The 57,671-nt window shown below is 42.4% G+C and carries 52 protein-coding genes and 1 tRNA gene (1 of these 53 running past the window's edge); 18 read left to right on the top strand and 35 right to left on the bottom strand.

Annotated features, from left to right (window positions below):
• The 5 genes from Q3A68_RS21555 to Q3A68_RS21535 form a co-directional block, all read right to left on the bottom strand.
• Positions 1 to 1,721 carry the 5' portion of a glycoside hydrolase family 2 TIM barrel-domain containing protein gene (locus Q3A68_RS21555; protein WP_302903212.1) on the bottom strand. It extends 724 nt beyond the left edge of the window, so the window shows 1,721 of its 2,445 coding nt (coding positions 1-1,721); the start codon lies at positions 1,719 to 1,721; the stop codon falls past the left edge of the window.
• Between the two features lie 151 nt (positions 1,722 to 1,872).
• Entirely contained in the window at positions 1,873 to 3,462 is a 1,590-nt protein-coding gene (locus tag Q3A68_RS21550) for a GH39 family glycosyl hydrolase (protein ID WP_302903211.1), read from the bottom strand.
• On the bottom strand, positions 3,428 to 3,769 hold the full coding sequence (locus tag Q3A68_RS21545) for a hypothetical protein (RefSeq protein ID WP_302903210.1): 342 nt from the start codon (positions 3,767 to 3,769) through the stop codon (positions 3,428 to 3,430). Before Q3A68_RS21545 ends, Q3A68_RS21550 begins: the two co-directional genes overlap by 35 nt.
• Before the next feature lie 35 nt (positions 3,770 to 3,804).
• Positions 3,805 to 5,964 carry a glycoside hydrolase family 3 C-terminal domain-containing protein gene (locus Q3A68_RS21540; RefSeq protein ID WP_302903209.1) on the bottom strand — a complete coding sequence of 720 codons (2,160 nt, stop codon included), beginning with the start codon at positions 5,962 to 5,964 and terminating at the stop codon, positions 3,805 to 3,807.
• Positions 5,965 to 6,025: 61 nt separating this feature from the next.
• Positions 6,026 to 7,606, bottom strand: coding sequence for a carboxylesterase/lipase family protein (locus tag Q3A68_RS21535; protein ID WP_302903208.1), 1,581 nt, complete (start codon positions 7,604 to 7,606; stop codon positions 6,026 to 6,028).
• A gap of 671 nt (positions 7,607 to 8,277) precedes the next feature.
• Between Q3A68_RS21535 and Q3A68_RS21530 the strand changes: the two genes are divergently transcribed.
• The gene (locus Q3A68_RS21530) at positions 8,278 to 10,254 is read left to right on the top strand and encodes an SGNH/GDSL hydrolase family protein (protein ID WP_302903207.1); all 1,977 of its coding nucleotides are present in this window, start codon (positions 8,278 to 8,280) and stop codon (positions 10,252 to 10,254) included.
• Positions 10,255 to 10,454: 200 nt separating this feature from the next.
• Here the strand turns inward: Q3A68_RS21530 and Q3A68_RS21525 are convergent, their stop codons facing one another.
• Together Q3A68_RS21525 and mnmE are read right to left on the bottom strand one after the other, a co-directional pair.
• The gene (locus Q3A68_RS21525) at positions 10,455 to 11,444 is read right to left on the bottom strand and encodes a GlxA family transcriptional regulator (RefSeq protein WP_302903206.1); all 990 of its coding nucleotides are present in this window, start codon (positions 11,442 to 11,444) and stop codon (positions 10,455 to 10,457) included.
• Between the two features lie 199 nt (positions 11,445 to 11,643).
• Positions 11,644 to 13,014, bottom strand: a complete 1,371-nt coding sequence (mnmE, locus tag Q3A68_RS21520; RefSeq protein ID WP_302903205.1) for a tRNA uridine-5-carboxymethylaminomethyl(34) synthesis GTPase MnmE — start codon at positions 13,012 to 13,014, stop codon at positions 11,644 to 11,646.
• A gap of 107 nt (positions 13,015 to 13,121) precedes the next feature.
• Between mnmE and Q3A68_RS21515 the strand changes: the two genes are divergently transcribed.
• On the top strand, positions 13,122 to 13,487 hold the full coding sequence (locus Q3A68_RS21515; RefSeq protein WP_302903204.1) for a hypothetical protein: 366 nt from the start codon (positions 13,122 to 13,124) through the stop codon (positions 13,485 to 13,487).
• Positions 13,488 to 13,515: 28 nt separating this feature from the next.
• A complete protein-coding gene (locus Q3A68_RS21510; RefSeq protein WP_302903203.1) occupies positions 13,516 to 14,574 on the top strand; it encodes a nucleoid-associated protein in 1,059 nt (352 codons plus the stop codon).
• Positions 14,575 to 14,632: 58 nt separating this feature from the next.
• On the opposite strand, the gene Q3A68_RS21505 is transcribed toward Q3A68_RS21510, so the two are convergent.
• Positions 14,633 to 15,004 carry a DUF5655 domain-containing protein gene (locus Q3A68_RS21505; RefSeq protein ID WP_302903202.1) on the bottom strand — a complete coding sequence of 124 codons (372 nt, stop codon included), beginning with the start codon at positions 15,002 to 15,004 and terminating at the stop codon, positions 14,633 to 14,635.
• A gap of 77 nt (positions 15,005 to 15,081) precedes the next feature.
• Between Q3A68_RS21505 and Q3A68_RS21500 the strand changes: the two genes are divergently transcribed.
• Complete coding sequence (locus Q3A68_RS21500; RefSeq protein ID WP_302903201.1) at positions 15,082 to 15,486, top strand: hypothetical protein; 405 nt, start codon at positions 15,082 to 15,084, stop codon at positions 15,484 to 15,486.
• 40 nt (positions 15,487 to 15,526) lie between these two features.
• Here the strand turns inward: Q3A68_RS21500 and Q3A68_RS21495 are convergent, their stop codons facing one another.
• The 3 genes from Q3A68_RS21495 to proS all read right to left on the bottom strand — a co-directional run bounded on the left by Q3A68_RS21495 (position 15,527) and on the right by proS (position 19,035).
• Positions 15,527 to 16,291: a TIGR02757 family protein gene (locus tag Q3A68_RS21495; protein ID WP_302903200.1), complete on the bottom strand. Its 765-nt coding sequence runs from the start codon at positions 16,289 to 16,291 to the stop codon at positions 15,527 to 15,529.
• Between the two features lie 27 nt (positions 16,292 to 16,318).
• Entirely contained in the window at positions 16,319 to 17,458 is a 1,140-nt protein-coding gene (locus Q3A68_RS21490; RefSeq protein ID WP_302903199.1) for a cystathionine gamma-synthase, read from the bottom strand.
• A 104-nt stretch (positions 17,459 to 17,562) separates the two neighbouring features.
• Complete coding sequence (proS, locus tag Q3A68_RS21485) at positions 17,563 to 19,035, bottom strand: proline--tRNA ligase (RefSeq protein WP_302903198.1); 1,473 nt, start codon at positions 19,033 to 19,035, stop codon at positions 17,563 to 17,565.
• 94 nt (positions 19,036 to 19,129) lie between these two features.
• On the opposite strand from proS, the gene Q3A68_RS21480 reads away from it, so the two are divergent.
• From Q3A68_RS21480 to Q3A68_RS21465, 4 genes are all read left to right on the top strand, one after another.
• The gene (locus Q3A68_RS21480) at positions 19,130 to 19,924 is read left to right on the top strand and encodes a DUF4905 domain-containing protein (protein WP_302903197.1); all 795 of its coding nucleotides are present in this window, start codon (positions 19,130 to 19,132) and stop codon (positions 19,922 to 19,924) included.
• Between the two features lie 8 nt (positions 19,925 to 19,932).
• The gene (locus Q3A68_RS21475; protein ID WP_302903196.1) at positions 19,933 to 20,913 is read left to right on the top strand and encodes a LysM peptidoglycan-binding domain-containing protein; all 981 of its coding nucleotides are present in this window, start codon (positions 19,933 to 19,935) and stop codon (positions 20,911 to 20,913) included.
• 20 nt (positions 20,914 to 20,933) lie between these two features.
• Positions 20,934 to 21,587: a uridine kinase family protein gene (locus Q3A68_RS21470; protein ID WP_302903195.1), complete on the top strand. Its 654-nt coding sequence runs from the start codon at positions 20,934 to 20,936 to the stop codon at positions 21,585 to 21,587.
• A gap of 102 nt (positions 21,588 to 21,689) precedes the next feature.
• Positions 21,690 to 23,723: a CHASE3 domain-containing protein gene (locus Q3A68_RS21465; protein ID WP_302903194.1), complete on the top strand. Its 2,034-nt coding sequence runs from the start codon at positions 21,690 to 21,692 to the stop codon at positions 23,721 to 23,723.
• 114 nt (positions 23,724 to 23,837) lie between these two features.
• Here Q3A68_RS21465 and Q3A68_RS21460 read toward each other — a convergent pair whose 3' ends face one another.
• The 6 genes from Q3A68_RS21460 to Q3A68_RS21435 form a co-directional block, all read right to left on the bottom strand.
• Positions 23,838 to 26,333, bottom strand: a complete 2,496-nt coding sequence (locus Q3A68_RS21460; RefSeq protein WP_302903193.1) for a TonB-dependent receptor — start codon at positions 26,331 to 26,333, stop codon at positions 23,838 to 23,840.
• Between the two features lie 206 nt (positions 26,334 to 26,539).
• On the bottom strand, positions 26,540 to 27,196 hold the full coding sequence (locus Q3A68_RS21455; RefSeq protein WP_302903192.1) for a 3-oxoacid CoA-transferase subunit B: 657 nt from the start codon (positions 27,194 to 27,196) through the stop codon (positions 26,540 to 26,542).
• Complete coding sequence (locus Q3A68_RS21450) at positions 27,189 to 27,893, bottom strand: CoA transferase subunit A (RefSeq protein WP_302903191.1); 705 nt, start codon at positions 27,891 to 27,893, stop codon at positions 27,189 to 27,191. Before Q3A68_RS21450 ends, Q3A68_RS21455 begins: the two co-directional genes overlap by 8 nt.
• Before the next feature lie 122 nt (positions 27,894 to 28,015).
• Positions 28,016 to 29,092 (bottom strand): SGNH/GDSL hydrolase family protein, encoded by a 1,077-nt coding sequence (locus Q3A68_RS21445; RefSeq protein WP_302903190.1) that lies wholly within the window; start codon positions 29,090 to 29,092, stop codon positions 28,016 to 28,018.
• A gap of 18 nt (positions 29,093 to 29,110) precedes the next feature.
• Complete coding sequence (locus tag Q3A68_RS21440) at positions 29,111 to 31,468, bottom strand: endonuclease MutS2 (RefSeq protein ID WP_302903189.1); 2,358 nt, start codon at positions 31,466 to 31,468, stop codon at positions 29,111 to 29,113.
• On the bottom strand, positions 31,449 to 31,964 hold the full coding sequence (locus tag Q3A68_RS21435; protein WP_302903188.1) for a DUF4296 domain-containing protein: 516 nt from the start codon (positions 31,962 to 31,964) through the stop codon (positions 31,449 to 31,451). Before Q3A68_RS21435 ends, Q3A68_RS21440 begins: the two co-directional genes overlap by 20 nt.
• 40 nt (positions 31,965 to 32,004) lie before the next feature.
• Here Q3A68_RS21435 and Q3A68_RS21430 point away from each other — a divergent pair, with 40 nt between their 5' ends.
• Genes Q3A68_RS21430 through Q3A68_RS21415 form a run of 4 tightly spaced genes read left to right on the top strand, consistent with a single transcriptional unit; the run spans position 32,005 to position 35,108 of the window.
• Entirely contained in the window at positions 32,005 to 32,694 is a 690-nt protein-coding gene (locus tag Q3A68_RS21430) for a YggS family pyridoxal phosphate-dependent enzyme (RefSeq protein WP_302903187.1), read from the top strand.
• A 17-nt stretch (positions 32,695 to 32,711) separates the two neighbouring features.
• Positions 32,712 to 33,176, top strand: a complete 465-nt coding sequence (locus Q3A68_RS21425; RefSeq protein ID WP_302903186.1) for a GNAT family N-acetyltransferase — start codon at positions 32,712 to 32,714, stop codon at positions 33,174 to 33,176.
• Positions 33,177 to 33,180: 4 nt separating this feature from the next.
• A complete protein-coding gene (locus Q3A68_RS21420; protein ID WP_302903185.1) occupies positions 33,181 to 33,852 on the top strand; it encodes an RsiV family protein in 672 nt (223 codons plus the stop codon).
• Positions 33,852 to 35,108, top strand: a complete 1,257-nt coding sequence (locus Q3A68_RS21415; RefSeq protein ID WP_302903184.1) for an aspartate kinase — start codon at positions 33,852 to 33,854, stop codon at positions 35,106 to 35,108. The genes Q3A68_RS21420 and Q3A68_RS21415 overlap by 1 nt, the downstream gene beginning before the upstream one ends.
• A 52-nt stretch (positions 35,109 to 35,160) precedes the next feature.
• Here the strand turns inward: Q3A68_RS21415 and Q3A68_RS21410 are convergent, their stop codons facing one another.
• Positions 35,161 to 35,904 (bottom strand): DUF92 domain-containing protein, encoded by a 744-nt coding sequence (locus Q3A68_RS21410; protein ID WP_302903183.1) that lies wholly within the window; start codon positions 35,902 to 35,904, stop codon positions 35,161 to 35,163.
• 56 nt (positions 35,905 to 35,960) lie between these two features.
• On the opposite strand from Q3A68_RS21410, the gene Q3A68_RS21405 reads away from it, so the two are divergent.
• Positions 35,961 to 36,191: a hypothetical protein gene (locus Q3A68_RS21405; protein ID WP_302903182.1), complete on the top strand. Its 231-nt coding sequence runs from the start codon at positions 35,961 to 35,963 to the stop codon at positions 36,189 to 36,191.
• A gap of 75 nt (positions 36,192 to 36,266) precedes the next feature.
• Here the strand turns inward: Q3A68_RS21405 and Q3A68_RS21400 are convergent, their stop codons facing one another.
• Together Q3A68_RS21400 and Q3A68_RS21395 are read right to left on the bottom strand one after the other, a co-directional pair.
• Complete coding sequence (locus Q3A68_RS21400) at positions 36,267 to 36,749, bottom strand: hypothetical protein (RefSeq protein ID WP_302903181.1); 483 nt, start codon at positions 36,747 to 36,749, stop codon at positions 36,267 to 36,269.
• 220 nt (positions 36,750 to 36,969) lie between these two features.
• Complete coding sequence (locus Q3A68_RS21395) at positions 36,970 to 37,143, bottom strand: hypothetical protein (RefSeq protein ID WP_302903180.1); 174 nt, start codon at positions 37,141 to 37,143, stop codon at positions 36,970 to 36,972.
• 176 nt (positions 37,144 to 37,319) lie between these two features.
• Between Q3A68_RS21395 and Q3A68_RS21390 the strand changes: the two genes are divergently transcribed.
• On the top strand, positions 37,320 to 37,820 hold the full coding sequence (locus Q3A68_RS21390) for a VOC family protein (protein ID WP_302903179.1): 501 nt from the start codon (positions 37,320 to 37,322) through the stop codon (positions 37,818 to 37,820).
• Between the two features lie 75 nt (positions 37,821 to 37,895).
• A complete protein-coding gene (locus Q3A68_RS21385) occupies positions 37,896 to 38,168 on the top strand; it encodes a hypothetical protein (protein ID WP_302903178.1) in 273 nt (90 codons plus the stop codon).
• A 71-nt stretch (positions 38,169 to 38,239) separates the two neighbouring features.
• On the opposite strand, the gene katG is transcribed toward Q3A68_RS21385, so the two are convergent.
• The 5 genes from katG to Q3A68_RS21360 form a co-directional block, all read right to left on the bottom strand.
• Positions 38,240 to 40,540, bottom strand: a complete 2,301-nt coding sequence (gene katG, locus Q3A68_RS21380; protein WP_302903177.1) for a catalase/peroxidase HPI — start codon at positions 40,538 to 40,540, stop codon at positions 38,240 to 38,242.
• 209 nt (positions 40,541 to 40,749) lie between these two features.
• Positions 40,750 to 41,748, bottom strand: coding sequence for a hypothetical protein (locus Q3A68_RS21375; protein WP_302903176.1), 999 nt, complete (start codon positions 41,746 to 41,748; stop codon positions 40,750 to 40,752).
• A gap of 179 nt (positions 41,749 to 41,927) precedes the next feature.
• A complete protein-coding gene (locus tag Q3A68_RS21370) occupies positions 41,928 to 42,119 on the bottom strand; it encodes a hypothetical protein (RefSeq protein ID WP_302903175.1) in 192 nt (63 codons plus the stop codon).
• Positions 42,120 to 42,410: 291 nt separating this feature from the next.
• Positions 42,411 to 43,166: an SDR family oxidoreductase gene (locus Q3A68_RS21365; RefSeq protein WP_302903174.1), complete on the bottom strand. Its 756-nt coding sequence runs from the start codon at positions 43,164 to 43,166 to the stop codon at positions 42,411 to 42,413.
• Between the two features lie 177 nt (positions 43,167 to 43,343).
• Entirely contained in the window at positions 43,344 to 45,971 is a 2,628-nt protein-coding gene (locus Q3A68_RS21360) for a sigma 54-interacting transcriptional regulator (protein ID WP_302903173.1), read from the bottom strand.
• Between the two features lie 334 nt (positions 45,972 to 46,305).
• Here Q3A68_RS21360 and Q3A68_RS21355 point away from each other — a divergent pair, with 334 nt between their 5' ends.
• Complete coding sequence (locus tag Q3A68_RS21355; protein ID WP_302903172.1) at positions 46,306 to 46,785, top strand: 5-fold beta-flower protein; 480 nt, start codon at positions 46,306 to 46,308, stop codon at positions 46,783 to 46,785.
• Between the two features lie 89 nt (positions 46,786 to 46,874).
• Here the strand turns inward: Q3A68_RS21355 and Q3A68_RS21350 are convergent.
• Positions 46,875 to 46,951: transfer RNA gene (locus tag Q3A68_RS21350), tRNA-His, on the bottom strand.
• Positions 46,952 to 47,058: 107 nt separating this feature from the next.
• Here Q3A68_RS21350 and Q3A68_RS21345 point away from each other — a divergent pair.
• Together Q3A68_RS21345 and rnhA are read left to right on the top strand one after the other, a co-directional pair.
• Positions 47,059 to 49,146: a heavy metal translocating P-type ATPase gene (locus tag Q3A68_RS21345; RefSeq protein WP_302903171.1), complete on the top strand. Its 2,088-nt coding sequence runs from the start codon at positions 47,059 to 47,061 to the stop codon at positions 49,144 to 49,146.
• Between the two features lie 122 nt (positions 49,147 to 49,268).
• Positions 49,269 to 49,739 (top strand): ribonuclease HI, encoded by a 471-nt coding sequence (gene rnhA, locus Q3A68_RS21340; RefSeq protein ID WP_302903170.1) that lies wholly within the window; start codon positions 49,269 to 49,271, stop codon positions 49,737 to 49,739.
• A 73-nt stretch (positions 49,740 to 49,812) separates the two neighbouring features.
• Here rnhA and fbp read toward each other — a convergent pair whose 3' ends face one another.
• From fbp to Q3A68_RS21295, 9 genes are all read right to left on the bottom strand, one after another.
• Positions 49,813 to 50,862: a class 1 fructose-bisphosphatase gene (gene fbp / locus Q3A68_RS21335; RefSeq protein WP_302903169.1), complete on the bottom strand. Its 1,050-nt coding sequence runs from the start codon at positions 50,860 to 50,862 to the stop codon at positions 49,813 to 49,815.
• Between the two features lie 23 nt (positions 50,863 to 50,885).
• Entirely contained in the window at positions 50,886 to 51,377 is a 492-nt protein-coding gene (locus Q3A68_RS21330) for a metallophosphoesterase family protein (RefSeq protein WP_302903168.1), read from the bottom strand.
• A gap of 21 nt (positions 51,378 to 51,398) precedes the next feature.
• Positions 51,399 to 52,112 carry a tRNA1(Val) (adenine(37)-N6)-methyltransferase gene (locus Q3A68_RS21325; RefSeq protein ID WP_302903167.1) on the bottom strand — a complete coding sequence of 238 codons (714 nt, stop codon included), beginning with the start codon at positions 52,110 to 52,112 and terminating at the stop codon, positions 51,399 to 51,401.
• A 3-nt stretch (positions 52,113 to 52,115) separates the two neighbouring features.
• Positions 52,116 to 52,505: an SMU1112c/YaeR family gloxylase I-like metalloprotein gene (gene gloA2 / locus Q3A68_RS21320; RefSeq protein ID WP_302903166.1), complete on the bottom strand. Its 390-nt coding sequence runs from the start codon at positions 52,503 to 52,505 to the stop codon at positions 52,116 to 52,118.
• Entirely contained in the window at positions 52,506 to 54,728 is a 2,223-nt protein-coding gene (gene purL / locus Q3A68_RS21315) for a phosphoribosylformylglycinamidine synthase subunit PurL (protein ID WP_302903165.1), read from the bottom strand. It lies immediately after the preceding gene.
• A gap of 145 nt (positions 54,729 to 54,873) precedes the next feature.
• Positions 54,874 to 55,698 carry an energy transducer TonB gene (locus Q3A68_RS21310; protein ID WP_302903164.1) on the bottom strand — a complete coding sequence of 275 codons (825 nt, stop codon included), beginning with the start codon at positions 55,696 to 55,698 and terminating at the stop codon, positions 54,874 to 54,876.
• A 207-nt stretch (positions 55,699 to 55,905) separates the two neighbouring features.
• Entirely contained in the window at positions 55,906 to 56,550 is a 645-nt protein-coding gene (locus Q3A68_RS21305) for a hypothetical protein (RefSeq protein WP_302903163.1), read from the bottom strand.
• A gap of 318 nt (positions 56,551 to 56,868) precedes the next feature.
• Entirely contained in the window at positions 56,869 to 57,447 is a 579-nt protein-coding gene (locus Q3A68_RS21300) for a DUF4468 domain-containing protein (protein ID WP_302903162.1), read from the bottom strand.
• 66 nt (positions 57,448 to 57,513) lie between these two features.
• Positions 57,514 to 57,666, bottom strand: coding sequence for an outer membrane beta-barrel protein (locus Q3A68_RS21295; RefSeq protein ID WP_302903219.1), 153 nt, complete (start codon positions 57,664 to 57,666; stop codon positions 57,514 to 57,516).
• Positions 57,667 to 57,671: the final 5 nt, after the last annotated feature.

Here is a 57,671-nt window from a genome sequence, read left to right as displayed (position 1 = left end):
CCGCAGTAGGCCCCATGCCATGGGAATAAATCATGTTCCCAGTGCTCTCCCGGCGTCTCACCTGAGTAGTACCAACGGCCTATGCCCGATTCTCCCAGATAATCTACAGCTGTCCAAACAAAATCTCCAATGATATAATTGTGGTTCTGTACCAATTTCCAATTGATAAAAGCATCCTTCGGATAGGACTCCGTTTGAACAATTATCCGCGAAGGAACCCTTTGATGATCCGAAGGGGCATTCCACAAATGATAATTATAACCGCCAATGTCATGCGCGGCCATCAGGGGATCAAGGGCAGCCCAATCTTTGCCGGCTTCCACAATAGCAGATGTAACGGGACGCGATGTATCTATATGCTTGACCGCACTCGCAAGCATTTTGGCAGTTTCAACGGCTTGTGGGCTCCCCCGCTCTACTATTTCATTGCCAATACTCCACATAATAATTGAAGGATGGTTACGATCGCGCAGTACCATTGCATCTAAATCGCGTTTCCACCAATGGTCGAAATACTGTGCATAATCATATTTCTTTTTCCCTTGTCTCCAGCAATCAAACGCTTCATCCATAACTAATAACCCTAATCTGTCGCAGGCATTTAAAAAAGCCTCCGATGGGGGGTTGTGGGAAGTTCTCACAGCGTTAAATCCCGCCTTTTTAAGTAACTCGACCTTACGTTCCTCCGCACGGTCAAAAGCAGCAGCGCCCAGGCATCCATTATCGTGGTGCATACACCCACCGCTGATCTTTATTTGTTTCCCATTAAGCTCGAACCCATTTTCAGCAGTAAATTTTATGAAACGCACCCCAAAATCGGTTTTAGTCTCGTCAATGACTTTTTTATTTTGGGATAGTTGTATTTGAGCCTGGTATAATCTGGGCGTTTCCGGCGTCCATAGCAGCGGATCTGCTATCGCTATGGTTTGTTCGATTTCCTTCTGGCTATTGGCAGCCACTTCGACGTTTATTTGACTATTCCCTGCATCTTTAGCATTCGCATCTCGTAACCGGGTACTAAGAACAATCCTTTGAGGTGAACCGGTTTCATTTTTTATCGATGTTTTGATTTGAACGGTTGCTTTTTTCGAAGTAACATCAGGGGTTGTGATTGCAACACCCCAGTCATCCACGTGCACAGCATCGGTAGCCATCATCCAAACATGGCGATAGATTCCGGAACCACTATACCAGCGGCTGTTCACTTGTTGCGAATTGTCTACCCTTACTGCTATTACATTCTCATTATTAAAATCTAAATAAGAGGAAAGATCATAACTAAACGACGTATAACCATAGGGATGAATTCCAAGCGATTTTCCATTGATAAAAACTTCAGAATTCATATAAACCCCTTCAAAATAAATGGAAACTTTTTTGTCTTTCCATTCATCCGGAGCCCTGAATGTCTTCCTGTACCAACCGATACCCGCAGGGAAGTACCCTCCTTCACCACCAGTTGGATTTTTAGAATTTATATCGCCTTCAATACTCCAGTCATGCGGCAAATCCAGGCTCCGCCAGCTGACGTGGTTAAACTTCTTTGATTTTGCTGCTGCTGGATCTCCAAGGTAAAATTTCCAGTTATAATCAAATAACTGTTTTCGTAAAGCGTTATCAGGATTTTGAGCCTGACATAAAATGTTACCCCCAAAAAGCAGGAAGGCCGTAACTATCGTTTTCAGGTGATATTTAATATTGTAAATATTATGGAGTTTCATAGTGGTCTGTAATTTTCAGCGCTACTTTAATAATTCAACTTTATAAACTTTTATAACAAGCCGCTTAAAGTCACATCAGGATCAATATGTTGATCTCCGGGTGCTAACTTTTTGTGATGATAATTCATTTCAGAGGTTATCGTAACCCACGTTAAAATTTGACAAGCTTAATTAAGAAAACATCATTCTCTCTTATAGGAAGAACCTTTGAAAAGGCGCCGGAGCTACTGATTGTTATATCCTCCTTCAAAATGGGAAGACCATCATTTTGTTTTTTGAGCAAGTCGACCTGAGGTTTGGTCAATTGATTTGGCTTATTAAAGGCAACATAGGTCATATAGGCATCATTTACTTTGTAACCAATCTTATAAACTTCCATTCGGTATCTGCCTTTGGGTATTCCCGATATTGCCAGTTTAACCTGGCCCTTTGATTTAGCAGGCAGGTCGCGGATATAATAAGACTGATTATTTATGGAATCGGGCAAGGTGTAGGTATAATCCCATAATAAGACCTGAACGTCTCCTCTATTATTTTTGCAGGCCCACGACGAACTGTCGCGATTGACTAATTCAGTTTCACCCAGTTTGTTTAAAAAGGAATAGGCAAAAAAAGCTGGCTTTTTTATCCCTTCAATGTTCATTAAACCAAATCCGCCATGGAAAGGCGTAAAACGTGGCCCGGACTCTTCAAAAATATCCGTAAACGTCCAGTATGACATCGAATTGGCCGCAGTTCCAACCTGTTTTAGTTTTTTAAGTATATACGCTGCTTCGTGATAGCTATCATGAAGGGGATCGGCAGGTGTATAAGACGAGCTCCATTCTGTATAATGCAGTTCTAGTCCGGGAATTGCCGAAGTTTGGATCTGCTTGCGTGAATTTAAAACGTCGCCACTAACGCTCCATTCGTTTTTATCAAGGACAGTTCCCGACGAGCCGTGTTCATCCAGAAATCCTTGTTTTACTCCGTAGGAATGTGTACTGATAAAATCGATAGGCACGGCATTTTCCTTACAAAAGGCAATCATTTCGGGCACCCATGCTGCACCGGCTGTCGCTGGACCACCCACTTTATATGCCTGATTTACGCTTTTAACTGCCTTTGCACTATATTGGTACAGTTTGAAATAGTCCGACTGGGAACCGGTCCAGAAACCATCTTTCAAATTCGGCTCATTCCAAACTTCAAAATACCAGGTTTTTACTTCATTGGCTCCATATCGCTCTGTAAAATGTTGTGTCAGGTTACGAATCAACCCTTCCCATTTTTCATAGTCTTTAGGCGGCGTAACATTGCCCCGCCACCAAAAAATTGTTTTATTCCCGCTGGCGAGCGCACCCGGCATAAAGCCTAATTCTACAAAAGGCTTCATTCCGATACTTATAATGTAGTCGTATAAAGCATCAACATATTGGTAATTATATTGCGGATTACCCTTACTGTCTTCGCTGTAAACCGCCATATCATCGGTAAGCAATCCGTGCATCCGGATATATTTAAAACCGCATTCTTTTCTTGCAATTGCTAACTGCTGCTGCCAGTCGGCCCGTAACCCTTCATTGGCACGACCTGCGCCAACGCACTCTTTAAATGAGGTATTCAAAAGTCCTTTTTCCTTGTTAAAATCAACATTGATTATCCTCCCTGGTTCAGTCGTTTTTTTTGGATGATTACTTTGAGCGAAAAGGTGAGTAAAAAGTAAACTACCTAAAATGATTGATAAAAATATTTTTTTCATAATTAGTTAAGTGTGTCAGTCTTGGTTGTTTGCTGGAAATCGAATCAATTAAATTATTCCCATTCCAGCTATAAGTGATGGTTTGAAGATGTAACGGTCGGTCCCAGATTCTCCAGTCATAAAAAGCAGAATAACTGCAAGCGTTTGCACCTGGCGGATTCTGGTCTGCAACAATAGCGTCTAGTTGGTCTGTATTTGCATTTCGTACAGGCACCTCAGCATTAATATAAAGAGTGAGTACCAACAAAAACAAAGTCAGCGTAACAGTCAAATTCCTCCTGTCGATCATCCTAAATTTTCCTACCATGCACATTATTAAATATTTAATAAACTTCTGTCTGTCTATCTGCTTATCTGAAAGGAAGCCACTTGCCTGATTGTTTTTGATGACGAAGCAGCCAATACTTTATATTGGCCGGGCTCAACTATCCATTTGTGTGATTTACTATCAAAATAGGCCAGATCTTTTACATCAATATTCATCGATACAGCCGCCGTTTCAGCCGGCGCTATCATAATCTTTTTAAATGCTTTTAGTTCTTTTTCCGGCCGTAAAACCACGGAATTTGTTTTGCTGATATAAAGTTGGATAACTTCTTTGCCAGCAAGCGTGCCTGAGTTCTTAACCTTTAATGACACCAATATTTTGTCACCCGGTTTATATGCCTTTTTGTTAGTAGCCAAACCTGTATAAGTAAAATTTGTATAAGACAGCCCATAACCAAAACAATACAGCGGATCGATATTTTTGGTATCATACCATCGATATCCAACCATTATGCCCTCTTTGTAATCAGCCGTCAGGTCTTTACCGGGATAGGTTTCTAAGGTAGAAGCAGGTGAATCTTTTAACGAAACAGGAAAAGTAAATGGCAGGCGACCTGAAGGGTTCACTGCGCCTTTTAAAACATCAGCAAGGGCGTCCCCGGCCTCAGATCCATTAAACCACGACCAAACAATAGTATGATTTGACTTTTTGATTTCCTTCAGATCGTAAGGAGCGCCTGCCATAATTACGATAACTGTATTAGGATTAACTGCGCTAACGGCGTTAACTAATGCCTGCTCTCCAAAAGGCAGATCCAGATTTTTACGGTCATGGCCTTCGCTTTCATACTCGCGGTTTGAGCCGATGCACAAAATAGCAACCTCTGTTGTTTTTGCAAGTGCCACGGCCTCGTCGATCAGTTTTTGGTCGGGCTGGTCATAGCCACGATTCTGCGCATCAGTATTACTGGCCAAATAATTAGCCCGATAACCCTGAGCAAAACTGATGCTGGCCGTTTTGCCAAATCTTGATTTGATACCTTCTAATGCTGTTATCTCGTGTTTCGCCTTTACACCGGCACCGTATCCTCCCAAAGCAAATGTACGGGTGGCATTATCACCGATGACTGCAATGCTTTTAATGTTGCCCTCTTTCAAAGGCAACAAATGAGCGTCATTTTTTAATAGGATTATAGATTCTGAGGCAATATCATATGCGGCTTTGGCATGTGCCGGTGTAGCAATAGAACCTTTAGGGTGATTTGCACTCATGGATGTTTGATACATCAGCCATAAAATCCTTCTTACCTTTTCATCAATTGTCTTTTCTGAAACCTGGCCCGATCTTACCGCTTCAAGTAGGGGTTTCGCAAAATACCACTGTTCATATGGCCCGCTTGATCCCATTTCAATATCCAGGCCGCTGTTTGCTGCAGCAACGGTATGGTGCGTTCCTGCCCAATCCGACATAACAGCCCCTTTAAAGCCCCACTCATTCTTCAATACTTTATTGAGCAAAAAATCATTTTCTGAGCACCAGTAACCATTCACTTTATTATAAGCTGACATTACTGTGTAAGCATTCCCCTGTTGTACCGCGGCCTTAAATGCGGGCAAATAGATTTCGCGCAGCGCTCTTTCATCAACTAAGGTATTTACGCTGTCGCGGTGAAGCTCCTGGTTATTAGCGGCAAAATGTTTTATACAGGCTGCCACATGCTGACTTTGAATCCCCCTTACCGATTGAATGGCCAATTGACTATTCAAATAAGGGTCCTCAGAATAATATTCATAAGTACGACCACAAAGCGGCATTCTACAAATATTGAACGCAGGTGCAAGCATCACAATCTTTTTCCGGGCATTAGCCTCCTCGCCTATAACCACTCCGTATTTATTTGCCAGTGCAGGGTTCCAGGTTGCGGCAATTGCCGAACCGTTTGGCAAAAAAGTTGCCGAATCGGTGGTCCAGTTCGCCGAAGCCCAGTCGAAGCGCTTTATTTCTTCGCGCACACCCAACGGTCCATCATCACATGTTAGCTCTGGGATACCTAAACGCGGCACACCTCCTGAGGAAAATAAAGCATTTCCATGAAGCATGTTAACTTTCTCTTCAAGGGTCATTTTTTTAACAATGCTGTTGATTTTAATCTGGAGCGCGGTTTCTTTTTTATTTTGTGCAAAAACGTTTACAGACAGAAAAAGCACAATTGCACAGGGTATTATATACTTCATGAATATTAATTTATTATATGTTTTAGTTTTTAGTATTACAAAAAAATCAACGTTATCCCGTTTACTTCGAATTGACCCACGCCTTACCTTCAGGCGTGAACCTCCATTTAAAATAGTTATCCAGAACCCTTAGTGACTTTTCGCCAGGCACTGGCCCTATATGAGGTGTCTGAGCAAAGTACATCACCACCGGAGTGTTATTGTTGAAAGCTGGCCACGGGGGAACACCTTCTCCATTAGGATCGCCGTATTTAGTAAAGTTGATCCAGTATGTTCCCATAGCCGCCGAAATCTCCAGATCAGATTTAGTAGTCTGAGCGTTCTTTGGATCAATATGCTGGAAAACATAGGAGACATCTTGCGCATGTGGTGAGCCGTGCCCGAAATCGGGTGAACTTTTAGGATAATCGGGGTGCTGATCAAAATAGTAATAATACACTTTAGATTTACCTGTTTCGGACTGAAGCCGCGCCCAGGTCCAGTTATGCCATCCGAAAGCAGCATCACGGGTTAAATCGCGCGCACTTTTAGGTATAGTGTTTTCTTCCAGCGGGTATGCATTGAGCAGACTTTCAGCAAACTTCCCATACCGGAGTTTAACGGCTTCGGTAAATTCATTTGGCGTTCTTCCTGGCAAAAAACTCAGTCCTTCGTCAGAGTTGTAGCCGATGAGAACAGGGACATCATTATACTTCGCTGCCTGGTACAATTTATATTGATCATCCGGAAGTACATACCCGTCAATTATTGGCCAGGCGCTGCCAATACCCCATCCCATCGGCAGCTTTTCAGCATCCATTTTTCTAAGTTCGGCAATGGAAGACGCACCAGCTTTTCGCACATATTCTTGCCCCTCATTCTCAGCTTGTTTAAGGGTTTTCATATTTTCTCCCGGGTACAGTTCCGGCCGTGTTGGCCCGAACGATCCGCCGCTTTGTGAAATCGCACCCCGGAAAAGTCCCTTTGCCAACGGCGAAGCACACAACATACTCACGGAAATCCCACCGGCCGACTCGCCAAAGATTGTTACTTTATCAGGGTCGCCCCCAAATGCGGCAATGTTACTTTGTATCCATTTGAGCCCGGCAATCTGGTCGAGCAAACCATAATTTCCTGAAACATGACCGGAGTTTTCGGCGCTTAGTTCCGGGTGTGCCAAAAATCCCAGTGGCCCAACTCTGTAAGCGATACTTACGAATACCACACCTTTTTTTGCAAGCTGTTCACCATCATACCATGGCTCGGCCGTTGATCCGGCGCTGAACCCGCCTCCATAAATCCAGACAAGCACGGGCAGGTGTTCATTAGTTGATTTTGCTGGTGTCCATACATTCAGGTACAGGCAGTCTTCGCTCTTTCCGGCAGCCGGGTTACCTCCCTGCATTGGCGAGTGGGCAAATCTTGTGGCCAGTCTCACGCTATCCCATTTTACCACTGGTTGTGGTGCACGCCAACGCAAGTCCCCAACCGGAGGGGCTGCAAAAGGGATCCCTCTGAAAATGGTTAAACCATTTTCAGTAGTTCCTCGTATCCATCCACCTTCAACTTTTACTTTTTGAGGTTGCCCAAGGACACAAGTACCGGAAGCTAAAAAAACTACTATAATCAAAAACACAATATTTATTGCTGTCTTTGCTTTCATCGAGTTGTGGTTTTAATCATTTTCAAATCTTTAACATCCAAACCATTATCGTAATAAACCTCATATTCGCCTGGAGTAAAACTTGTCCAAAGAGATTCAACGAAAACAGTCGAATAGTGCCAATTATTAAAAATCGCCTCATCGTATTATTGGGCTAATAATTCTGACATCAGGTACGCTACTACCTCAAAAAATTTGAGACAGTTAGAAAACGGTTTAAATAAGTCAAGAAAATAAATTAACCTGCAGGTTCAAATTGTTATAATTGGTCGATTACGATTCAAGACCGTATGTTTAAACACATCAGTATTGTACCATAATTCAGAAGGGTGAAACTATAATTACTTAACAAAAGAGCATAGCAAAATTGATTAAAAATATAGATCAAATGTTCAGCTGGTTGCCACTGGCTTTAAATTGACATGCTAACTATTGCCAATAAGGCCATTTTTTAGAATAAATTAAAGTTTTTGATTTAACATACAGCTTATTGAAAGCTAAGATCGCATAATGTTATTTTGATGGTTAACTAGAAACTTAAAATTCAGATTTAAACGATTTATCATTCAAAATAGAATTCGCATATGCGCAATTTATTTAGTAGGCTCAACTATTTTTTGTAATTGCAACTAGTACATATATTTATCCAACCAGTTAAACAATAAAACCAAATGCAGGTACATTTTTCAGTTCATTCAAAACCATATTTTAAACTTGTATTAAGCATTGTATTAGTGTTTTTCTTCCTGGCGGTAAGTGGTCAGGATAAGGAGAACAGCCAAACCTGGAAGGGTTTTGAAAAGACTGGATTTACAGTTGAAGACCATCAGGCGTATTACGTAAAACCCAGGCAGCCGTTACCCGGCAATGCTTGGGTCTGGCGGTCGTCATTCCCGGATTGGCATACCGATATGGATAGTATTTTACTTTCGAAGGGGCTTTATGTAGCTTATATAAATGTCGATGATCAGTATGGCAGCCCATCATCTTTACAGGTTTGGGATAAGTTTTATCATTACCTGACCAATAAAATGTCTTTTGCCCCAAAAGCAGCTCTCGAGGCCGTTAGCCGTGGTGCCTTATATGCTTATGGCTGGGCCAAAAGAAATCCTGATAAGGTTAGCTGTATTTATGCTGAAACACCTGTATGTGATATAAAAAGTTGGCCCGGAGGTAAAGGAATAGGAGCTGGTGATACGACTTTATGGAATCAACTTAAAAAAATCTATCATTTTACAGAAGCGAAGGCCATTGCTTATAATGATAATCCTATTGATAACCTGGAGGGACTGGCATCGTTCAAGGTGCCCGTTTTGCATGTTATTGGTTTAGATGATAAACTGGTTCCACCAGCAGAAAATACTTACCTTTTTGCACAACATTACATTGCTGCCGGGGGGCCTATGAGTGTTTACCCGGTAACAACGGGGCCACAGGAATTACAAGGGCATCACGTTCCAATAAATTGCCCGGGATATTTTGCTGCGTTTATATACGGCAACTCCTTCCCGGTGAACAGGCCCTTGCCATATAGTGACTATTATAAAGTTGGGAATAAGCTTAGTTCTTTTTATAACGCTGCTGCAAAAGGCGGAAAAGTCCAGGTGACATTTCTTGGCGGCTCAATCACCTACAATCCTGGCTGGCGCCAAAAGGTTTGCAGATACCTGCAAGAGCGTTTCCCAAATACAGATTTCCATTTTGTCGCAGCCGGCATCCCTTCATTAGGGAGTTTGCCTCATGCTTTCAGATTGCAGAGGGATGTGCTTGATTCAGGCAAAACCGACTTGCTTTTTGTTGAAGCAGCTGTGAATGACAGGGTGAACGGAACCGACAGCATTACACAGGTTCGTGCATTGGAAGGGATTATAAGGCATGCTAAAAAAAGTAATCCGGACATGGATATCGTGATGATGGCTTTTGCAGACCCCGGAAAAACAAATGATTATAACAATGGAATTATTCCGGTTGAAATAAAAAATCATCAACTGGTAGCACAACATTATAATCTTCCATTTATTGATCTTGCTAAAGAAGTGAGGGATAAAATTAAAAACAAAGAGTTTTCATGGAATGATGATTTTAAAGACCTGCATCCGGCCATTTTTGGTCAGGAACTATATTTTGAGACTATTAAAGACTTACTGGACGATTGTTTTGAAAGTCAAAACGACGCGGCAATCAATCATAAATTATCCTTACAAAAACCTCTGAATAAAGCAAATTTTGAAAGCGGGAGCTATTACAATATAAAGAATGCACAGTATACTACCGGCTGGGTATTTACCGAAAACTGGAAACCTGCGGATGGTCTTGCTACCCGCGATGGCTTTGTGAATGTCCCGGTTTTGAGTTCAGATAAGCCGGGAGCAGAATTATCACTTACTTTTAATGGCACTGCTGTAGGCATAGCTATAGTTTCGGGAGCAGATGCGGGGATTATTAACTATACCATTGACAATGGGCCGGTAAAAAGTATCGATCTCTACACGCAGTGGAGCAGCATGCTTCATTTACCCTGGTATCTTTTACTTGGCAGCGATCTAAAGCCTGGTAAGCACTTGTTAACGATCAGAATAAATGAGCAAAAGAATTCATCCAGTAAAGGTAATGCATGCCGGATCGTGAATTTTTTGGTTAACAAATAATTAAAACACTATAAATAATGTAGTAAGTGTCGCTATAGCTTCGAGGCTAACATCCTGGACGAGTCAAAGTGTTACATGTAACGGGTGTAACGATGACCCGCAATAGTTAAAAAAATTAACTCTATCCCAATGGACATCACGCCAATTTAAGTGTCACGGGCGCGGCTGTCGGCACTTGAACTGGCGTGGAAGAAGATTTTTTACCTCGCCGCCTCCTTATTATACTTACTCCTATATTCCAGCGGAGACATGCCGGTGATCTTGCGGAACAGCTCACGAAAGGCTTTCAGGTCTGAATAGCCTACTTCGTACATCACCTCGTTAATCGTTTTGCGGCTCACCTCGAGCTCCTTTTTTGCCGATTCGATCTTCACCCTCTGTGCATATTCCAAAGGTGTATTTCCTGTCGCTTTAATAAATCTTCTGTCGAAATTGCGTCTGCCGATAGCAAACCTGGATGATAACTCTTCAACTGACAGCCGCTCGCCCAACGAACTTTCAATATACTTTTGTGCATCCTCTACCATTTTATCGCCGTGAAGTTTCTGCCCTGTAAAAATAGTAAAGGCCGACTGGCTGTTCCGGTCCATTTCTATCTGCAAGGTTTTGGAGCAGTAAATGGCAGTCTCACGGTCGTAATATTTCTCTACCAGGTAAATCATCAGGTTCAGGAACGAAAAGGCACCGCCGTTGGTGTATATACCATTCTCGTCGGTGATCAGTTTATCGGTCATCAAATGCACTTTAGGGAACCGCTGTCTGAAAAGTTCCGCGTGCGCCCAATGGGTAGAGCAGCTTTTTCCGTCAAGCAAACCGGAGGAGGCCAGCAGGAAGGCCCCGGAGCAAATGCTTACTATACCCGCACCCATTTTATATTGTTTAGTGATCCAATCAATCAACACATCATCCCCGGGCATTGCATGCTGGAAATCAGGATTGGCGGATGGAATAATAACCAGGTCAGTTTTCGTTATGTCAGAAATATTCCGCTGCGGCTTAATGGTAAACATACCACCGTACATTTCCTCGGCAGCGATAGTCCCAGCCAGTTCAACAGTAAAGAGATCGGTTTTACCACTTCTCCTGCGATAAGCATTAGCGGCAATAAAGGTCTCGAAGGCTGCAGTTATACATGAAAGTGTGCTGTAGCCGCTGCGCTGCGCGGGATAAATGATTGTTGCATGTTTCATATCCTTATATTTCTTACGAAGATAGCTGGCTTACAGGTCTAAATCAACCCATTATAATGTCTATTTAACCACCCACTGATACGGAATATGGACAATAACTCTGGGTTATGAAAGGTGATGCTAACGAAAGAAGTGACAATTTACAATATCCTTGTTTAAACAGGAACAACCAACAAAAATACAAATAATTGAATATTAATTACTTTCCGATACAAAACTTCGAAAAAATATTATCCAGCAAATCATCTGTAGTGACTGTTCCCGTTATTTCGCCGAGATAGTGGAGTGCTTGTTTAATATCCATCGCCAGGAAATCAGATGTCACATGTGCGTCGATGCCGCCCAAAAGGCGGGCCAATGCTGATTCTGTTTTTTGCAAAGCTTCCAGATGGCGGACATTTGTCACCAGGGTTTCGTCTGCGCTTAATTGGTGTTTGACAGCTGAGGAGTATATCTTGTGTTTCAGTTCATCAATATGTCGCTTCTGTTTTGCTGAGATGATAATAGCGCTTTGGGTATGAGGTAACGACAGCAATTGTTCCTTATTCAGCAGATCAGCCTTATTGGCTACAACCAGCATAGTCACGCCTGGTTTTTGCAAATTTTCCAGGTCATTATTTAATTCTTCAATCGTAATTTCTGCCGCATCAAACATATAGATCAGTAATGCCGATTGACTGATCTTCTCCATGGTTCGCTGTACCCCTATCTGCTCAATAGTATCTGTGGCTTCACGTATCCCGGCGGTATCGATCAGTCTAAAGTTGATGCCATTAATATTCAGAACCTCCTCTATCGTATCGCGCGTTGTACCCGGAATATGGCTTACGATGGCTCTTTCTTCATTCAATAGTGCATTCAACAAAGTAGACTTCCCGGCATTTGGCCGGCCTGCAATTACTGTATTGACGCCATTTTTGATCACATTGCCCAACTCAAAGGATTGAATCAATTGACCAACAATTCTGTTGATATTATATATCAACTGCTTAAGCTGCTCGCGGTTAGCAAACTCCACATCCTCTTCAGAAAAATCCAGCTCTAATTCCACCAGCGAAGCAAAATTGACCAGTTGTTCACGGAGTGCCTGTAACTGATTACTAAAGCCACCACGTAACTGCTGTATAGCCACCTGTTGTGATGCTTTCGAGTTGGCAGCAATCAAATCGGCTACAGCTTCGGCTTGCGAAAGGTCGAGCTGACCGTTTAGAAAAGCCCTTAATGTAAACTCACCGGGTTTGGCAGAACGTGCGCCTTTTCTGATCAGGAGTTTGACAATCGACTCAATAACATAATTGGACCCATGACACGATATCTCCACCACATTTTCACGTGTATACGACCGTGGTGCAATAAATAATGAAACCAATACTTCGTCCAGCAACAGGTCGCCATCTGCAATCTGCCCGAAATGGATGGTATGCGATTCCTGTTTGGTCAGGTCTTTACCCTTAAACACGCTATTTGCAATCATAATAGCGTCCGGGCCCGACAAGCGTATTACGCCAATGGCACCTACTCCATTTGGGGTTGCAAGAGCAACTATGGTTTCTTCTTTAATATTTGTCATTAGTCATTGGTCATTTTTGGCCATGCCACATTAAGTGTGCAAAAATCGCTATTTACCGCCTGATTTTTATTCGGGAAGTGTAAAATATTAAACTGTAATTTTGGGATGTGGTAAATCCGATGCCATATGAGTTTGTGTTCGATTATTTGCCGGGCGACATAATCGTGAGGAAAATGTTCGGCATGCACTATATCTACTGGCGAAAAAAGATCATGATGATACTGCGCCGAAGGCTTAATGAGCCTGAATTTAACGGGATTTGGGTTGCGACCAACAAGAAACACCACGAGAGTCTGGAGAAAGATGTACCTGATCTGGGCCCCTTCTTTTGGGCGGGGACAGAGCAACGCGGTAATTGGCTATTGATCCAGGATGGAGTGGATGGATTTGAAGAAGCAGGAATTAAAGTATGTGAATTAATCGCACACAGCGACCCGCGCATCGGTAACCTGACAGAAAAAGCTCCGCTCTGAGCAATATTTATTTTACTTTCGCAGCATTATGGTAACTTTTTTTGAAGCTTCACTTGAAACGGTATCCGTTCATCATATTGGTAATCAAGCACAAAATGAAATGTATGCGCTTTCGGAGCATCCGCTCTCTTTTAAAGATGAGGTGATTCCACAATTGCTGATGCAGTATTTTCTACGACCGTTTGAAAAAGCGAATGAAGTTTACCACCTGATGCATAGCGGCGGTAATCTGGACCTGAACGAAGTTCACCATTATGTTACCGGCATTTTTGAAGACAACATTCAATTTCATGAACTAACCGGGCAAATTGCAAAGCATTTATATAATGCCTCTAATCATCCTAACATCAAACCCGGTGAGTTATATATAGCGCATTTTAAAAATGTTCAGATTGAAGGAAATTTACTGGAAGCCATTGGTATTTTTAAATCGGAAAATAAAGAAACATACCTGAAGGTTTATCCTGAAAAAGGTGGCTTCGGGATAGATTATGAAGAAAATGCCATTAATATCAACAAACTGGATAAGGGCGCGCTGATCTTCAACATCGAAAAAGAAAACGGCTTCAAAGTAGTTGTCGTCGACCATACCAACCGGGGCCAGGATACAGCCGCTTACTGGAAGGATAGCTTCCTGCAATTAAAAATCCGGAACGATAGTTTTAATCAAACCACTAACACCTTAGGCATTTATAAAAATTTCATCACCCAAAAACTGGATGATGAGTTTGAGATGAGCAAAGCTGATAAGATCGATCTGCTGAATAAGTCCATGAAATATTTTAAGGAAAAAGACACCTTTGATATGGATGAATTTACAGGTGAAGTTCTGGGTAACCCGCAGGCTATTGAATCATTCAAAAATTACAAAAACCAATACGAACAGGAATACGAAATGCCTATTGCCGATGTTTTTGAGATATCGGGCAACGCAGTGAAAAAACAGCAGAGAGTATATAAAAGCGTCTTAAAACTGGATAAAAACTTCCATATCTATATCCATGGCGACAGAGAACTGATAGAAAAGGGCTTTGACGATAGTAAATCGATGAATTACTATAAAGTTTACTTCCGGGAAGAACAATAGAAGATTACACAGATTTTATGGTAGATTCCACAGATTTATTAACTATTAGCTGATTTAGTTAACTATTGTGCACTAATCGCATAAAATCTATCACCTCCTCATTCACATCTTCTTTGTGCAGCATCCTGAAATGATGATTAAACTGCATATCTCCAGGCACTTGCGCAATTTTCTGAAAACAAAAGTTGTCTTCGTAACGTTCTCTTAACGGAAAAACAACATGAATGAAGTTTTTCCCTAATTGAGTAATATATGCTATTCTTTTATGTGAGTTGGCTACGCCGATCATGGTCTTTGCCGGATGCAAAGTTACCGGTCCGACTTTTTGGAACTCATTTACAAAATGATGAAAAAGTGTTAAGGTCTGCTCCGATTTTCCGTTTAAAAAACGCTGCAGGGCGCTATCGTCCTGGTTATAATAATCTTCCATACAAATTCGTTAATCAACAAGCAACAAAATATTTAATTAAAATTTTTTATAATTGCTTTTTATTTAAACCTTATTCTATGCGATTTCTTATCCTAAACACGATATTACTATTTTCAATCAGTGCGATTGCACAAAATAAAAAAATAAAAGATACGTCCGTCACGCTAACAGCTCAAGTTAGGGCTCAATTTATTAAAGAGTCAAAGAAAAACGGGAGATTAGATTTTTGGACTCCGATAAAAGGTCATGAACTTGACGGTGAAAGGATTGAACACGATTTTTATGTTTCCAAAGAAGATGCCGCTCTTATTAAATGGACCTATGAGCTAACAATCAAAGGAGTTAAAAATAAAGCCGATATTATTTCTTTATATGAAGAACTTAAGGGTCGCCAAACGAATAGTAATGAATTAAACTATATTGATTATGCATACCACAAGGCTCTTGAAAAACGCGCAAAATCCATAGCATACGACGAATAGAAGAACCACAACGTAAATTGCGATTGTCATACGAATCAGCCTAAAATTTCTCTTCAATACCCAGACCGAAGAGTGCAAAATCATACTTAACCGGATCGTTCGGGTCAAATTCACGCAGGCGCCCGGTTAGTTCAATAGCCGTTTGCCAGTCGGTTTGTTTGCGGTCGATTAGTTTCAGTTTCCGCGCAACTCTGTCCACATGCAGATCACATGGCATGATCAGGTCAGAAGGTTTGATTTTATTCCAGATGCCAAAATCAACTCCGCAATTATCCCTGCGAACCATCCAGCGTAAAAACATGTTTAATCGCTTGCAAGTTGATTTTTGTGATGGTGATGAGACATGCTTTTTAGTACGATGCGGATAATCGGGTAATGAGAAAAAATATTCTCTAAAATAATTCAAGCAATCTTCTACAGCATTTGCTCCGCTTGGGGGAATGAATGCATCTTCAAGTGACTCATAGCTCGAATAATGATGCCTGAAAAATGAGATGAAATAAAGCGTGTCTATATCATTAAAAGTACGGTGCTTAAAGTGAAGCAGCTTTTTCAGATCGGGTTCTTCGTGATTGATGATGAAATCATAAGGCGCGCCGTCCATCAAGTTGATGAGTTCCTTACATTTATTAATGATGGTAATACGCTGTCCCCAGGCTAAAGTGGCGGCCCAAAAGCCCATGATCTCGATATCTTGTTTGCTGGTAAACAAATGCGGAATAGAAACTGGGTCGTTTTTTATAAAATCCGGCCGGTTATATTGAGCTACTTTAGAATCGAGGAACGCTTTGAGATTTTCAATCATTACTGCTTCTGCCGCTGCTACTGCTACTTAAGAAAGAGCTTGTTTCAAATCGTCGATGAGGTCGTCAATATCCTCCACTCCCACACTGAGTCGCAACAAATTATCTACTACTCCGGCTTTCTCCCGTTCTTCCTTCGGAATAGAGGCATGCGTCATCGTTACCGGGTGATTGATCAGCGATTCTACCCCACCTAATGATTCGGCTAATGAAAATACTTTAAATGACGAGGCGATTCTGAATGTTTCCTTCAGGTCAGCGCCTTTAAGGGTGATCGATATCATTCCGCCAAAATCGCGCATTTGTTTTTTAGCAATATCATGATTAGGATGATCGGTAAAACCCGGCCAGTATATCTTATCCACCCGTGGATGGTTCTTCAAAAACTCAGCCACTTTGCGACCGTTCTCGCAATGAGCTTTCATACGCAAATGCAGGGTTTTGATACCACGCAGTACCAGGAAACTATCCATCGGTCCGGGCGTGGCTCCACATGCATTGTAGATGAACCAAAGCCTTTTGTACAGGTCTTCGTCGTTCAGCATCAAAGCCCCCATTACCACATCGCTATGTCCGCCGATGTATTTAGTTACCGAATGCATCACGATAGTGGCGCCCATATCGATTGGGTTTTGCAGGTATGGGGAGGCGAATGTATTGTCCACTACAAGTATTAAACCTTTTGTTTTAGCAATTGATGCTACTTTCTCAATATCAATCACTTGCATTGTTGGATTGGTAGGGGTTTCTATCCAAACCAGCTTTGTATTTTCGTTCACATAATCATTGATTATCTCCGGTTTAGAGAGATCGAGAAAATGAAATTTAACACCATAATTAGCAAAGATCTTAGTGAACATCCGGTACGAGCCGCCGTACAGATCGTTACCAGTAATTACTTCATCACCTGGTTTCAGCAACTTCATCACGGCATCAGTAGCACCCATACCACTTGAAAAAGCCAGGCCATATTTGGCATTCTCTAATGCTGCCAGGCAATCTTCCAAAGCCCTGCGTGTAGGGTTTGTGCCACGCGAATACTCATAACCTTTGTTATCTCCCGGCGCTTTTTGCCAGTAGGTGGAGGTCTGATAAATCGGCGTCATAATAGCCCCGGTAGTCGGGTCGGGCTCCTGCCCTGCATGTATGGCTTTAGTTGCGAATTTCATGAGTTAGTTGATTAAGTTGACTTAGTTAGATTAAGTTGATTAAGTTAATGAGTGTTGTTTAAACTTAATCAGCCACTCACTCAATCAACCTAATCAACTTAAATTTAATATGCCCGTGCAAATAATACCCTCTGTGTTGATGGCTTGCCTGTCAGGATACATTTACCGACTTCCTGCTTGTTGTTTAATGGGATACAACGTATAGTTGCTTTGGTTTCTTCTTTTATGCGCTGTTCAGTTTCGGCAGTGCCATCCCAGTGTGCTGATAAGAATCCGGGTTCTTCATCCAGCAAGCGTTTGAACTCTTCGTAATCATTTACCTCACGGGTATTCGCCGCTCTGAAGTTTAGCGCTTTCTGGTAGATGTTTTGCTGAATATCTTCCAGCAACTGTTCAATTTTGCCAGCCAATCCTTCCTGCGACACTGTTTCCTTGGTTTTGGTATCGCGGCGGGCCAGTTCAACCGTACCATTCTGCATATCACGGCTGCCAATAGCCACACGGAGAGGAACTCCTTTCAATTCATACTCCGCAAACTTGGCACCCGGGCGGTGTGTATCGCGATTATCGAATTTAACGCTGATATTTTTCGCTTTCAGCTCTTTGCTGAACTCTTTTACATACGCTGTTATATTTTCCAACTCTTCGTCGTGCTTGTAAATTGGCACTACCACAACTTGTATTGGTGCCAGTTTTGGAGGCAATACCAAACCGGCATCATCTGAATGTGACATGATCAGTGCACCAATTAACCGCGTAGAAACACCCCATGAAGTAGCCCAAACATAATCCAGTTTATTTTCTTTGCTGGTGAACTTCACATCAAACGCTTTGGCAAAATTTTGTCCCAGGAAGTGTGATGTACCCGCCTGTAAAGCCTTGCCATCCTGCATCAATGCTTCGATGCAATAAGTATCCAACGCGCCTGCAAAACGTTCATTAGGTGTTTTACGGCCTCTTACAACAGGCAATGCCAACCAGTTTTCAGCAAACTCGGCATAGACATCCAGCATCTGTTCGGTCTCTGCAATCGCTTCTTCGGCCGTAGCATGAGCAGTATGCCCCTCCTGCCATAAGAATTCACTTGTACGCAAGAACAAGCGCGTGCGCATCTCCCATCTAACCACGTTAGCCCATTGGTTTACCAAAATAGGCAAATCGCGATAAGACTGTATCCAGCCTTTGTAAGTATTCCAGATGATCGTTTCCGAAGTCGGGCGAACGATCAATTCTTCTTCCAGCTTTGCATCTTCATCAACCACAATATTGCCCTCTCCATCATTTTTCAGACGGTAGTGAGTTATCACAGCGCATTCCTTTGCAAAGCCTTCCACGTGGCTGGCTTCTTTGGAAAAGAATGATTTTGGGATAAATAAAGGGAAATAGGCGTTGACATGACCGGTATCTTTAAACATTTTGTCCAGTACAGCCTGCATTTTTTCCCAAATGGAATATCCATAGGGCTTAATGATCATACAGCCTCTCACAGGTGAATACTCGGCCATATCGGCTTTAATTACCAGGTCGTTATACCATTGCGAATAGTCTTCCTCTTTACTAATGATCCCTTTGCTCATATTATATTGTAATGTGAATTTGTATAAGCGCCAAATTTATAAATTTAAATGTTACCCAGGGCTGATTTTCGCTATACAAACCGATCGGCTTTAAATGCCCATATTTGTACACACTTTGAAAATGCTGCAGCCACATATCAATTATCAGTTTCATTCGACCGTATGGCGGTTGGAGATCGATTCTGTAACCGATATTTTATTTGCAGAAATAAGAGACGGTGATGGCAAAAGAGTTTCTTTTTCAGCAATAAGTCTTGAAAACGGCGAAATTTATTTTAACGACCTGCAAACCGAAGAAAGGTGGTTGATCAGTATCGAAACAGCGTATGATGGTGTATTGCTCCTGCATAATTATCAATCCGAAAGCGTGCCAGTACATAAAGGGATAATAGCAATTGATGGTAAAACAGGAAAAACAACGTGGAGTAATTACACACATGCATTTGATCATTTGTCGACAAGCGGCCCTGTGATTTATGACACTCGTCTTCAGCCACCTCAATTATTCATAGCTGATATTAAAACCGGCACTGTTGAAAGGCAATATCAGCCATCAATTGATACGGAGGTGGATAATCATATTCTTTTGCCGGAGATGACGTCTATTGAAGTTGCATCTTCATTATCGTTACAGTTAAATACTTTCGGTAATACTATGCATTACCTTGACCATAATAGTTTCAGAATTGTATCTTTGCACGCGTTTGCAGATGGGACACTGCAGCAGCTTTTGTATATATTGACAGCAGACAATAAGATCGTTTATCAAGATTTGTTGAATGACAATATACAAAAACTGCAACCTGAGTCGTTTCTACTGCGTAAGGGACAATTAATCTACCTTACTGGCAAATCAAGATTAAAAGTTTTAAACTTAGATACGTTTTAAAAATCGAAATGAACTTTAAACTATTATTAACCCTCCTCCTATCAACCTTTTCCATATCTGTTTTTGCACGACCATTAACCGACTCTGTAGGCGTAGAGAATCATAACGGGAAAAAGGTCATTCTGCATAAACTCGACCCAAAAGATAATTTTTACTCAATCGGCCGCCGCTACAATGTAAGCCCTAAGGCCATCATAAAATTTAACCCTGATGCAAAAATGTCGATCGGCAATATCATCAAAGTACCAACCGACAAGCCATTTGTGGAAGCAGCACCAGTAGTGGTAAAAAACAATCCGGTGCATCAAAATAAACCGGTTCAACAGCCCGCAGAGACTAAGCCTCAGCAACAACAGCCCGTACCACAACAACAAACCAAGCCGGCAAATACTACAACGGATAATTCCGCTCCTACCCAATATAAAGTATCAGCGGGTGAAACGTTGTATGCAATATCCAAACGTTTTAATACAACCGTTGAAGATATCGTTAATCTGAATGGGTTGAAATCAAACAACATAAGCCCCGGTCAGGTGCTGCTTGTAAAATCAAACACAGCCACGCCTTCTTCCGATCAAACGCAACCGACTACTCAAAACCAGCCTGTTGAAACTCAGCAAGCACAGCCTGTAGTTGCTACACGCGATTCAACTTCGCCCGACAGCAGTCATCATATCAACAATGCCAACAAGTTTGGTATTTATGAAAAGGATGAAAAAGGCGTGGCCACCTGGATGGATGACGACGGCCTTGATCCAAACAAGATGCTCGTATTGCACCGCACCGCTCCTATTGGTACGGTTATAAAAATCACTAATGTAATGACTAATCGTACTACATTTGCAAAAGTGGTGGGTCGCTTTACCGATAACGAGCAAACCAAAGATGTGATAATTGTGATGACCAAGAACGTCGCAACTGCATTGGGCGCTTTGGATAAACGTTTCCAGGTGAATTTGAGCTACGGCACATCCGATCCAAACAATTAATTTCTGAATTGTAAACAGGCATGGGTAACCAGGACTCGAATAATTCGAAGCCATTTATCATGGGTATAGCCGGAGGAAGCGGCTCAGGTAAAACCTTTTTTCTGAATCGTTTCCTGGATCATTTTACCAGCAACGAAGTCTGTTTGGTATCACAGGATGATTATTATTTCCGGGTTGGCCATACCATGACCAAAGAGGAAAATAAACTTTATAATTTCGATGTGCCTGAAACTATTGATCGTGAGCATTTCTACTCGGATATTACCAAACTCATCAATCGGGAGACGATATATAAAAAGGAATACACTTTTAATAACCCAGCTGCTGTTCCGAAAGTATTAGAGATAAAACCCGCCCCAATCATGATAGTAGAGGGTCTATTTATTTTCCATTTTAAAGAAATCGCCAATCTGCTTGATCTGAAAATATTTATCGAAGCAGATGAAGATGTAGCGCTGGCGCGTCGTTTAAAACGCGATTTGGAAGAACGCGGCTATTCGAACGACGATGTAATGTACAAATGGGAAAATCACGTAGTTCCGGCTTATAAAGAGTTCCTGCTCCCTTATAAAAATGTTTGCGAGCAAGTGATTGTAAACAATACCCATATTGCTGATGATATTATCCAGGTAACAGAGCAAATCTCAAAAGAGCTGAGGGAAAAAGTGCTTTAGCAATTTCAAGAGTATCCAATACGAAGATTAAAGGTTTAGGTTAAACAATACCGAATAAAATTTGGTTATTAATCTTATCTTTATGTTTATTTCCCTTTGCTTATGACCAACCGATTTGACCGTAATCTCCGGATAGGCTATGGTTTCTCCCTGCTGATCGTCCTTACGATTGGCCTTGTATCCTTTTTAACTCTCCAAAGATTGTTAAAGAGCAATCAGGCTGTGTCACATAGCGGACAGGTTATGCAGAAGCTTGAACAAGTACTCTCGGTGATGAAAGACGCCGAGACGGGCCAGCGGGGTTATCTGCTCACTGGTCGCGCCAATTTTCTGGAACCTTATAATGGCGCATATAATGAGGCCCTTAACCTTACCGGGGAATTAACAACACTAACGGCTGATAATCCACAGCAGCAAACTAATATGGCGTCAATACGCATCATACTACGCCAGCGCATGGACATTTTGCAGCAACTCATTGGTAAAAAACAACGTGGGCAGGCTATATCACTTCAAGACCTGGATGCTGGCAAATCAGCAATGGATACGTTACGACACGCTGTCGCAAAAGCAGAGGCAGGTGAACAACTACTCCTTGACGCGCGAGCCGAAAAACTTAACAGCTATACCAACATTGTTCCAGGCTTTATTATCTTGGCGGCATTAGTCTCATTAGCTGTTACGGTATATTCTTACCGGAAAGTGATACGCGATGTCCGCGAAAAGGAACACCTGCGTGCAGAGCTGGAGCTTCGGGAACAGGAAACAGCGGCATTAAACGAAGAGCTTACAGCAGCTAACGAAGAAATTACTACTTCCAACGAAGAACTCACATCCATTAACGAAGAGGTTACTGAAGCCCGTGAGGAACTCCAAAGTCTCAATGAATCACTTGAAAAAAGGGTCGATGAACGGACTCAAGCGCTTGCAACCAGCGAGGAGGAGACCCAGGTATTAAATGAAGAACTTACCGCCACTAATGAAGAACTTGCTGCTGCTAACGAGGAACTCCAAACAACCAACGAAGAACTGGCTGATAGCGAGCGACGCCTGCAAAAATTGCTGCAGGAAGCAATACTCGCCGAGGAACGAAGTGCCAAATTAGCTGCCATTGTAGAATCATCTGATGACGCTATCATCGGCAAAACCCTTGACGGTATTGTTACCAGTTGGAACCAGGGTGCCGAGCGGACTTTCGGTTATACAGAACGGGAAATGGTTGGAGAATCGATCTTAAAGCTTATCCCGAAAGACCGCTACCATGAAGAAACAGTAATTTTATCCCATTTAAAAAAGGGTGAGCGTATTGATCATTATGAAACTATACGCTGCAAAAAGGATGGTACCCCCATTCAAGTATCATTAACCATTTCGCCTATTCGTAACAAAGCCGGCGAGATCGTCGGCATTTCCAAGATTGCCCGCGACATTACCGAACAGAAACGAGACGAACAGCGCAAAAACGATTTTATCGGGATGGCCAGTCATGAACTCAAAACTCCGTTAACCTCATTGACCGCACTGATCCAGGTGCTCCAGCAAAAGGTGCAGGAAAATGGCGACGGCTTTATGAGCAGTGCACTTGCCCGGGCAAACTCACAAACCAAGAGAATGGCCGGTCTGATCAACGGTTTTCTTAATGTATCCCGGCTGGAATCAGGTAAATTACTGATCGAGCAGCACCCTTTTGAACTGAATGCACTGATCAGCGAAATGATTGAGGAAATGCGTCTCAGCGTTAACACCCACACATTTGTATTCGAGCCTGTAGGTGAACTTGTCGTAGACGCCGATCGGGAAAAGATCGGCTCCGTTTTGTCCAACCTGCTTTCCAACGCGGTTAAATATTCGCCAAAAGGCAAAATCGTGACTGTTAAGTGTACTGTTGAAACTGAAATGGTGACAATTAGTGTACACGATGAAGGGATAGGTATCAATCCACATGATATGAAACGATTGTTTGATCGCTTTTATCGTGTCCAAAGCGAGCACACCCGGCATATTTCAGGGTTTGGCGTCGGGCTTTACCTAAGCGCCGAGATCATCGAACGCCATGGAGGCCACATCTGGGCCGAAAGCGAGAGGGATAAAGGTTCTACTTTTTACTTTACGCTACCAATGGCCGAACCTGCGTGAAGGTCCATGTTAATCTAAATCACTCCACGTCGTTTGCGGACTTTCTCTGTAAGATCAAAAGTCTTCAGACTTACAACTAAAGACTTTTGATTATTCTGTAAATTTTAGGTCCTGCTATCTCGATCCAACGCCCTGCTGCTGTTGGTTCTGATCGCCCTGTTTCAGGTCATCATTGTTGATACCTTTATTTTTAGGCTGGCTGAACGACATTTTACCAAAGCTGTAGCTAAACGTAATACCAAAGGACCGGAAAGGAATAGCGTTGGTGCTGGTTTGGGTAAGCCCCGGACTGCTAATACTGCTATTAAAGTGTTTATAGTTGGCAAACGGTTGTACCACATTCAACCCCACCGACATCTTCTTTTGCATCAACTGCTTGCGAACACCGATACCATACATCGCGAAGGCTGGATTGGTACCTTGGATCGTGCGTCGTGACGAGCCGCCGAAGCCAAATGCCTCGGCCAGGAAGTTAGATGGTAAAGTGAGCGAACCCCGCAGAAATCCATTATACATCAGGTAAGTGCTGTTTTGGGTGTTGTCGGTGATATACGTGCCGGATGGATCGGGCTTGTAGGTATACAGGTTGACATTACCGGTGATAGTAAATATTTTGAAAGGCGTAACGCTCCCGAAAAATGTACCGCCTATTGAGTTGTTGTCGCCGATGTTCTGATAACGGGTAAGCGTACCACCTTCTTCAGTGCCGTTTACAACCACCGATATCGGTGCTGCAATCCCTTCAATCAGGTTGTGAGTATGCTTGTAATATGCACCAATAGTGAGCGATGAAGACCCGAAGAAGGCGTTGTAATCCAGTTCATAGGTGTCTGTTGTCTCTGCATTCAGCGTAGGGTTACCAACCGTTTGGCTCTGTGGCGCACTGCTATTGGTAAATGGGTTCAGAAACTGCAGGCTCGGCCTCGATATACGCTTCGAATAAACCAACTTCAGGGTATTGTTGCCTCCTAATCCCTTTTGCAGCGTCAGACTTGGGATAAAGGTATTATAGCTCTGGCTAAACGGTTGCAAAGCCTGCGATTCGTTCACCGGGTCGCCATGAATGTTAGTATTTTCATCCCTTAAACCCGCCAGAATGGACCATTTTTGAGGCAGCGTAAACGTGAGCACGGTGTAACCCGCATACACATCCTGATTGTATTTGTAAATGTTCGAAAGGGTGCCGTTAAATATAGGGTTCGAATTCTGATCAAAGTCGTAATAATCAGAAACGCTGTTGATCCGCCTGATAATACTTTTGGCACCAGCTTCAATCTTAAACACTTTGCTTACCGGTAAGGTATAATCCAGTTGGAACGTATATTCATTATTGGTACTGTTGATGTCATTCTGCAGATCCGAGAATACGCCGGTGTACATATTTGTATAATTGTTTACACCCGAGCCGCGGCTCCATTGCGTTGAAAAGTCCAGTTCATGCCCGTTCTCGTCAAATTTATGGGTATAATCCATGTTCCAGTCAAAGTTACTGAATGCGTTTTTGCCATTTGAGGTGTACGAATATGGAAGGGTAGAAACGGTGTTCGAGCTTCCATCCGTAGTAAACTGAAAATGCATTAACCTGAACGTGGTATTAATGCTGTTATAGGCATTAAAATCGTAACCTGCACTTATAGAACTAAAAATCGCATGACGCGATACCCTGCTGGTGCCTTTGGTTGATGTTGTGGTGTTGATAGAATCGTTTTGTATATGCTGCTCAAAATCAGAGATACTGGTTTGAGGCCAGCTCAGAAATCCGCCCAGGTTTGCCGAAGCGTGAAAACGGCCCTCGTTATAGTTCAAGTTCATATTGCCGTTGTTTTGCCGGGTGCCTACACCACCATTTATAGAGCCGCTGAAGCCGGAAACGTTCTTTTGCTTGGTAATAATATTGATAATACCGGCTGAACCTTCAGCATCATATTTGGCTGACGGTGAAGTTATCACTTCAATATTCTTGATCTGGTCTGCTGGAATAGAACGGAGCACATCAGAGATGTTCGCTGCCGAAGCGCCTGTTGATTTCCCGTTAATCAATATCCGCACATTCTGATCGCCGCGAACAGATACGTTACCATTCATGTCAACCGAAACCATCGGCACTTTGCCTAAAACATCTGTGGCCGTGCCACCCGAAGCTGTGATATCTTTCTCTACATTGTAAACGATCTTGTCGATCTTGTTTTCAATCAATGCCGCCTGACCGACAACCGAAACTTCTTTCAACGTACGCTGACTTGGCGCCAGGCTAATTACACCAAGATTCTTGTCGGGTTTTGACGGGCTGGTAATTACCGGGGTGATGGTCTTTGCCGGATAGCCTAAAAAACTAACTGTGACTTTATAACTTCCCGAACTGATATTGTTCAGTTTAAAATTCCCTTTTTCATCTGTTACCACGCCGTTTATCGGTGATGCCCCATCGGTGGCAAACAAGGCAACCGTTGCATAATCGATAGGCTTTTTTGTAATTGAATCGATTACCGTACCTGAAATATGACCGGTTATCCCGGACGCGCCGCCGGTCGGAGGCGGTCCCTGGAAATTTTGAGCACCGGCACTAAGTGCCAGCGTAAGAATAGAAAATATAGTAAGGATATACTTCATAACTGTCGAAATATGATTTTGCGCAAAACAAAACAATATTTCCCGTCTGAAATGGAATAATAGACGTAGCTGAGGACATAGTCGACGAGGGCAGTAATTTAATCGATTAAAGTTTTCTGTAAATTCTGCTGGAAGATTTCGCGACATTAACACTAAGCCAGAAGTTGGAAAACTTCGGTCATTTACTATTCCTCGTTAAAGACACACTATAGTGCCATTTCAGGAATCTCGCCCTCAATAATCAATTTACCGGCAGTAGCTGCTTTTATTTCTTCAACACTTACACCTGGAGCACGTTCTAATAGTTTAAAGCCACCTTCCGGCAGAACATCCAGCACGCCTAGTTCAGTTACTATTTTTTTCACACAATGCACGCCTGTAAGCGGCAGGGAACATTTTGACAATAATTTTGACTCACCTGCTTTGTTTACATGCTGCATCGCGACAATGATATTGTCTGCAGATGCCACCAGGTCCATCGCACCGCCCATGCCTTTCACCATTTTACCGGGGATTTTCCAGTTGGCTATGTCCCCGTTTTCAGACACTTCCATTGCACCCAGAATAGTCAGATTTACCTTTTTAGCGCGTATCATCCCAAAACTCATCGCCGAGTCAAATATAGCTGAGCCTGGTAAGGTAGTAATGGTTTGCTTGCCGGCGTTAATCATGTCCGGGTCCTCTTCCCCTTCAAGCGGGAACGGGCCCATGCCGAGCAATCCATTTTCCGATTGCAGTACCACATCCATTCCTTCCGGAATATAATTTGCCACCAATGTAGGTATGCCTATGCCCAGGTTAACATAGTAACCATCCTTTATCTCTTTTGCTATTCGTTTTGCTATTCCTTCTTTGTCAAGCATGATCTCTTTTTCTTACGGTGCGTTGTTCAATCCTCTTCTCGTAATTCTCTCCCTTAAATATCCGGTGAACATAAATCCCCGGAGTATGGATATGATCGGGATCTAATTCCCCCGGTTCAACCAGTTCTTCTACTTCAGCAATTGTTACCTTCCCTGCCATCGCCATTACCGGGTTAAAATTTCTTGCAGTAGAGCGGTAAACCAGGTTACCCATTGTATCACCTTTCCACGCTTTAACAATAGCAAAATCAGCGCTAAAGGCCATCTCCATCAGGTAATCTTTGCCGTTAAAATTCCGTACTTCTTTTCCTATGGCTACCTCGGTACCTATACCGGCGGGTGTAAAAATGGCGGGCATACCGTAGCCAGCTGCCATGCAGCGTGTAGCTAATGTTCCTTGCGGGATAAGTTCCACTTCCAGTTCGCCGCTTAATAATTGCCGCTCAAATTCTGCATTTTCACCTACATAGGATGAGATCATCTTTTTTACCTGGCGCTGTTTGAGCATCAGGCCGATACCAAAATCGTCTACTCCTGCATTGTTGGAGATACAGGTCAGATTTTTCACTCCTTTTTTCACAAGTGCTGCAATACATTTTTCAGGCAATCCGCACAAACCAAACCCACCGAGCATAAGGGTCATACCGTCCTGAATATCATGGATAGCTTCGTCAGCACCGCTAACAACTTTGTTCATAAATAATAATTGGTCGACGTAAAATTAGCAGGATTTTGACACGATTTCAGGATTTATCAGATTTAAAAAATACGTTCTCATTAATATCCCGCTATTCAATAAAATCTTAAATCGTGTTTGGGTTACCATTTGATATTCTGATCAATAAACGCGATCAGGTCATCTGCCATAGCCTGCTGCTCTTTTTTGCTTGGATGACCGGGCGTATTTTTATACGGGAAAATGTGCACGAATATCTTTTTGTCGCCGATCTGCTCCACTGCCTTTTTGATATATCCCGGCCACGGCGCGCCTTCTTTTACGGCGTCCATACTGCCCAATGCACAAATGATCTGTGCCTTAGGATACTTGCTTCTGATAGTTTTTACAAAATCCTTGTAGGCTTTTACACATTGGTCATCTGTTGGTGCTTTGGTACCAAACCTGGCCTTGAACTGTTCATTATCAGGCAGTTTAACAATCCAATTGTCATTCTGAAACAGGTTGATCACCACCAGGTCTGGTGTATATTTTGAAAAATCCCATTTGCTTTCCGCATCCGTCGCATCCAATCGGTAGTACATTTCGGGCATAATCAGCGGAGCCCAGCTCACCATAATCCCGATACCGCTTCGTGAGGTGCTATGCAACTCTGCATCAAAGTGACGTGCGGTAATAGATGCATAACTTAAATAAGCATTCTCGTAAGGCGCTGTCCCCCTATCCTGCCCTGTTGTATCTTCAATGGCATACCCACAGGTGATGGAATTCCCAAAAAATTCCATCTTGCGTTTTTGCTGTGCCGGACGTAGTAATATACCTGCATTTTTATCCATCTCGAAGCCATAAAACCAGGTTTTGCCCATTGACCATTCGCTGCGTTTAAACAATTCAATAGTATGACTACCTCCTGAAAGCCCTGTGGCAAGGGTGTATTGTTTTTGAATACTATCTGGTTGAAGAACAGAGATTACTTTACCATCAAGTATTACGTTCCAGTAATCGTTACCGCGTTCGTCTTTCAGGGTGGCTTTTATGAAAGTCCCCTTAAAATTCATTTTGATAGCAGATGCTGACCATGAAAGTTCGGCTGCATCGTCTGTCATAGCTATACGACCTGAGTAACGGATATGCGTGTCGTGACTTTTAACAACTATATTTTGTGCGCAGCCAAGGATGGCTACGAATTGCAGCACAAACAAAAAGTATAATTTTCTCATGTTCAGGTAATATTTGGGTTATTTCAAATATACGTATGTTATACCATCGCCACCCCTGTCTGCGTGTTCATCTTCCATTCTATCTACGGCATCATATTTTTTTAAATATTCGCGGATCAGTTTGCGCAATATCCCGTCGCCTTTTCCGTGGATGATCTTTAAATTATTAAAGCCCATCATCAATGCTCTGTCCAGCATCTTTTCAATATCATATAATGCTTCTTCGCCGCGTTTGCCACGCACATCAATCTCCGGACTAAAGTTAGCATAATCATTCGTTTGCCCGCTGAAGCTCTTCCTGATCTCTTTCGGAACCTCTTTTTTCCCTACTCGGTGCACCCGGTTCTTTTTGGCTACAGTCCGCAAATCACCGATTGCAATAATCAAATTGTCTTTGGTTATCTCCATGATCTGGCCGGTGGTCTCCGAATCATTAAGCTTCACCCAGTCGCCCGGCTTCAATTCTTCTGTTACTGTAGCCTTAACTGCTTCTGGTTTAACAGTGTTCTTTTGCAATTCGCGGTTGAGGCCCTCACGCAGTTGCCGTGTTTTTTCTTTATCGGCATTACTGCTCTTAATATCTGCAATGGTATTCTCGACCAACTTATTGGCATTAAGAATAATATTCTTTGCTTCTTGTTTAGCGTCACGAATAAGCGCCTTTTTATTTTCTTCGAGGTATCCTTTCAGTTTTTCATTTTCAGAAAGGAGTTCGTTTACCCTTTTTTGCTGCCTTTCCAGTTTTACTTTTGTATCGAATATCTCCTTCTTCTCGCGCTCCAGATCGACCAGCAAGGTGTCTACTTTCTTTTGGCTAACACCTATTTTATTTTTGGCCAGATTCAATACCTGTTGCGGCAAGCCAATTTTCTGCGCGATTTCAAATGCATAAGAGCTACCTGGCTTTCCTACTTCGAGTATATAAAGCGGGCGCATCTCAACATTATCAAACAGCATCGAGGCATTTTCTATACCTTCTGTATTACTTGCGAAAACTTTCAGGTTTGAATAGTGGGTGGTTACCACTCCTCTCACTTTTTTGTGATTGAGGGTTTCCAAAACAGCCTCTGCTATCGGCCCCCCGAATTGCGGATCGGTACCTGTACCAAACTCATCTATCAGAACAAGTGTCTTTCCGTTGGCCATCTCCACAAAATCTTTCATTTTGGATAGATGTGCGCTGTAAGTGCTTAAATCACTTTCAATCGATTGGTCATCACCTATATCGACAAATATTTGTTTAAACACTCCTACTATACTGTTATCAGCTGCCGGGATTAATAAGCCTGCCTGCGCCATCATTTGCAGCAGGCCAACTGTTTTCATACAAACAGATTTGCCGCCTGCATTTGGCCCTGATACTACTACGACACGAGTGGCCTCATCTATATTGATGTTAAGTGGCACAACTGATTTTTTCTCCGCTTTAAAACTCAACAGTAACAACGGATGCCTGGCATTGGTGAGTTTTATTTTAGCCTCATTCACCACTTCAGGCATTGAAGCTTCAATATCAATAGCAAACAGAGCTTTTGCACGCACAAAATCAAGCTTGGTCAACAAGCTATGGTACGACAACAGCAATGGCACATATGGTCTTAGCTCATCAGTTAATGTGGTAAGGATCCTTACTATTTCCCGACGCCGCTCAAATTCCAGGTCACGGATGCGGTTATTTAGTGTGAATACTTCTTCCGGCTCAATATAAACTGTTTGGCCCGATGATGATTCATCATGAATAAAACCTTTCAGCTTTCGTTTATTTTCAGCTAACAATGGAATACACAAGCGGCCATCTCTAATGGTCAATGAGCCGTCAGCCGTCCAGCCATTGGAAGCTGCATTTTTAAATATCTGGTCGATCTTTTTACGGGCCTCCTGCTCAGATTTAGCTATGGAGGAGGTGAGCTCCGCTAATTCACGTGAAGCATTCGTTTTTATCTTGCCTTTCTGATCTATTACCTGCTCAATTTTTTTTATGATTGATCTCTCAATCGGCAAATGCTCAAATAATGCTTCCAGGTTGGGGTATTGCCTTTCGCGGTCGTTAAAATAGGCGATTACAGCAAAAACCGTAGACAATGAAGCCTGTACCTGGTAAAACTCTTCTTCCGTCAAAAACGCACCCTCAATTTTGGCCTTATTTGCCAGAGATTTTATATCGAAGAAATGATGAATAGGCAATGCCTCATCATTTTCCAGGATATTCTTAAATTCATTAGCCTGGCTCAGAAACTTATGAATCTGATCATAATTATTCATCACCTGTATCTTATCAACCATTTGCTGGCCCATAACACTCAGGCAATGCGCTTTGATCAGTTCCTTTATCTCGGTAAAGCCAAGCTTATCAACACTATGGGAGGGAATCAGCATGCGTTCTTTTTCGTGGCTTAATGTTCGGATTAAAATTTCTTTTGATGACGGGCTGCACGGGCTTTGCCGTAACCTGATTTGGTTGGGGCTGCTTAGGTAATTTCTTTAAAGAGTCTGTTCGTCTTTTATTATCCCTATTTATCTTATCAAGATTGAGTTTATTAACCGAATCACTTTTTTGCTTAATATTTATTGTTATCTGATCATACATGGCCTGCAATTTTTCAGGATGTGAGGAATAGTACTGAAAACTTTTCTTAAACTGTCCCGAATCCGTATGATACTTGCTGAATACTATGCGATATTTATCTTTCCCGTACTTATACAGAGAATCAGGCACTTGCACCACGTTGTACATGCTACCATCCACAATATGAATATCGGTTAGCAAATTCGTCATTTCGTCCTGCGCAATTATTCCATCAGGCACTTTATTTCCGCTACAGGCGGCCAGGAAAATCAATACTGAGAAAAACAGCTTATTATATTTATGCATTCTGTAATTTAGCGGCATTATTAAGCAAAACTACGGATAAATGAGCATTGCGGATAACATCAAACGCTTAAAAAACGAAACGGAAACAATAAAAGTACAATTGATTGCTGTATCGAAGACTAAATCTGAGGAAGAGATAAAAGAAGCCTACGATGCCGGCCAGCGTGTATTTGGCGAAAATATGGTACAGGAGCTGGTGGACAAATATGAACACTTGCCCAAGGATATTGAATGGCACCTGATAGGGCATTTGCAAAGCAACAAGGTAAAATATATTGCTCCTTTTATCAGTATGATCCAATCTGTCGACAGCCTGAAGCTGTTGCAGGAAATTGATAAGCATGCTCAAAAACACAGCCGCGTGATCGACTGTTTATTGCAGGTATATATTGCCGATGAAGAAACTAAATACGGGCTCGGTTTTGATGAGATAATTGAATTATTGCGGTCGGAAGAGTTTACTGTTTTGAAAAATGTACGAATCCGGGGATTAATGGGTATAGCAACCAATACCGAAAATGAGAAGCAGATAAATGAAGAATTTTATGAGCTGAAAACCTTTTTTGATGGTATAAAGCAGAGTTTCTTCAGAAAAGACGGCTCTTTTGACACACTATCCATGGGTATGTCGTCCGATTATAAACTAGCGATTGAGCAAGGCAGCAACATGGTGCGCCTCGGTAGTACTATCTTCGGGCAGAGAGTAATTAAACATTGGAAAAATAACTAATCGCCCGAATACGATATATGCAGATAAATTTAAGAGTAGCCGTAAAAGAAGATTGTCCGCGCCTGCTTGAATTGGTAAACGAATTGGCTTTGTTTGAAAAAGCGCCAGAAGAAGTCACTGTTACATTGAAGGAATTTGAAGAAGCAGGGTTTGGCGAAAAGCCGGTCTGGAAAACATTTGTTGCTGAGGTTGACGGAGTAATTGTGGGATTTGCCTTATATTACATTCGTTATTCTACCTGGAAAGGATGCCGTATGTACCTGGAGGATTTGATCGTGACGGAAAGCTGGCGGGGCAAGGGCGTTGGGAAATTACTTTTTGACAGGCTGATTATCGAGGCCCGCGAAATGGGGTTCAACGGTATGACCTGGCAGGTACTGGATTGGAACGAGCCTGCCATTAAATTCTACAAAAAATACGAAGCTGCTCTTGACGGTGCCTGGATAAACGGGTCATTGTCAAAAGAACAGATAATGAACTAAAGCTATGAGACTGAGGGGTATCCTTTTTGTGATAATCGCATGCAGCTTAGCTTCCTGTCAATGGGGAACATCGACAGAAGACAAGCCAGAGATCACTACGGATACACTTCAATTTGTTTATAAGCATATTAAACAAAAAGAAGCAGACCGACAGCTGGATATTTCTTACCCGGTTTTCAAAAATCAAAATACATTGAATGATTCATTGACTGGTTATCTACATGGTCAGAAAGATCATAATTTACATGCTTCAGTTCTCAGACAAGATTCTAGCCTAACTATTATAGAGATCAACGAAATTTTTGCCGATTCAGGGAAATCTGGTAAAACTCAGGCGACGCACTTCCTGAATTGGAACACTAAGAAATCCAAACCAATAAAGCTGAATGACATTTTAATCGATCAGTATACAGATCAACTAAATAAAATTGCAGAGGCGATATTCAGAAAAAACGAAAATTTGAGCGCCGATGCTCCGCTAAACGGGTACAGCTTTAAAGGCGGTCAATTCGTCTTAAATGATAATTTTTTAATTACCCCCATCGGATTAAAGTTTTTGTACAACAACGGGGAAGCAAAACCCGAGAGTTACGGACCTGTTGCATTGTTTATTCCTTACTCACAAATTCTAAATTTACTGCGGCCAAATACGGTTATTACTCAATATCACAAATAATGCTTGTTTTCAAATTCGGAGGTGCATCGGTGAAGGATGCCGCGGGAGTGATCAATCTCTCAAACATTGTAAAAAAATACGAAGGCCAAAAGTTGCTGATAGTAGTTTCGGCCATGGGTAAAACCACCAATGCATTGGAGAAACTGACCAAGGCTTACATCAACGGTTCTCGCGATCTGCATACTGTTTTTGATGAAATAAAAGATTATCATTATAATATTGTTAAAGAGCTTTTTGCGCCAAACCACCCGGTTTATAATGAAGTAGCTAATACGTTTGTGGAGATCGATTGGATGATTGAGGATGAGCCCCACGCCGATCATGATTTTATTTATGACCAGATCGTATCCATCGGCGAGCTGGTTTCGACCCGAATAGTTGCCGCTTATTTAAATCAAACCGGTATAAAAACCCAATGGCTGGATGTACGCGGCTATGTTCATACCGATAATAACTACCGCGAAGGCAATGTAAACTGGGATAGAACACGGGCCAGCATCAGCCAGGAAATTCCTGCTTTACTTGATAATGGCATTGTGGTCACACAAGGCTTTTTGGGTGGAACGTCGGAAAACTTCACCACTACCTTAGGTCGCGAGGGCTCAGATTATACTGCCTCCATTTTTGCGTCGTGCTTAAACGCGGAATCAGTTACCACATGGAAGGATGTTCCGGGTATATTAAATGCGGACCCAAAGCATTTTGCCGATACTGTTAAGTTCAATGAGTTGACTTATGCTGAAGCCATTGAAATGACTTATTATGGTGCAAGCGTGATCCACCCGAAAACCATAAAACCACTGCAGAATGCCAAAATACCTTTGCTGGTAAAATCATTTAATGATCCTTCTGCTGAAGGGACGATCATAAAAGAAACAGCTGATATGCATTTTGATAAGCCGGTTATCATATTGAAACAAAACCAGGTGCTGCTTTCTATATCAGCCAGAGATTATTCATTTATATCGGAGATTCACCTGAGCGAGATTTTCAATTTATTTGCGCAGAACAATATTAAAGCGAATGTAATGCAAACCTCAGCCTTGAGTTTCAGCGTATGTTTTGACTTAAACCCCGAACGTTTTGAAAAACTTTTGGCGGGCTTCAATCAGAATTATAAGGTGAAATATAACAGCGAACTTACCCTGATCACCCTGAGACATTACAAGCTGTACGATTTAAAAGGGCTGGTAGAAAATCGCTCAATCCTCTTAGAACAGGTAAGCCGGAATACCGCACAAATGGTGGTAAAATAATTATTAATTTCTTTAATATAAGGAAGTTAAAAGGTTTATTTATATCCTTTATTTAACAAGCCAAATAGATTAATCCGGCAACTATAGCTGCAATAAATGTGTTCAAAAAGTTGACACCATTGTTTGTCAGCAAATGTTTTCGTTCCAGCAAAGCGCCTAGAAAGGAATCGAATAGGTTACCAATGGTTCCTGATAGGATTATGATCCAAAAGCCTACGTTCCAGCTAAAGCCTAACGCATAAATTAAAGCAATAATCGCAGAGCCGATTACTCCTATCAAAGTCCCTTCAAGACTAACTACACCATCTAACCCTTTTGCATCTGCCTTCCACGAAATGATGTTACAAAACCGTTTGCCATAAATCATCCCAAGTTCTGATGATAAAGTATCAGCCATAGCGGATGATAAGCTTGTAGCCATCATTAGATTCCATAACGGCGCCTTACCGGAAACCCAATAACCCAACGCTCCCATCAGGGCCGCTACCGCGCCATTAGCTATCACCTGCCCGGCGTCCCTTCTTATAGATTGATCATGCTGGATTTTGATCATCTGCTTTTCTTTTTTCTTCCAGATAGTAGCGGCAGTACCCAATGAAAAGAATACAAATAACATAGCTACGCCTGTATATCCGGCTCCTAAAAATATCAGAATAGCAATCACCGCGCCTGTCAAAGCGCCGCCGGCAGTTAACTTCTTGGCGGCAATACTCGCCGCCACAATCGTGATCAACAATAAAATAAAGGACAGGGAATGATTAATGGCCAACGTGTAAATGATTAAAACTGCATCCAATTACGTTAATAGGTTTACAGAATTAAAATTTATTTTACATTTGTAGCAAACTTTAAATGATGAAAAAGATCAGCATATTACTTATTATCATCGGCATAGCGGTAATTTTCTATTGCCTCTATTTTTTCCACCCGCTAATTAATGCAGTTGACTCTGATAGCATGAGCGTAAATCCGCACGGTATAAGATCACCTCAATGGCCTTTATTTATAGGTATCCTGACCGCTTTTGTGGGCATTTGCTTCTATTTCATCGGTGTTGGCGAAGAAAAGAAAGCCAAGAGATAATTAAGGAATATTTTATCCTCATAAAAGGGGTATGGCCGAAAATTCTGACCGGTTATATCCCTTTCTTTTTTGCATTTATTTTTTATGCATATGCCCCAGCAAATACCCAATAGCGAATGCCAAAACAATTAGCCCCCACCATATATACTGCAGCATTTGCATTTTATCAATCTTTTTTTGAAGATCCCTTCGCTCTGATTCAGCAGATAGTTTGAGATTTTGCAGCCGCATATTCTGTTGTTGCAGTTTCGCCAGCGTTCCTCCTACTTCAACAGGTTTCTCCTGTTCGGCTTTGTAACGTTTGGTAAAGCCGCCACCTTTCAAAAACTTTTCGCCCTTCGGTTTCAAGATTAGTTTATCGGGTAATTCGTAATCGCCGTGTTTACCCGATTCTGCTATCAATCCTTCTCTCAGTAATATTTGTACCATGGCAAAAGCTGCTGCTTCATCCTGGTCAAACAACTGCATCAACTGCGCTCTGGTCAGGCTGTCCGGTATACCAAAAGCTTCCAGCACTGCATCCAGCAATTCGCACTCATATTCATTCAGTTCAGTCATACGCACAAATTTGGTTATAATACTTTAACAAGGCAACCCATTGAAGCGTTTCTGTAGAACTTATACCCGAAGGCGCTGGCACACGGAGTGTTTCAGCCATGCTAATACCGGAGCCGGATCGGCGCACAATTATTCCAAAGGCTGGAGGGGATGTTTTAGTAAACTTGACAAATTATTGCGGGCAAAGAGCTATTAATATTTTCACGCAGACCAAGTGCTATTACCACTCATCCAATGATTTGCTTTTATCCGGCAATAACCAGGAAACAATTTGCTCAGGCAGCGACCCCACCAAACCGGTATAATCCAGGATATCCAGAAATAACATCGCCAGTTCCTGTTTCCTGTCAGGTGGAAAAGCTGCCGGGTCCGGTATTAAGAAATCATCTTCCATATCAGTATAGACGAATAGCCCTTTAAAACATTTTATGTAAAAGTAAATTTAGGACTACCTGGGCACAAGGTAAAAGTGGTTAACCGGGTGGGGGAATCGGTGAAGAGGTGGTTATGGGCGGTGAAGGGTGGGATTGCAATATTTTTATTCCCTATCTTTAACTAAAAACCCACACCATGAAAAAGTTTACACTAATCGCCCTGCTTTGCGCGGCCTTCCTATTAGGCTATGGTTTCAACCGTTTAACCTCCCCGGTCAATACCGGTCCGAGGGTGACGGGTATTGGCGGTATTTTTTTTAAGGCCAAAGACCCTGCGGCGCTCAAAGCCTGGTATAGCAAAAACCTGGGCATCCGCATAGGGCAATATGATGCAATTTTTGAATGGCACCAGGGCATGGATAGTACCAAAAAGGGTTTTACCGTATGGGCGCCGTTTAAGGAAACCACCAAATACTTTCAGCCCTCTGAAAAGCAATTCATGATCAATTACCGTGTAGAGGGATTGGATCAGCTTTTGGCCCAAATGAAAGCGGCGGGCACCCTGCCGGTTGACAGCGTGGATAACGAGAGCTATGGTAAGTTTGTACATGTGATGGACCCTGAGGGTAATAAGATCGAATTGTGGGAGCCCAATGATGTGGAATATGCCAAAATGGGTTCTGTTACCACCAAATAAACTACAGATTGTGTGCTTTAATTTATAGTGTAATTACCACAAAACCCGCGCATATAGTTTTCCGTAAAAACCTATATGCCAATTACATGGACAGACTTTGATGAATGTGTAAATGACCGGATTGCTTATTACCAGCAGCAGTACGACCAGGCAACGCGCATTTATAGCAAGCTGCTTAATGAAGGCCGAAACAACCAGCAACAGGTTATAGATATCTTGTCCGTTCAGCAAATGATGGCGGATGAACTGAGCAGGTTACGAAGACTGTTAAACAAATATGCTCCGCAACCAAAAACGGTGTTGCCCAATAAATGGCTTACCGATATAAAACCGAACCGGCTGAATTAGGCTCAACTCTCTATCAAGCAAAAACGCCCCCCAATTTCTTGAGAGGCGCTTGAATAGACTAACAAACTTTTTTAATTCAAATCAAACCTGTCCAGGTTCATTACTTTGTTCCATGCTGCAACAAAGTCATTTACAAATTTACTTTGTCCACCGGCCTCTCCGTATACTTCTGCAATACCTCTCAGTTCTGCGTGGGAACCAAACACCAGGTCGGCACGGGTGGCTATCCACTTGTACTCCCCTGTCGTGCGATCGCGCCCCTCATATAGTTCCCGGCCTTCATCGACAGCTTTCCATGCAGTGTTCATATCGAGCAAGTTTACAAAGAAATCGTTTGTAAGCTGTCCCGGGCGCTTTGTAAAAATGCCATGCGGAGAACCGTCATAGTTGGCATTTAAAGCCCGCATCCCTCCAACCAGCACGGTCATTTCGGGCGCTGTGAGGGTCAACAACTGAGCCTTATCCACCAAATATTCTTCTGTACGCACGCTACCTCTTTTTTTCCGGAAATTGCGGAAACCATCGGCAACTGGTTCCAAATAATGAAAAGAATCTACATCAGTTTGCTCAAGCGACGCATCTGTACGGCCCGGCGTAAATGGAACATTAATATCATGACCGGCATCCTTGGCTGCCTTTTCCACCGCAGCACAACCCGCAAGTACAATCAGATCTGCCATTGAAACTTTTTTGCCGCTGCTCTGCGTCTCGTTAAATTGTTTCTGAATGTCTTCCAGTACACCCAACACCCTGTTTAATTGTGCAGGATTATTTGCTTCCCATGTCCGTTGTGGTTCCAGCCGGATGCGGGCACCATTTGCTCCACCGCGTTTATCGCCTCCGCGGAAAGTGGAAGCTGACGCCCAGGCCGTTGATACGAGTTGCGAAACGGTTAAGCCTGAACCGAGTATTTTGGTTTTAAGATCGGCAATATCGTTACCGTCTACCAAAGGATGATCCAGCGTTGGGACAGGGTCCTGCCAAATCAATACTTCAGCGGGAACATCCGGGCCCAGGTAGCGCGCGCGCGGTCCCATATCGCGATGGGTAAGTTTGTACCATGCACGGGCGAAAGCATCAGCAAATTCATCCGGGTTTTCATAAAAACGCCTTGATATCTTTTCATACACCGGATCGAACCTTAAAGACAGGTCGGTAGTGAGCATGCGGGGTGCATGTTTTTTATTAGGATCATACGCATCCGGGATCACATCGGCTGCATTCTTAGCCACCCACTGATATGCGCCTCCGGGGCTTTTTGTCAACTCCCACTCATAGCTAAAGAGATGGTCAAAAAAGTCATTACTCCACCGGGTGGGGGTTTTTGTCCAGATTACTTCCAGCCCGCTGGTAATGGTATCCGCTCCTTTGCCGGTACCATAGTTATTGCGCCAGCCAAAACCCTGCTGGTCAATGTCTGCTCCTTCAGGCTCCTTACCTACATGATCTGATGAGGCAGCACCATGGGTTTTGCCAAAGCTGTGTCCGCCGGCAATCAGGGCAACTGTCTCCTCGTCATTCATTGCCATGCGGCCAAAAGTATCCCTTATATCTTTTGCTGCAGCAACGGGGTCTGGATTGCCATCCGGCCCTTCGGGATTCACATAAATAAGGCCCATCTGAACAGCAGCAAGTGGTTTTTCCAAATTGCGGGAGTGAACATCTCCATCTGCCTTATCATCCGATATTAATACGCCTGTGTTTTTATTCACGCCTTCATCCCCGTGGGCATAACGCAGGTCGCCGCCCAGCCAGGTATTTTCTGCTCCCCAATACACTGCTTCATCTGCTTCCCAAACATCTTGGCGGCCACCAGCAAATCCAAATGTTTTAAAGCCCATGGATTCAAGGGCAATATTACCCGCAAGGATCATCAGATCGGCCCAGGAAATTTTATTGCCATATTTTTGTTTGATAGGCCACAGCAATCTGCGCGCCTTGTCCAGGCTCACATTATCCGGCCAGCTGTTCAGCGGCGCAAAACGTTGTTGCCCCTGACCGGCACCACCCCGGCCATCGGTTATGCGATAAGTCCCTGCACTGTGCCAGGCCATACGAATGAATAAACCTCCGTAATGACCAAAGTCTGCCGGCCACCAATCTTGTGAATCGGTCATAAGCGCGTGCAAGTCTTTTTTAACTGCCTCAAGGTCGAGGCTTTTGAAAGCTTCTGCATAGTTAAAGTCCTTATCCATTGGATTAGATAAGGATGAATGCTGGCGCAGAATACTTAACTTAAGCTGGTTAGGCCACCAATCGCGATTTCTGGTACCGCCACCGCCGACATTGTTTTTCATACTGCCGTTATGAAAAGGGCATTTGCTGATATCATTTGAATTTGACACCACTTCGGAAGACGTATTATTTTCCATCTGTTTGAGTTTGATTTAATCAAATTTAAAACACCTTTTGGTATAGAAAAAATCAATAATTTTTATCCTGCTATAGAGCTTATCTATTTAATGACGAAAAGCAAGACAGCGCAATAAAAATTCCCAATACAGATAATTAAAAAAGCCCTTTTGCATCCGCAAAGAGCTTTTATATTATTGGGTCGTGGAAGCAGTCTTCTGTTTGCTTATTACTGATAAAGCTTTATGGTGTCCTCGATATTAAGATCAGTAAGCCACTTTTCAATATAGGCAAGCAGATCATCTTTATCAGGGTTTGAATTCTTTTCTCCGTGTGAGCCAAAAACAATTAATCCCAAAGCAATGCAATACTTAATGTCAAACTGCATTATTAAGCCTATCGCAAAGCCGGCAACGAAATTATCTCTTGCATCCTTTGCAATCTCAATGTTATAATCTATTGCCTTTCGCGTTAATACAAATTGCTGATCTTCGGAGTATACCAGAGCGTCGTTTACAGAATAGATTAATAACTGGTCCACTGCCATCGTCTTATATATGGAAAAGTATTTCCTTTTCAGATCGCTTGGTGTAAAAGTCTTCAATTCAGAGTCCGGGCGCTCCCCATTTAAAACCATCCATAATTTAACAGCCTCACTTTCGTCCAGGCAAAATGTTACCTTACCATGTTTTGAAAACTCGCTTATAATATCGAGGATCTCATCCACCTCGAAGGATAACTTTTTAGCAGGATCTCCAAGATAAAAGATAAAATCTAAATCCTTTTTCTGTAAAGGCCGGATAACGTCAGTAAGCAAACCGGTCCATAAGTCAGACGAGTTTGCCACATTTGCCCAGTCGTCAAAAGCGATCGTGCGACAAGCCCGAAACAGTTTTGACAGATCATAAATAAGTTTTTCGCTTTTAATTTCAGACCACCGGTCGCCTTTGTTACTACCTGCTTCAATATCAACGGCACTTCTGGAAAATGCATCTTCCGCAAAGGGAGAGCTTAAAGTTAAACTACGGACGCCCAAGTTGGCCAAAAATTCAGGCAGTTTAGCCTCTTGTATTCCAAACGCCTTTTTAAGGATTCCCGAATCAGGCGTGCTGCTATTGTATGTCCGGCTTAAATAAATACTCTTAGAATCATTGAAGTTCCTAATTGCTTCGACCAGATCTGTTAATATGGGAAGCACATTTTTGATTTCGATATCATATACTTGCATGGCTCAATTTTTTAATATTTTTTCAAGTCAAATAGGCGGATAGCAGTAAGGGACAATATGGTTCTGGCGTCAAGTCGAAAGTCTTGAGCTGTAAAGTCTTAAGTCAATTTCGTTCTTTTCTGGATCGACATTTTGGACTTCGACTCAAGACTAAGCTTCAATTCAAAATTGACTGAAGACTAAAATATAATCCGGCTGCGTCCGGCATCAATTTTTTCTTCGCTAAACATGAATGGCAAGTCTTTCATACGGAGAGAATCGTCCAAAAACTCACTGCCCTCGTTAAGCGGAGGCTCTTCAACAGCTAAGTTGTGTTTGTCCGGCTGATCGTTCAGATTTTCGTCATCCGGATATAAAAAAGAGGAATTCATGATGTTTACATTGTTAATGAATAACATTGTTAATGTATAGTTTGTTTTCTCAATACCAGCCGGTCAGTCAACCAGACCGGCTGGGTAATAATTTGTTGTCAAAAAATACCAGGTAAAGGTTCAATCTGCTGCCTGCTGACTTGCCGTGTTGTTGACCGGTTTTCGTAAGGATAATACGCCGGCGTAGGGATATCCTAATGCACGAACTGGTGGAAAGTGCATTCCCATTACAACCGCCTCGACAAACTGGCACCCGTCATCTTCGTTTCAACAGAAGACAGATCGTTACCATCAGGCTTTTTGCAGCTGTTTACTCCACCATTCTTCAAAGTCGATGGTTCCAAATTCTGCCTTTCCGGCAGGCACCAATGCACTATGACTAATTTCTCCGCCATAGTAGGTTGGCTTACCGTCTGATAATACTTTGCGCTGATCATTTGTATGGCGCAGATACCGGGCCACTATTTCATACAAAGCAAAGCGTTCCGGGCCGGCTATTTCTGTTATGCCATTAATAGGGGCTTCAAGGGCATATTTGGCTACAAAAGTGGCGACATCTTCTGCTGCAATAGGTTGGAACCGGACGTCGGAAAGATGGACCTCATTTCCGACCGTAGCCTGATCGGCAATACCCTTCAGAAATTCTAAAAACTGGGTACTCCTGACAATAGTATAAGGCACTCCCGATTGTTTGATAAGGTCTTCCTGAACTTTTTTGGCCCGCATGTAGCCGATGTTTTGCATGAGATTGGTTCCGACAATGGAAAGCGCCACATGGTGTTTTACACCGGCATTGATTTCCGCTCCTAATAAGTTACGGCCGGCCGTCTGAAAGAATTCCATCACCGCCTGGTCTTCAAAGGACGGAGAATTTGCCAGATCTACAACTACATCTGTACCATTCATGGCTTCAGCCAGCCCCGCCCCTGTGATGGTGTTAATACCAGTGTCCGGAGAGGCAGCTATCACCTGATGCCCCTGCTGACGAAGTTTTGCTACTACTTTGGACCCGATGAGGCCTGTGCCTCCAATGACTACGATTTTCATAATGTTGATTTTTAATGATTCGTAATCCTAAAGACAAAGCCAATGCCAAACATATCAAACCATTGATATTCAACTAGTTTAACAATATCAATCGTTCAATTTTTCACTATATTCAGTGAAAGCACGACCTGATTCACTATATAAAGGGAAGAAATAGGAGGCTCCCATGAAATATTATCAGACAAAATAGTCCCTTTTACTGATACCTAACTTTTTCATTTTGGAGTGCAAGGTGTTTCCGGGGATTTTCAATATCTCGGCAGCGCCGCCCGCACCTGAAATTTTGCCAGCACATCGCTTCAATGCTTCAATAATATAACTGCGCTCAACCTCCTCCAATGTCCGGTTTAAAAGATGTGCCTCATCTTGCTTTTCTGCATCCATATTCCTGGGTATGTATACATCATGCAAAATACCGTCGGTTGTTAATAGTATACTACGTTCCAGCAAATGCTCCAATTCCCGTACATTGCCCGGCCAGGTGTAGCTGCGTAATTGCTGTATCACTTTTGGTGCGATTTTCCTGATCTTCCGGCCGGTATTTCGGCTGTGTTTCTGCACAAAAAAATGAGCCAATGGTTCAATATCCTCGGGTCTGTCGCGCAATGGAGGCAGGTTGATAGGAAATACATTCAGCCGAAAATACAGATCTGAGCGAAAACGGCCAGTCTTTACTTCTTCTTCCAGACTGCGGTTGGTTGCAGCAATCAGCCTGACATCGATCTTTATGGTTTGCTTGCCCCCCAATCGCTCCAGTTCGCGCTCTTGTATCACACGTAGCAATTTAGACTGCAATTCAAGAGGCAGTTCGCCAATTTCGTCAAGGAAAAGCGTACTGTTATTGGCCAGCTCAAATTTACCTATGCGCTTGTCGATGGCTCCGGTAAAAGCGCCTTTTTCATGGCCAAACAATTCGCTCTCAATAAGATTTGCCGGTAATGCTGCACAATTGACTTTTACCATCAATTTATCCCGGCGTGGCGACGCGTTGTGAATAGCTCTTGCGATCAGTTCCTTTCCCGTTCCTGTTTCGCCCGATATCAGCACGGTGGTATTTGAATCTGCCACCAGTGATATTAAGCGATATACTTTTTGCATCTGGTCGCCATTGCCAATTATTTCTGAGAAATTGTAAATTGTTTTGATTTGCTCTCTGAGGTAATCATTTTCTACTTCCAGCTGCTTTTTGTACGCCAGCAATTTTTCATTAGCCTGTATATTGGCAACAGCAACAGCTATTTGAGCACATATGCCTTTCAACAATAGTTGGCTAAGCCGGTTTGCAAGCAACCAGATGGTACCGATGTTTTTGTCGCCTACGCGTAATGGCAAAGCGTACATATTTTTCAGCCCGGTTGTTTTCCAAAGTTTTGCGTATGCATTACCCGTTTTTAGTTCTTCTTCTACATTAAACACCAATCCATGTTTACTCGCAAGCACCTGTGCTGTATAGGTTTCGTCAATGGTTATACGGTCTGACTGTTTTTTATCATAATTTGTTTTGGCCTTATTAAACAATGTTTCATCATACATAAATGAGGATAAGTGAATACCATCGTCATCTATTAACCGCAGCATAGCGAGTTTGGTATGCATCGTTTTATCCAAAACCCTGAAAATAGCATTCTGCAGATCCAGCTTGGTTCTGGACTGTGTAATATCGTTACTAAAATCCAACAGAAAAGCTTGCTCTTCCTGCTTTTTATTGATTTGCTCATGAGCAAAAATATTAGCCAGGGCGATGGATATCTGCGCGCAAATACCTTGCAACAGCTCAACGTTGATCTCCCCGATATCCAGGAATAAAATTCCATGGTTCGTTTCCCCATTGCGCAAGCGGATACCCACAATATCCTTAAACCCCATTGTCTTCCAATATTGCAGATAGGCCGAGGTGATGCCACGTTGTATTTCTCTATCTACATTAAATAATAAGGGAATAGAACTATCCAGTACGCGGTTTTGAAGACCGTCATTGATTGGATACCTGGCATTCTCGAGGGCACTTACTACTTTCGGATCTTGCGTTTTGCTAAGATCATACACATAGGGGCTCATGGTAACGTTATCTTCATTGATCCGTCGAATGACAAAGCCGCCCGGGGGGTTTAACTTACTTAATCCGGCTCGAACCGTGCGGACGAGTTCTTCTTTCGTTCTTACTGTTACTATATCGCTGCTAAAGTCTAGAAGAAATGATTTTTCCTTTTCCTTAGCGAGCAGCTCCTCATTTTTAATAATGTTGGATACCGCACTCGACAACTGGGGCGTAATGCCTTTAATAATACTACGGAACTCGTTATTAAAACTGTCAGGTTTATCCGAATAAATATGAATAAAGCCCATTGGCTTCCCTACTTTCATAAGCCGGGTCATTAGAATTTCTCTTCCGCCTTTTTCGTAATTAACACGGAGAAAAGAGGGACTTTGAGGCTTATCCATTATATCTTCCAATAAAAAAGATATGGGTTCATCTGCCTGCAGTACTACCTGAATAAAGGGCTCGTTCAATGGAAAATGAGACTTCACCATTTCCTGATATCTTGGATGCGACCGGATCGGAGACCCCTCATTATCCAGCAAAAAAGGAACATATGTTTCATCCTTGTGGTCAATCAGGGTAATAATTGTATGAGTAAAATAAAATAGCCCCTTGATCCTTTTTTTAAAAAGCGTGATGAGATCGTTCTTGTCCCGAACCCGGGTGATATCATTTCCAAGGTCCAACAAAAGCCTTCTTTCCTGTTCAAGTTCGGCTATTAAGGGCGCCCGCAAATCTGATCCGGAAAGCTTTGCCTTTTTCATGATGGCAATTTATGGAAAATATAAGTAGATGTTCTTGCCTTTTTGACGTTCTCCAACAGATACACTGGCTATTACCCAACAAAAAACGCACCATATTTTATGAGAAGTTTTAGGTCTTTAATGATGCAAATCTAGAACGGTTTATGAATTATTTAACAAGATTGCCAGCAATAAAATAATTGCAACACGTTCTTGCCAAATCACGTGAAGAGATGTACAATCTAACCATGCTCTATCCTAATAGAATTAAAACTGACCAAAATCATCTTTTACCTTGCTGATCATCATGGTTTTTTAATCAATGACCATGTTACTTTGGTTACAAATCAAAGTCATGAAAAAGTTAAAACACTTACTCACTTTTGCAGCGATCATAGTGTTCGCAGCAAATGCATTTGCTCAGCAAGCGAAAGACTCGACAAACACATTTATCACTATAGATGCCAAAGGCGGAATTCACAATCACGGTGGTACAAAGCTTGGGTATATCACTAAGGATAATATTGTCAAAGACAATCAGGGCCGCACTTTATATTTTATTGACCGTGACGGCAATGTAGTTGACGCAAAAGGCAACAAGCTTGGTAAAGCTTCGAAAAACGGCAATTACTACAGCAACAGTGGACAAGTTGTATTGCAATTAAAAAATGTGGATGAAGCAAAATGCGAGATTTTAGACCCTAAAGGGCACAGCTGGGGATATGCTCACAGGAACTATAAGCTGCATGCATGCGCGGCTCACTGTTTCTTCCTTGAAAAGAAAAAAATGGAAGATGCAAAAAAAGACTCTCTGGCTAAGAAGGGCAAAAATTAATCGCATTGGTTGTTGACGGCAGCCCTCGATCTCATGCTGGTATCAATATATCCATATTAAAAACGCCCCTCATTTTCATGAGAGGCGTTTGGGGTAAGCAATGGGGCTCGAACCCACGACCCCCAGAACCACAATCTGGTGCTCTAACCAACTGAGCTATGCCTACCGTTTTGGGGAGTGCAAATGTAAATATTTACTCTCTAAAGTCAAGGGATTTTTTAATATTACAATCACTTTACCATTTTACTATATCCGTTACCGACTTTTGTTTTTATGGCAGAGCAGTTAGTTGAATTAAATGTTACCGGGATGCATTGCAATAATTGCGCAATGTCTGTCCATAAATTATTAGAGAAAAAAGGCTTTCACAACATATTGGTTGATTTTGCATCAGAAGAGGTGAAATTCTCCGCCGAAGATGATGAAAAGGTAAAGGACGCTATCAAAAGCATCGAAGGCCTTGGTTATAAGGTTGCTGAAGATGCGAGCCAGCAACAGGAGAAATTCTATGAAAGAGTTGAGAATAAGCTGATTTTCTGCGCCATCTTTACCACTCCTCTTCTTTCCGCAATGATCATTCCCTGGCATTTCCTTCAAATGCCGGTTGTGCAACTCACCTTATGTCTTCCTGTTTTTATCGTAGGATGCCTGCATTTTGGCAAAAGTGCGTGGAACTCTGTTAAAGGCGGTGTGCCGAATATGGATGTGCTGATTTTTATCGGTTCATCTTCGGCATTTATTTACAGCCTTATCGGCACTGTACAACACTTAGGTATGCGCTACCAGTTTTACGAAACCTGTGCGACTATTATTACGCTTGTTTTGCTCGGGAATCTGTTTGAAAAGCGTTCAGTCACCCAAACTACATCAGCCGTAAAGGATCTGGTTAAAATCCAGCAGGTTAATGCCAACCGCATTGTGAACGGTGAAATTGAAGTGATCAGCGCGCGCGAAGTACGTCCGGGAGATACCTTAATAGTCAATACTGGCGATAAAATCCCTGTTGACGGCGAGGTGCTTTCAGGGAACGCTTCGGTAAATGAATCCATGCTTACAGGTGAAAGTATCCCTGTTGAAAAAGAAAAATACGACACTTTAATAGGCGGAACTATTGTTGAACATGGCAATATCACCATGATCGCGACCAAAGTAGGCAGCAATACTGTGCTTTCGCAGATCATAGACCTGATGAAGAGGGCTCAGGCTGCTAAACCCCCGGTACAAAAACTAGGCGACCGGGTGGCAGCCATATTTGTACCTGCCGTAGTATTAATTGCCCTGATCACTTTCACACTGACTTATTATGTGGGTCATGCGGGTATGCAGCACGCAATCATGAATGCGATTGCAGTACTGGTGATTTCCTGCCCTTGCGCTATGGGACTGGCTACTCCTACTGCGGTGATGGTGGGCCTGGGACGTGCTGCAAAAAATGGAATCCTGATAAAAGGAGGTGATACAATTGAAGCCGTTACCAAAGCTAAATACATTGTTTTTGATAAGACCGGCACCCTTACTACAGGAAAATTCCACGTTAACAATATAAAGTTTGAAAAAGGAGCGGATATAGAAACGATACGCGGTATTATAACTGCCATTGAGGAGCGTTCCAATCACCCTATTGCACGTTCGTTGGTTCATGAGTTAAAAACGCTATCTCAAAAGAAAGTAATCCTAAAATCCGTAAGCGAAGAAAAGGGGCTGGGTATGAGGGCGGAGGATGTGGAAGGCAATCATTACTTCCTTGGCCTTGGTAAAAATACGGACGACGACTTTAATGTCTCCCTATATAAAAATCAATCTTTGTTAGCACGGATTGAGATCGACGATGATATTAAGCCACAGGCCGCAAGTCTCATCAGCGATTTGCAAAAAATGGGTATTACACCTGTTCTGTTAAGTGGCGACAAAAAAAGCCGATGTATCAAAGTAGCTAAGGCTATCGGCATTAATGAAATTCATTCCGAAAAACTCCCGGCTGAAAAACTGACGGTGATCGACATTTACAAAAAGAAGGGCGAAACCATTATGGTTGGTGATGGCATTAACGACGCCCCAGCTCTAACCAAAGCCGATGTAGGTGTATCGATGAATGACTCCAGCCAGGTAGCCATACAGTCTGCCAAAGTGATCTTATTAAATACCGATTTGTATTCACTGGTGAAATTTTTGCAGATCAGCCGTCATACTTTGATTACTATCAAGCAAAATCTGTTCTGGGCTTTTGCTTACAACATTGTGGCCATTCCTATTGCCGCATTAGGCCTACTGAACCCCATGATCGGTGCATTTACTATGGCTTTTTCTGATGTGGTCGTTATCGGCAACTCCTTGAGGTTGAAAGTGAAGAAGATCGATTAATTCGTCTATGGTCAACGGGCCATAATCTATAGTAACAAATTAAATTCTAACAGGAGCAACCATTTAAACTTATGTTCCTATTTTTGGCGAACAACCATGGACTATCTATGGACTAAAATCACATGATCGAAATTTTTACCGATGGTGCATCAAGCGGAAATCCGGGGCCGGGCGGCTACGGGGTAATTCTGCGGTCAGGTAATCACTATAAGGAACTTTCAGCAGGATACCGTAAAACCACCAATAACCGCATGGAGTTGCTTGCAGTTATTCGGGGTCTTGAGGCATTAAAGAATCTGAACCAAACCGTCACTATCTATTCAGACTCCAAATATGTCATCGACGCTATAGAAAAAAGATGGGTTAACGGCTGGGTGCAAAAGGGCTTTGTCGGCAAAAAGAATAAAGACTTGTGGCTGCGTTACCTTGAAATAAGCAAATTACACCTCATTAAATTCATTTGGGTACGCGGTCACGCCGGTCACCCGGAAAACGAAAGATGTGACCAGTTAGCTGTAGCTGCGAGCAAACAGAAAGATTTACTGATAGATACAGTTTTTGAAGCCGAGGCGGGAAAGGTAAATTTGTTGTAATAGTCCGAAAGTTGGAGAGTGCACGTAAGTCCGAAAGAAAACTTTCCGACTTACGGTCAAACTGACTTGCGAGTTATTGTATAGATATCATACCCTCAAAATTCTTTTTTGTTCCCTGCGGTGAAAAGAAAGACATCAGTTCCTCCGCCTTATGCACCATATTTTCCGACCCTATGAAGATAGCGGTGCGCTGGTGCAATTCGGTTACTTCCAGGTCGAGGATGCGATCATAGCCATTACTTGCCTTACCACCGGCCTGCTCTACAATAAAAGCCATAGGATTGCATTCGTAAACCAACCGAAGCTTACCTTTTGGTGCGCTTGCTGTTACAGGGTAAATAAAAATACCGCCTTTGATCAGGTTACGATGAATATCCGCCACCATCGAGCCAATATAGCGTGAAGTATAAGGACGTCTGGTTTTTTCGTCCTCTACCTGGCAATATTTGATATACTTTTTAACACCATCAGGGAAGTGAGCATAGTAGCCCTCGTTTATAGAATATATTACGCCATCTTTTGGTATTTTCATATCCGGGTGCGAGAGGCAAAATTCACCAATTGATGGATCGAGCGTAAAACCATTCACCCCCTTACCTGTAGTGTACACCAGCATGGTAGATGAGCCATAAATCACATACCCGGCGGCTACTTGTTCTGTACCCTTTTGCAAAACATCTGCCATAGTAGCTTTACCTGATGTCGATTTCCGGCGATAGATAGAGAAAATAGTTCCTATGCCCACATTGACATCTATATTAGACGAGCCATCCAAAGGGTCGATTGCAACGATGTATTTGGCATCTTTTGAAACAACCGAATCGATATGGATCACATTATCATTTTCTTCGGATGCAACAATACAGCATTCGCCACCATGTTTCAATGCCGATATGAATTGCTCATTGGCATATACATCCAGTTTCTTCTGGCCTTCGCCCTGAATGTTGGTTGTACCGTTCTCACCAAGTATATCAGCAAGACCAGCTTTGTTGACTTCGCGATTGACAATTTTTGCTGCGATTCCGATGTCTCTCAACAGCCTTGATAATTCACCCTTAGCGTACGGAAAGTCAGCCTGCTTCTCAATAATAAACTGGCCAAGTGTTTTGGTTATTTTCATATACTTAGTGTATTTAATACATATTATTTTTGCAATTCTATGGCTTCTAAGGTATGAATTTTTTCCTCAGAAATGCAAAACCTAAGCATTGTACGTACTTTATGCCAACCTTGTTTCCCTGCCGCTCCGGGGTTTAAGTGTAAACAGTTGATTTTTTTATCGTAAATAACTTTGAGTATATGAGAGTGTCCACAGATGAACAATTGAGGGGGCTTAGTGTAAATTTCTTGTCGGATTGACGGGTTATATTTCCCGGGATAGCCGCCGATGTGCGTCATCCAAACATCTACATTTTCGCACTTAAAACGAAGGTGTTCGGGGTAGGCCAAGCGGATATCTTTCCCATCGATATTTCCATAAACGCCACGCAACGGCTTAAAGGATGCTAACTTATCCGCCAGCTCTATAGTACCAAAATCGCCGGCATGCCATATCTCATCGCAATTTTCAAAATGCTTAAAAACTGCATCGTCGAGATAACTGTGAGTATCTGAAAGGAGGCCGATGCGGATCATTGTCGATTTTAGATTTTTGAATTAAAAAATGGTAAAAAAATCTTTCAAAGTTTCCTGGTATTGTTCAGTATAGATTTTGGGCGATGCATAAATCACAAATTTATCATTGGTTGCTTTATCGGAATCGGATGATAAAACAATGATCTCTCTATGAGGCTCAGCATCCTGATAAGAAAGCACCGATGTTGCTTTTTGTATAAAGAGCCCATTTTTAAATGCAATGTCTTTAACCCGCACAACTGTATCGAGCGGTAGGATCAGACACATAACTCCCCTATCATTAAGATGTTTTGATGCATAGTAAATCAGATTTTTGAAAAAATCGTTATCCGCATGCTTCGCCAATTCTCTCTTTGCTTGCGGCGACTTTAATGAATTTATATAAAACGGCGGGTTTGAGACAATCAGGTCGTACTTTTTAGCCGGATTTGACTCGAAAAATTGTTCAAATCCCACCGGATATAAATTCATCCTTTCAGCAAATGGCGAATTGTTAAAATTCCGCCCCGCCGTTTCAGCAGCGGACTGATCTATTTCCACGGCATCGATCTTAGCATTTGTAAACCGTTGCGCCAGCATCAAAGCAATCACACCTGTGCCCGTACCAATGTCGAGAATTGTTTGTGGCTGATCTGCATCAGCCAAAGCACCAAGCAAAACTCCATCGGTATTGATCTTCATAGCACAACCGTCCTGATCAACATCAAATTGCTTGAATTTGAAAATGCCTGCCATAATTTATTTCTCGTAAAACTCGATAGGCAAGCCGTCTGGGTCAGCAAAAAATGTAAAGTGCTTTCCTGTAAATTCATCAACCCGGATAGGCTCTATGGTAATGTTATGCGATTGGATATGACGTGCGGCCTCTTCCACATTGTCCACCTCAAAAGCCAGGTGACGGAGACCGGCAGCTTCTGGTCGCGATGGTCTCGGTGGAGGATCGGGAAATGAAAAAAGCTCGATCTGGTATTGCCCGGCAACTTCCAGATCAAGCTTATATGAATTTCTTGCTTCGCGAAAAACTTCCTGTAGGATAGTTAAACCAAGCACCTCGCTATAAAACTGCTTCGACTTTTGATAGTCGGAGCAAATGATGGCGATATGGTGTACCCGGTTTAATTTCAGCATTTATTCTCCCAGGATACTATGTAATACGTTATCATAAACCAGTTTGGTGTCGGTGACATGCCCAAAGGATTCTTCGTCAACCGTCATGTAACCATTAGTTACGGTGCCCAGTAGACTAAAGTCAATTTCGCTTGTTGCCATCAGCTCAACAAAGCGCTCCTGGTCTTCCGGGGAAACGCTTACCACTATCCTACCCTGAGCTTCACCGAAAAGGAAGGCATCTTTACGAATGTCACTATCTGATTCAATTTCAAAGCCTAAGCCGTTTGGCATAGCCGATTCTGTCAACGCAATAAATAAACCACCGTCAGATACGTCATGTACTGATTGCACCACTTCATGCTTGATTAATTGCTTAATCACCTGATGTGTAGCATATTCTTTTTCCAGATCAAAATATGGAGCCGGAGCTTTTAGAATTTTGTGATATGATGCCAAATATTGTGATGATGCAATATCATTAACCGATTCACCGATCAGATAGATCAGATCGCCGGGCTGTTTGAAATCAGAGGTCATGATGGTAGCTATATCATCCAACACGCCTAACATACCGATGGTTGGGGTTGGGAATACCGGGCCTTCATCTGATGACTGGTTATAGAAGCTTACGTTACCACCTGTAACCGGGGTCTCAAATTTTGTGCAAGCCTCGCCCATTCCTTTTATCGCCCCCACAAATTGCCAGTATACTTCAGGGTTGTATGGATTGCCAAAGTTGAGACAGTTAGTAATAGCCACGGGCTCACCACCAGCACAGGTAATATTACGTGCGGCTTCTGCTACAGCAATAGCGCAACCCTTTTGAGGATCAGCGTAGACATAGCGTGAGTTACAATCTACAGTCAAAGCTATTGCTTTATTGCTATGACGAATACTTACTACAGCCGCGTCGCAAGGGCGATTGGTTGTCATGGTAGCCGCGCCCACCATAGAGTCATATTGTTTAGTCACCCAGCGTTTTGATGCAATATTCGGATGAGCAAGCAGATGCTCAGCCACTTCTACCAAACTTTCAGGTTCTTTTACGTCTTCTATTTTAAATTTCTGATTTTCCTTGTAATAAGCAGGTTCGCGGTATTCGCGTTTGTAAACAGGTGCACCTCCACCCAAAACCAGATCTTCGGCAGGCACATCGGCTACCAATTCGCCGTGCATGTAATATTTCAGGCGTTGATCACCAGTTACCTCGCCAATAATAGCGCAATTCAGGTCCCATTTATCAAATACAGCCTCCACATCTTTTTCACGGCCTTTATGAACCACGATCAGCATACGCTCCTGAGATTCAGAAAGTAATATTTCAAATGGCTTCATATTTTCCTGGCGTGTAGGCACTTTATCCAGGTCGATACGCATACCGTGCTCACCTTTTGCCGACATTTCAGAGTTAGAGCAGATAATGCCAGCCGCACCCATATCCTGCATACCTACAACAGCACCGGTTTTAATCACCTCAAGCGTAGCTTCCAGCAACAGTTTCTCCTGGAACGGGTCGCCTACCTGTACCGCAGGCAAATCATTTACTGAATCCTCAGTAATATCTTTTGATGCAAATGCGGCACCATGGATACCATCTTTTCCTGTCGCAGAACCGACGATGTAAACCGGGTTACCAACGCCATATGAAGTTGCTGAAACAGTTTCACCTGCTTTAACGATACCTGCCGACATGGCATTCACCAGCGGGTTTACATTATAACAATCGTCAAAAAATAGCTCCCCACCTACAGTAGGGATACCAAAAGCATTGCCATAATCGCCGATGCCTTTTACCACGCCTTTGATCAGCCATTTGGTTCGGTCAAGACTCAGGTCACCAAAACGCAACGAGTTAAGTTGGGCGATCGGTCTGGCACCCATGGTAAATATATCGCGGTTGATACCACCAACACCGGTTGCAGCGCCCTGGTAAGGTTCTAAAGCAGATGGGTGATTATGTGATTCTATTTTAAAAGCGCAGCCTATTCCATCGCCCAGATCAACCAGCCCGGCATTTTCTTCTCCGGCTTTCGCCAGCATACGCGGACCATCTTTTGGCAGAGTTTTTAGCCAGGTAATTGAGTTCTTATATGAACAATGCTCGCTCCACATTACCGAGAAAATAGATAGTTCGGTAAAGTTTGGCACGCGGCCCAGTATTTCTTTTATTCGTTCAAATTCTTCGGGTAGTAAACCTAAATCTTTGGCTGTGTCGACGGTGGTTAATTCCAGGTGCTCCAAGGTAATATCGTTTTTTTGAAAAGATGCGCAAAATTAGGAAAAAGAGCCGGGAACTGAAAGGAAAAGAAGCTAAAAGCTTAAGGCGGAGAGGCGAAAGCAACTAACGTTTAGCGATGGGTTTGAACCCACCGCTATAAATTACAAATTAATCCTGATCAGGTAATACAAAACTAATGGGGATATTATACATAACACGAACTTTGTGCCCGTTTTGAATACCGGGTTTCCAGGCTGGTGCGAGCTTAAGTACCCTCAAAGCCTCTTCATCTAATCCTGATCCGACACCGCTTTCGACCTTAATATTCGACAAGCGACCATCAGTTTCAATAATGAAACTTAAAAATACTTTCCCGTGAACTCCATTTTCCGCAGCCTGAGGTGGATAATGTATATTTTTTTGGAGGAATTTGGCCCAGGCTGCAGCCCCTCCGTACGGCTCAGGCTCAACCTCCACAGTTCCCCTATTGAATATATCTTCCGTATGTTCAGTTACAGCATTCATAGGGGACTCGGTAGTACCTTCACCTGGAATATCAATATTTACCCCTTGATCTGTCCCACTTTTATTTGCCGGCCCTATTGGCTTACTATCAAGATCGATTAGCGTGGGTGGATTTGTAGCTTCCCGGTCTGCCGCTGGTCTCATAGAAAGATATTGTATTGTTGACTGCTGCGATTGTGGCCGCGATGTTGCCGGTCTTGGAGGTGTGACCGTTTTAGGAGGATCAACTTTAACTGGTTGAATTGTAAAAACATCCTGTATAACATGTGTAACAGGCTCAGGTTTAGGCTTTAAGATTGTATACCCTGCATACAAAACAGCCACACTAAAAAAGGCAATTGCCATTGACTTTACCAATGTTCCGGCATAGTGCTGGCGCAATTCGTAAGCGCCATAATCTTTGTTCTTACTGTCGAATACAAGCTCGAGCCACTCGGGGTTGTACAAATCAAATTTTGCGATATTCATGTTTTAGGAATTTAATTTTACTTTATAACGTTTTTAACAAATAAAATATTGTATAATACAATCTTTTATTTTGTTTTGGACGATAAATTCCACTTTCGCAAAATATTATTCCAGAAAGAATATAAACCAAAAAATCCCTCGCTGTTATAGAAGGATTTCCAGTGAGGCTTAGTAAAGCTGAAAGTTTTTGTTATGCCTTACCATAAGCTACAAGCTGGCGGTGGCCGGGACAATCTTAAAATTTTTCCAGTCACCAGCTGATGTTCCACCAACCCAATAGCCGATCAACTCCCCTTCTGTATGCACAAGCGGCGTTACGCTAAGAGCAGGACTGGAATTTCCATTAACATATACCCTAATATTTTCACTCTCAACTATTATACGTACATGAAACCAGTTATTCGGTTTAGGTGCGGGAGAAATGGGTTGCTCATACATACCTGGATGATCTGACCTTAGTACAGGCCAGTCAAACTTAGGAAGTGCTATGTATTGCACAGCATGATTTTTTCGTTCAGGATCAGATGCCTGAAAATTAAAAGGCCGGAAATAAATGACTTCATAAGTTGTATCATTAACACCGTGAAAGGCAATACCGACAAAGCTGGCCAGGTAGTCATCTTTCCCCTTTGCGTCAAACTCAATAGTCCCGTATTTAAACTTCCTACCATTAATCCACGCCAAACCATCGCTTATTTTATCGTTCAAATGAACACTGCCGGCTTCAGTCCCGCGGCTTATTGACCGGTTATAAACTTTATAATTCTTTCGCATTTCCGGATCACTTTGATTGCAGCTGCTAATTGCTACCAGCAGTATTATAAAAAAGATAAAAGGAAACGGATTTTTCATAAGATTTAAGTTAAATGTTAGGTAAACAAAAAGTTCAGATATATAATCAGCTAGTGATAAATATTTCCATTGGTAAAGCCCAATTTATCCTCTTATTTAATGTCCCAAAAATCAGGCACAAATACAAACTCGATTCGCTTAAAAGAATTTAATTTCAAATATATAATTTTTTACAAAATAAAATATTGTAAAATATAATTTTACATCTGTTTTTAACTATAAAGGGTTATTTTTAACAACATTATTTGTTTTTTTGCGTAAACAAAAAAATCCCTCTCAGTTTTCGAGAAGGATTTAAGACAAAGGCATCCCCCTTTCTTACCACTTGTCTGTCACAATCTTCTTCACCGGCTTATTTTCCTTAGGTTGCTGCGGCTTTCCTTCGGCCATATATTTTTTCAGCTTATCACCCAATTGCTTGCAAAAAGCACCTGTCTGCTCAAAGTAACCTTCTACATCTTTCTTAGGTAATTTATCCGAAACTTTTTCAAGTGTGATATACATGCCACTTACCGGCGTAAACATACCGTAACGATTTTTTTCATAAGGTGTAAACACAAAATCAGTAACCCAATAACGGTATTTACCATCCTTACATTCCACATTTAATGCATAGGTCATTTCGCCGTTCTCATGTTTCACCAGCGAGGTATAGGTCAGAAATTTATCTTTTACAGAAGCACCAGGATTCGTTACCTGCAAGGATTTTTCTTTCGGATAAAACTCCTTAATAAACAAAACCATATTCTTTTGCAGGCTATCAGCTTTAATACCCGGCATATCAACCACCTGGTAATAAATGTATTTATTGTTCTCATCGATGGACAATAAACTTTTTTGAGCATTTACCGCTGCCGATATAGCCAAACTGGCAATTAGTAGTAAGATCGTTTTCATACCATAAATATAAAGCCGCTCTCCTTACGGTGAGCGGCTTTAGTAAAATTAATATAATTAAGTTAATTAGAAAGCATAAACAGCGGCAATTACAAACTGACCTGCTGATTTGGTTGGAGCGCCATCGCTGTCTGTAAATACCTGGTTTTTAGCATTGTCAAATCTGATCTCAGGGATCAGAGTTAATGCACCTGCTTTAATGTTTGCTGTTGCAGTGATGCCCG

Source organism: Mucilaginibacter tolerans (genome assembly GCF_030519375.1).
Lineage (GTDB): Bacteria > Bacteroidota > Bacteroidia > Sphingobacteriales > Sphingobacteriaceae > Mucilaginibacter.
This window is presented reverse-complemented; position numbering and strand designations above follow the sequence as displayed.

What these genes read in the sequence shown, in the direction of transcription:
- Q3A68_RS21550 (WP_302903211.1), bottom strand. Translation starts at nt 3,462, where the DNA reads ATGAAAAAAATATTTTTATCAATCATTTTAGGTAGTTTACTTTTTACT.
- Q3A68_RS21545 (WP_302903210.1), bottom strand. Translation starts at nt 3,769, where the DNA reads ATGGTAGGAAAATTTAGGATGATCGACAGGAGGAATTTGACTGTTACG.
- Q3A68_RS21540 (WP_302903209.1), bottom strand. Translation starts at nt 5,964, where the DNA reads ATGAAGTATATAATACCCTGTGCAATTGTGCTTTTTCTGTCTGTAAAC.
- Q3A68_RS21535 (WP_302903208.1), bottom strand. Translation starts at nt 7,606, where the DNA reads ATGAAAGCAAAGACAGCAATAAATATTGTGTTTTTGATTATAGTAGTT.
- Q3A68_RS21530 (WP_302903207.1), top strand. Translation starts at nt 8,278, where the DNA reads ATGCAGGTACATTTTTCAGTTCATTCAAAACCATATTTTAAACTTGTA.
- Q3A68_RS21525 (WP_302903206.1), bottom strand. Translation starts at nt 11,444, where the DNA reads ATGAAACATGCAACAATCATTTATCCCGCGCAGCGCAGCGGCTACAGC.
- mnmE (WP_302903205.1), bottom strand. Translation starts at nt 13,014, where the DNA reads ATGACAAATATTAAAGAAGAAACCATAGTTGCTCTTGCAACCCCAAAT.
- Q3A68_RS21510 (WP_302903203.1), top strand. Translation starts at nt 13,516, where the DNA reads ATGGTAACTTTTTTTGAAGCTTCACTTGAAACGGTATCCGTTCATCAT.
- Q3A68_RS21505 (WP_302903202.1), bottom strand. Translation starts at nt 15,004, where the DNA reads ATGGAAGATTATTATAACCAGGACGATAGCGCCCTGCAGCGTTTTTTA.
- Q3A68_RS21500 (WP_302903201.1), top strand. Translation starts at nt 15,082, where the DNA reads ATGCGATTTCTTATCCTAAACACGATATTACTATTTTCAATCAGTGCG.
- Q3A68_RS21495 (WP_302903200.1), bottom strand. Translation starts at nt 16,291, where the DNA reads ATGATTGAAAATCTCAAAGCGTTCCTCGATTCTAAAGTAGCTCAATAT.
- Q3A68_RS21490 (WP_302903199.1), bottom strand. Translation starts at nt 17,458, where the DNA reads ATGAAATTCGCAACTAAAGCCATACATGCAGGGCAGGAGCCCGACCCG.
- proS (WP_302903198.1), bottom strand. Translation starts at nt 19,035, where the DNA reads ATGAGCAAAGGGATCATTAGTAAAGAGGAAGACTATTCGCAATGGTAT.
- Q3A68_RS21480 (WP_302903197.1), top strand. Translation starts at nt 19,130, where the DNA reads ATGCCCATATTTGTACACACTTTGAAAATGCTGCAGCCACATATCAAT.
- Q3A68_RS21475 (WP_302903196.1), top strand. Translation starts at nt 19,933, where the DNA reads ATGAACTTTAAACTATTATTAACCCTCCTCCTATCAACCTTTTCCATA.
- Q3A68_RS21470 (WP_302903195.1), top strand. Translation starts at nt 20,934, where the DNA reads ATGGGTAACCAGGACTCGAATAATTCGAAGCCATTTATCATGGGTATA.
- Q3A68_RS21465 (WP_302903194.1), top strand. Translation starts at nt 21,690, where the DNA reads ATGACCAACCGATTTGACCGTAATCTCCGGATAGGCTATGGTTTCTCC.
- Q3A68_RS21460 (WP_302903193.1), bottom strand. Translation starts at nt 26,333, where the DNA reads ATGAAGTATATCCTTACTATATTTTCTATTCTTACGCTGGCACTTAGT.
- Q3A68_RS21455 (WP_302903192.1), bottom strand. Translation starts at nt 27,196, where the DNA reads ATGCTTGACAAAGAAGGAATAGCAAAACGAATAGCAAAAGAGATAAAG.
- Q3A68_RS21450 (WP_302903191.1), bottom strand. Translation starts at nt 27,893, where the DNA reads ATGAACAAAGTTGTTAGCGGTGCTGACGAAGCTATCCATGATATTCAG.
- Q3A68_RS21445 (WP_302903190.1), bottom strand. Translation starts at nt 29,092, where the DNA reads ATGAGAAAATTATACTTTTTGTTTGTGCTGCAATTCGTAGCCATCCTT.
- Q3A68_RS21440 (WP_302903189.1), bottom strand. Translation starts at nt 31,468, where the DNA reads ATGCTGATTCCCTCCCATAGTGTTGATAAGCTTGGCTTTACCGAGATA.
- Q3A68_RS21435 (WP_302903188.1), bottom strand. Translation starts at nt 31,964, where the DNA reads ATGCATAAATATAATAAGCTGTTTTTCTCAGTATTGATTTTCCTGGCC.
- Q3A68_RS21430 (WP_302903187.1), top strand. Translation starts at nt 32,005, where the DNA reads ATGAGCATTGCGGATAACATCAAACGCTTAAAAAACGAAACGGAAACA.
- Q3A68_RS21425 (WP_302903186.1), top strand. Translation starts at nt 32,712, where the DNA reads ATGCAGATAAATTTAAGAGTAGCCGTAAAAGAAGATTGTCCGCGCCTG.
- Q3A68_RS21420 (WP_302903185.1), top strand. Translation starts at nt 33,181, where the DNA reads ATGAGACTGAGGGGTATCCTTTTTGTGATAATCGCATGCAGCTTAGCT.
- Q3A68_RS21415 (WP_302903184.1), top strand. Translation starts at nt 33,852, where the DNA reads ATGCTTGTTTTCAAATTCGGAGGTGCATCGGTGAAGGATGCCGCGGGA.
- Q3A68_RS21405 (WP_302903182.1), top strand. Translation starts at nt 35,961, where the DNA reads ATGATGAAAAAGATCAGCATATTACTTATTATCATCGGCATAGCGGTA.
- Q3A68_RS21400 (WP_302903181.1), bottom strand. Translation starts at nt 36,749, where the DNA reads ATGACTGAACTGAATGAATATGAGTGCGAATTGCTGGATGCAGTGCTG.
- Q3A68_RS21395 (WP_302903180.1), bottom strand. Translation starts at nt 37,143, where the DNA reads ATGGAAGATGATTTCTTAATACCGGACCCGGCAGCTTTTCCACCTGAC.
- Q3A68_RS21390 (WP_302903179.1), top strand. Translation starts at nt 37,320, where the DNA reads ATGAAAAAGTTTACACTAATCGCCCTGCTTTGCGCGGCCTTCCTATTA.
- Q3A68_RS21385 (WP_302903178.1), top strand. Translation starts at nt 37,896, where the DNA reads ATGCCAATTACATGGACAGACTTTGATGAATGTGTAAATGACCGGATT.
- katG (WP_302903177.1), bottom strand. Translation starts at nt 40,540, where the DNA reads ATGGAAAATAATACGTCTTCCGAAGTGGTGTCAAATTCAAATGATATC.
- Q3A68_RS21375 (WP_302903176.1), bottom strand. Translation starts at nt 41,748, where the DNA reads ATGCAAGTATATGATATCGAAATCAAAAATGTGCTTCCCATATTAACA.
- Q3A68_RS21370 (WP_302903175.1), bottom strand. Translation starts at nt 42,119, where the DNA reads ATGAATTCCTCTTTTTTATATCCGGATGACGAAAATCTGAACGATCAG.
- Q3A68_RS21365 (WP_302903174.1), bottom strand. Translation starts at nt 43,166, where the DNA reads ATGAAAATCGTAGTCATTGGAGGCACAGGCCTCATCGGGTCCAAAGTA.
- Q3A68_RS21360 (WP_302903173.1), bottom strand. Translation starts at nt 45,971, where the DNA reads ATGAAAAAGGCAAAGCTTTCCGGATCAGATTTGCGGGCGCCCTTAATA.
- Q3A68_RS21355 (WP_302903172.1), top strand. Translation starts at nt 46,306, where the DNA reads ATGAAAAAGTTAAAACACTTACTCACTTTTGCAGCGATCATAGTGTTC.
- Q3A68_RS21345 (WP_302903171.1), top strand. Translation starts at nt 47,059, where the DNA reads ATGGCAGAGCAGTTAGTTGAATTAAATGTTACCGGGATGCATTGCAAT.
- rnhA (WP_302903170.1), top strand. Translation starts at nt 49,269, where the DNA reads ATGATCGAAATTTTTACCGATGGTGCATCAAGCGGAAATCCGGGGCCG.
- fbp (WP_302903169.1), bottom strand. Translation starts at nt 50,862, where the DNA reads ATGAAAATAACCAAAACACTTGGCCAGTTTATTATTGAGAAGCAGGCT.
- Q3A68_RS21330 (WP_302903168.1), bottom strand. Translation starts at nt 51,377, where the DNA reads ATGATCCGCATCGGCCTCCTTTCAGATACTCACAGTTATCTCGACGAT.
- Q3A68_RS21325 (WP_302903167.1), bottom strand. Translation starts at nt 52,112, where the DNA reads ATGGCAGGCATTTTCAAATTCAAGCAATTTGATGTTGATCAGGACGGT.
- gloA2 (WP_302903166.1), bottom strand. Translation starts at nt 52,505, where the DNA reads ATGCTGAAATTAAACCGGGTACACCATATCGCCATCATTTGCTCCGAC.
- Q3A68_RS21310 (WP_302903164.1), bottom strand. Translation starts at nt 55,698, where the DNA reads ATGAATATCGCAAAATTTGATTTGTACAACCCCGAGTGGCTCGAGCTT.
- Q3A68_RS21305 (WP_302903163.1), bottom strand. Translation starts at nt 56,550, where the DNA reads ATGAAAAATCCGTTTCCTTTTATCTTTTTTATAATACTGCTGGTAGCA.
- Q3A68_RS21300 (WP_302903162.1), bottom strand. Translation starts at nt 57,447, where the DNA reads ATGAAAACGATCTTACTACTAATTGCCAGTTTGGCTATATCGGCAGCG.